This is a genomic window from Lentzea waywayandensis (assembly GCF_900115955.1).
Taxonomy (GTDB): Bacteria; Actinomycetota; Actinomycetes; order Mycobacteriales; family Pseudonocardiaceae; genus Lentzea; species Lentzea waywayandensis.
Map to the genome: position 1 here is coordinate 520,460 of NZ_FOYL01000003.1, position 57,187 is coordinate 577,646.

Sequence of the window (57,187 nt, forward strand, 5' to 3'; positions counted from 1 at the left end):
TGGTGCCGTCGTCGACGGCCAGCGCGTTCGGGTGCTTCTCGGCACTCGCGCGCAGGATGTCCAGGAGGGTGCGCGGTGTGGGCGCCTCGCCTGCGGTGAACATCGATGGGAGGACAACGGGTTCTGCCGCGATCGTCACTTCAGCGTCACTTCTCACCCTCTCGGCAACTGGTAGCCGAGCAACTTTACAGCCACGTAACGGACTACCTCTCTCCGGAGTACGCACCCTCACAGGTGACCTCAGTCACCGCAACACTTTCGAGTGACTTCCTTGCGTTGTGGCGCGCGAGGTTCCACTCCCGCCAGTCCTGCTCGACGGTGCGATTCTTCATCCACCGCAAGGCACACGAGCGTTCGTACGCGGGCAACCGGACCAACGCCGGCACCGCGTCCTCCGACAACTGCGACAGGTAGTAGGTGTCGATCTTCTGCGTCGCCTCGAACCGCGACACGTTGTAGTCGGCGACCACCCGTTCGGGGTTCATCGCCACCACGGCCAGGAAGAAGGCCGCGCCGGTACCGACGATCGCCTTCGGCAACCAGTTGGCGCGCAACGAGATCCCGCTCGCGATCACCATCAGGTACACCACCGCGAGCCACACCTCGCAGGACGCGACGAGCAGCCGCAGCACGGTCCATCCGTACGCCTGCTGGTAGAACCACATGCGGCTCAAGGCACTCGCCACGATGACCAGCGTGAGAACAGCGAGCGACCCGAGCAACACCCGCAGCCACAACTGTTCCTGCTTGGTCTTCTTCACGGCGAACCGCGCGACACCGGCGATCACACCGAGCGTGAGAATGGTGACCCACAGCAGCTGCCAGAAGCCGGACCGCGCGTACTCGGCGAACGTCACGCCCGCCGTCTTCATCACGTAGGCCTCGCCACCGAACAGAACCGCGAGCTGCGTCCCCACGAACCCGGTGAACAGCAACACGAGCACGCCAACCGGCAACCCGTAGTCCTTGAGCCGCAACGTCCCGGGCTTGCCCTCGGCGTCCTCGTCCATCTGGGGAGGCGCCGCCACGAGGTAGCACGCACCCAGAGCGCCAAGCGCCGCAACGACTCCGTAGAACGTCTTCTGCACGTAAACGCCGATGTCGAGGTCCGGCACCAGACCTTCGAGAAAGTCGTTGAACGCCTTGTCCGCCCCGGCCAGCAACGACCCGAAGACCAGCAACAACACCAACGCCACACCAACGGAGATGAACGGCCGGATCCCGACCGGCCCCCGCCTGCGGAACCCCTTGGCAACCCACGGAATGGACCGCAGCCCGCCCAGCCCCACGCCGACAGCGCCGAACACGAGCCCCTTGACGGTCTTGCCGCCGGCCATCGCGATCGACCCGCACAACATCGACGCCATCAGGCTCAGCGGGAACACCCACTCGGCGGCCCGCAGGAAGCCCATCGCGAGGAACGCCAGCGCGCCCGCCAGCCACAACGCCCGCTCGACGGTCGGCCTGCCCGCGTAGAACAGCACCCCGCCCACGCCTGCCAGCCCGGCCAGGAACCAGCCGATGCCGTTGTTCGGCACGGCGAGGAACGCACCGGCCAGGCCCGCGATCAGGCCCGCGACCAGGGCTTTGCTGGGCGCGCCGGTCGTGGGTGGGCGCCACCAAGGCAGGAACGGGAGGCCCGGAGTCTGCATGGCGACGGCCGCGGTGGGGTAGCGAGGTGGGCCCTGCCACGGGGAGGGTGGGGGCAGGGTGGCGGTGGCGACCTGAGCCGGTTGGACGGGCGGCGTGGGCTTCGGTGCTTCCGCGGCCTTGGGCTTTTCGGCAGCCTTCTCGCCGCCCGGCTGATCTTGTCGGACCTCCTGAGTAGGTTGAGTTGTAGGGGTTCCCGACTCGGGGGTACCCCTGCGAGAGCCTGCCTCGGCCCTCTCCTCGGCCCTCTCCTCGGCCCCTTCCGCAGGATCCGGCGAGCCCCCAGCGCCCGCCGGCTCCCCACCCCCGGAAACGGGCCGGTACCCGACCTTCCGGAAGTTCCGGTACTTCCGCCGCGAGGCGGCCTTCTCTCCAGGCGTCTCAGACGAGTCGGCCGAAGGCGTCGAGTCAGTCATGTCTCTCTCCATAAGCCCGAAAACGGGCGCGCTTCACCGCCACACCACCCAAGTGGTGCGATCAGAAAGGTCAGCTACGCAAAAGCCAAGCTCAGCGAGGCAAAGTCACCCGGATGCACGACCCGGGATCCACCACGGCGATCGTCCCGCCGTGCAGGTCCACCACCCACCGGGCGATGGCGAGCCCGAGCCCGGTCCCGCCACCGCCCGCCCTCTCCCCTCGGGTGAACCTCTCGAAGATCCGCGACCGCTCGGCCGGCGCGATCCCCGGCCCTTCGTCCCGAACCTCCAGCACCACGGCGGCAGCCGCGGCATAGCCCGAAACGGACACCAACCCCCCGGTGGGTCCGTGTCGGGCCGCGTTGTCCACCAGGTTCACCAGCACCTGGTGCAACCGCTCCCCATCAGCGAAAACAGTCAGATCCCCGGCCACGTCGATCGAGAACGAGGCAGCAGGGGCCGCCACCGCGGCCTCGGCCACCACATCGGCCACCAGAGACGACACCGACAACGTCTCCCGCTTCAGCGACAGCACCCCGGCATCGATCTTCGACAGGTCCAGCAACTCGGTCACGAGCCGCCCCAGCCGTTCGGTCTGCGCCAACGCGGTCCGCATGGTCGCGGCGTCGGCGACCGCCACCCCGTCGACCACGTTCTCCAGCACGGCGTGCAGGGCGGAGATCGGTGTTCGCAGCTCGTGCGACACGTTCGCGATCAACTCCCGCCGCTGCTGGTCGGCGGCGGCGAGGTCGGCGGCCATCACCGTGAACGCCTCCGCGAGCTGTCCGACCTCGTCAGAAGACGTGGCCCTGACCGACCGCGAGTAGTCCCCGGACGCCATCGCCCTGGCGGCGGCGGTCATCTCCCGCAACGGGGACGTCATGCCGTGAGCCAGGAGCTGCGAGGTCAGAAGCCCCAGCACCAGGGCGATCAAAGTAGTCCGAGGCGGCAACCAACTGGTCACGTAACGGAAGTACGCGAACGACACGCACCCGGACACCACGATCACGATGCCGAGCTTGAGCTTGATCGACCGCACCGAGTCCAGCGGACGCGGCAACAGGTCCAGCAGATCCAGCAGCCGCTTCACGAAGACACCCGCCGACTGGGCACCTCCAGCGCGTACCCCACCCCGTGCACGGTCCGGATCAGGTCGGCCCCGAGCTTGCGCCGCAACGCCTTCACGTGCGAGTCGACCGTCCGCGACGAAGCCCCCTCGTGCCACCCGCAGGCCTCGGCCAGCAGCCGCTCCCGAGCCTGCACGGCGGAAGGCCGCTCGGCCAGGAACACCAGCAGGTCGTACTCGGTGGGCGTCAGATGAGCCTCGACACCGGACCGGGACACCCGCCGCGAGGCCAGATCGATCAGCAGGTCCCCGAGCTCCAGCGACTGCGACGACACCGCCCGGGACACGCGACGCAGCAGCACGTGCACACGTGCCGCCAGTTCGCGCATCGAGAACGGCTTCGTCAGGTAGTCGTCGGCCCCCACGGCGAGCCCGACCAGCAGATCGGTCTCGTCCCCCCGCGCGGTCAGCATCAGCACCGGCACCGAACGCGACGCCTGGATCCGCCGGCACACCTCGAGCCCGTCGAACCCCGGCAGCATCACGTCCAGAACCACCAGGTCAGGCACAAAGGACGCGGCCAAAGCCACCCCAGAAGGCCCGTCATGAGCCACCGACACCACGAAGCCCTCCGCACGCAGCCGCACGGCCACGGACTCGGCGATCGTGATGTCGTCCTCCACGACGAGCACCCTGCGCTGACCTGTCATGGCGGCGACTTTATGGGTATGTCGTGGAGGACGCCGGGACAAGTTGTGAAGATCGTGTGCAGACCCGCGCTGTAGGTTCACATCATGAACGTCCTCGAAGCGGTCCTGGAGAGGATCACGTACGCCAACGAGGACAACGGCTACACCGTCGCCAAGGTCGACACCGGCCGCGGTGACCTGGTCACGGTCGTCGGAGCGCTCCTCGGCGCCCAGCCGGGCGAGTCGATCCGCATGCGCGGCACCTGGGGCTCGCACCCGCAGTACGGCAAGCAGTTCCTCGTCGACGACTACACGACGATCCTGCCCGCGACGATCCAGGGCATCCGCCGCTACCTCGGCTCCGGCCTGATCAAGGGCATCGGCCCGGTGCTCGCGGACAAGATCGTCACCCATTTCGGCGTCAACGCGCTGGACGTCATCGAGAACGAGCCGGAACGCCTCATCGAGGTCCCGAAGCTCGGCCCCAAGCGCACCAAGCTCATCGCGGACGCGTGGGAGGAGCAGAAGGCCATCAAGGAGGTCATGGTCTTCCTCCAGGGGGTCGGTGTCTCCACGAGCCTCGCCGTCCGCGTCTACAAGCAGTACGGGGACAAGTCCATCGACGTCGTCAGGGACGAGCCGTACCGCCTGGCCAGCGACGTGTGGGGGATCGGTTTCAAGACCGCCGACGTGATCGCGAAGGCCGTCGGCATCCCGCACGACAGCCCGCAGCGCGTCAAGGCCGGCCTCCAGTTCACGCTCTCCGAGGCCACCACGAACGGCAACTGCTACCTGCCGGAGCAGGCCCTCATCGCGGAGGCCATCAAGATCCTCCAGGTCGACACCGGCCTGGTCATCGACTGTCTCGCCGAACTGGTCGAGGAAGAAGGCGTCGTCCGCGAAGAACTCCCGGACGACGAGATCGCGGTCTACCTGATCCCGTTCCACCGCGCCGAGATCTCGATGGCCGCGCAGCTCAAACGCCTGCTGCACGCCGACAACGACCGCATGCCGAGCTTCGCGGGCGTCAACTGGGACAAGGCCCTCGCCTGGCTCGGCACCGACCTCGAAGAACACCAGGCAGCGGCGGTGAAGCTCGCGCTCACCGAGAAGGTCGCCGTGCTGACCGGCGGCCCCGGCTGCGGCAAGAGCTTCACGGTCCGTTCGATCGTCCGGCTGGCCCAGGCGAAACGGGCCAAGATCGTTCTGGCCGCCCCGACCGGACGTGCCGCGAAGCGCCTCACCGAGTTGACCGGCCACGAGGCCCGTACCGTCCACCGCCTGCTCGAGCTCAAGCCCGGCGGCGACGCGGCGTACGACCGCGACCGCCCGCTCGACGCCGACCTGGTGGTCGTGGACGAGGCCTCGATGCTGGACCTGTTGCTGGCCAACAAACTCGTGAAGGCCGTCCCACCCGGAGCGCACCTGCTGCTGGTCGGCGACGTCGACCAGCTGCCGTCCGTCGGCGCGGGCGAGGTGCTCAGAGACGTGCTGGCGCAGGGAAGCCCGATCCCGAACGTCCGGCTCACGCACATCTTCCGCCAGGCCCAGGAGTCCGGCGTCGTCACGAACGCCCACCGCATCAACAGCGGCGACTACCCGATCGTCCAGGGGATGCCGGACTTCTTCCTGTTCAGCACCGACGAGGCCGAGGAAGCGGCCACGCTGACCGTCGACGTCGTCGCGAACCGCATCCCGCGCAAGTTCCGCCTCGACCCGCGCAAGGACATCCAGGTCCTCGCCCCGATGCACCGCGGCCCGGCCGGCGCCGGCGCGCTCAACACCGTGCTCCAGGAAGCCCTGACGCCGTCGAAGGACGGCCTGCCCGAGAAACGCTTCGGCGGCAGGGTGTTCAAGCTCGGCGACAAGGTCACCCAGATCCGCAACAACTACGACAAGGGAAAGAACGGCGTTTTCAACGGCACCCTCGGCGTCGTCATCGCGCTGGACCCGGTCGAGCAGAAGCTGACCATCCGCACCGACGAGGACGAGGAAGTCGACTACGAGTTCTCCGAACTGGACGAGCTCAGTCACGCCTACGCCATGACCATCCACCGCTCACAGGGCAGCGAGTACCCGTGCGTGGTCATCCCGATCACGACCAGCGCGTGGATGATGCTGCAACGCAACCTGCTCTACACCGCCGTCACGCGCGCGAAGAAGCTCGTGGTGCTCGTGGGCAGCAAACGAGCCATCGGCCAGGCGGTGCGCACGGTAGGGGCGGGCCGCCGCCACACGGCATTGGCCCACCGCCTCCGGACAACCCAGAACTACACGGACGTCAGGTAGTCGGTGATCAGCCGCGCCCACGGCATCGCGGACTCCAGCGCGATGGCGTGCCCGCAGGCGATGTCGGCGTACTTCGATCCGGGGATCAGGTCCGAGACCTCCTTGCCCAGCTCCCGCGACAGCAGCTGGTCACCGGACGCGCCGATCACCAGCGTCGGCTGCGTGATCTGCGGCAACAGGTCGGTCAGGTCGATCTTCAGGATCAGGTCGACGTGCGCGGGGGAGCCGGTCGGCACGCTCGCGCCGATCAGCTCGGCGAAGCCCTCGGCCTGCGCGGGCGTGAGCCGGGCCAGGTACTCCCTGCTGCACATCACCGAAAGGATGAATCTCGACAGCACCGAGCGGGACCCGTCGAGCAGCGACTTCCACTCGTCGATCTTCGCCTTGGTCGCGGCGTCGATCTTCGTGAACGGCGCGCTCAGGACCAGCCCGCGCACCCGCTCCGGATGCCGGACGGCCGCCGTGGCGGCGACCGCGCAGCCCATCGAGTAGCCGGACACGAAGAACGACTCGTGCCCGGCCTTGACCGCGATGTCCACCAGGTCGTCGGCGAGCTTCTCCAGGTCGAGCGCCCCTGAGGCCTTCGGTGAGCCGCCAGAGCCCGGCAGGTCCGGCGCGATGACGCTGAAGTACTGGGTCAGGGTTCCGAGGATCGGTCCGTAGTTGGCCTGGATGCTGCCGCCCGCGCCGTGCACGAGCAGGAGAGCCGGGCCGGTGCCCTTGACGACGGTGGACAGGCCGGTCATGGGGAACCCCCGAGTTTTGTCAGTCCATGCTGCGGACGATGGTCGGCTCGAGCCCCTCGTCGTCGTCCGTGAGAGAACCGCGCCAGGGGAAGTCGTGCAGGGAGATCTCAGCGACACCGTCGTTGTACAGATGATCCATGGCTTGAACTCCCGTTTCTTCCGGTGGCTGGTTGTCTGCGAACCTCGCTGTCCGTCGAGTCGGTTTCGGCCTTGTCAGCACAATAACCGCTGCGATGCTGGGTGAAATCCTATTGATTTTCGTCACAGCGCGCCAAGTGGCCGCATTCTCCGTCTCAAGAACCGGACGGTAATCATCCGGTCGGTCGAACGGACTGGCGTTGATCAGCGGAACGGTCGATCATCGTTGATCATGAGGACCGCCGTTGCCCTGTTCGCCTGTCTGGCCCTGCTGCTCAGTCCCGCGCCGGCGCCCGCGGAAGGTCCACAAGCGACATACGTGCTGCGGGTGCCTGCGCCCAAGGATGATTCTGCCCAACGGTTGTTGCGCCTCGGTTACGACGTGTTGGAACAGCGTGACGGCGACGACCTGTTCGTCGTCGGCGATCCGAAGACCTCGCAGAAGCTCCGTGCCGACGGTTTCCCGTCCACTGTCGAGACGGCGATGCCCCCGTCTCAGCGGACGCCGCGTTCACTCGAGGACGCGACTTATTACGGCGGCTATCGCACCATCACCGCGCAGTTCGCTCACCTGAACGAAGTCGCCGAGGCTCACCCCGATCTCGCCACGGTCGTCGACTACGGCGACTCCTGGCGCAAGACGCAGGGCAGCGGTGGATACGACCTGAAAGCTCTCTGCATAACGCGGAAAAGCCCTGGTGACTGCGCATTGTCGCCCACCGCGCCGAAACCCCGCCTGTTCGTGATGGGCCAGCTGCACGCCCGCGAGATCACGACCGGCGACATGGCGTGGCGGTTCATCGACGACCTGGTCGGCTCCGATCTCACCGCGATGCTCTCCGACCTGGAGGTCTGGGTCGTCCCGATCGCCAACCCGGACGGCGTCGAGATTGTCGAGTCCGGCGGCGACTCGCCCGTTCTTCAGCGCAAGAACGCCAACGGCACCTGCACCTCGGGCTCCCGCGGCGTCGACCTCAACCGCAACGCCGGCTCGCACTGGGGTGAGGTCGGCTCGTCCACGAACAAGTGCAGCGAGACCTACCGCGGCACGCGCGCCGACTCCGAGGTGGAGGTCCAGGCGCTGGAGTCGTTGTGGCGCAAGCTTTACCGCGACACCCGTGCGCCCGGCGACACCGCGGCAGCCTCCGCCGACACCACCGGCGCCGTGATCTCCATGCACAGCTACGGCAACTACGTGCTCTTCCCGTGGGGCTGGAGCACGCAGAAGACCGGCAACGACGCGGCCCTGCGCAAGATCGCGAACGACATGGCCGCGCTGTCCGGGTACACCGCGGGCCAGCCCGGCGAGGTGCTCTACAACGCGTCCGGCGCCACCGACGACTGGGTGTACGACGACCTGGGCGTGCCGAGTTTCGTCTGGGAGATCGGCGCGGGCTCGGGCAGGTGCGGTGGCTTCCTGCCGCCGTTCTCGTGCCAGAAGGACGTGCATTGGCCGAAAGTGCGTCCCATGCTCGTTTCGGCCATGAACGCAGCAAAACGTCCGTACTGACGCATTGTGGAGGCATGGGGAAACGCTTGCTGGCAACTCTCGCCGCCTTCAGCCTGCTCTTCACCGGCACCGCGGTCGCCGACGACACCCAGGTCGACCGCGGGATCGTCCAGGAGGGGCTGGACGAGCTCGTCGCGACGGGCACCGCGCAGGGCACCCAACTGCGCGTCACGGACGGCCGGAACCGCTTCACCGCGCGTTCCGGCACCGCGGAGAGGAACAACCCACGCCCGGTCCCGCTCAACGGCCGGTTCCGCGCGGGCAGCATCACCAAGTCGTTCACGTCGACCGTCACGTTGCAACTCGCCGGCGAGGGCAAGGTCTCGCTGGACGCCCCGGTCGACCGCTACCTGCCGGGCCTGATCGACAACCGGGTCACCGTCCGCCACCTGCTCCAGATGACCGGCGGGCTCTACAACTACACGAACGACCTCCCGTTCGACCCGCAGGGCTTCGAGGCGATCCGGTTCAGGCAGTGGCAGCCGGAGGAGCTCGTCGCGATCTCCACGAGCAAGCCGCTCGACTTCGAGCCAGGCACGAAGTGGAACTACTCCAACACCAACTACGTCGTCCTCGGCCTGCTCATCGAGAAGGTCACCGGCCGGGCGTACGAGCAGGTCGTCGCGCAACGCGTCCTGAGGCCGTTGCACCTCAACGAGACCACGTTCCCGGGCAACGACACGGAGATCCGCGGCCCGCACGCCCACTCGTACGGGATCGTGAACGGGCAGCCGATCGACACCACCCGCTGGAACCCGTCCGTGTTCTGGGCGGCCGGTGACGTCATCACGACCACCAAGGACCTCGACACCTTCTACGCCGCACTGCTCACCGGCAAGCTGCTCAAGCCCGCCCAGCAGGCCGAAGTGACCAGGACGACCGCGGTGAGCACCGACTACGGACTCGGCATCTTCGTGGAGAAGGCCCCGTGCGGCACCACGATCATCGGCCACCCCGGTGGCGTGCCGGGCTTCTCGAGCTACGCCTACTCGACCCCGGACCTGAAGCGCCGCGCGGAGTTCTCCATCAACGCCGGCGTTGGCACGGGTGACCCGAATCCGGCCTTCCTCAAGCTGATCAACGAGATCTTCTGCTGAACGGAGCAAGGGTCTTTCGTCGACGTTCTCAGCAAAACCCCTAGGGCCCGCGTACGACTGAAGGTGGATGCGGGCTGATGCCCTACCCCGACAAGGTGTGAGCATGGGGATTCGATTGGTAGCCACAGTCACCGCGACGAGCCTGCTGGCTCTGACCACCGCGGGCATCGCGTCGGCGGACACGTCGAGCGTGGACCGCAAGGTCATCCAGCAGGCGTTGGACCAGATCACGCAGAGCGGGGCGGCTCTGGGCGTGCAGGCCAGGGTCACGGACGGGCGGCAGCGCTTCACCGCCGGTTCCGGCACGGCCGAGCTGAACACCACCAAACCGGTGCCGCAGAACGGCAGGTTCCGCGTCGGCAGCATCACCAAGACGTTCGTGTCGACGGTGACGCTGCAACTCGCCGGTGAGGGGAAGGTCGACCTGGACGCCCCGGTCGTCCGCTACCTGCCCGGCCTGATCGACAGCCGCATCACCGTCCGCCAGGTCCTCCAGCACACGAGCGGACTCTTCAACTACACCAACGCGTTGCCGCTCAACCCGGACGAGTTCGAGCAGATCCGCTACAAGAGCTGGACGCCGCAGGAACTCCTCGCGCTCTCGACGTCCAAGCCGCTCGACTTCGAGCCGGGCACGAAGTGGAACTACTCCAACACCAACTACGTCGTCGCCGGCCTGCTGGTCGAGAAGATCACCGGCAAGCCGTACGAGAAGGCCGTCGAGCAGCGGATCCTGAAGCCGTTGCACCTCAACGACACCGAGCTGCCCGGCGACAAGGTCGGCATCAGCGGCCCGCACGCGCGTGCCTACTGGACCGTCGCGGGCAAGCCGTCCGAGATCACCCGCATGAACCCGTCGGTCGCCTGGGCCGCCGGTGAGATGATCTCCACGACCCGCGACCTGGACACGTTCGTCACGGCGCTGTCGAGCGGCAAGCTGCTCAGGCCCGCGCAGCAGCAGGAGATCAGCAAGACCACGGCCGTGAGCCCCGACTACGGCCTGGGCCTGCAGGTGGAGACCCTGCCGTGCGGCACCAAGGTGTGGGGCCACGGCGGCGGCATCCCCGGCTACTCGTCGCAGCTGCTGACGACACCGGACAGCAAGAAGCGCTTCGAGCTCAACGCCACCAGCGGGCCCACCGAGGGCAACCCCGGCGACGCCTTCAACAAGCTCCTCACCGAGGTCTTCTGCTGATCATGAGACTGGTAGCAGTCCTCACCGCTGCCACTCTGCTCGCCACGGCCGGTGTCGCCTCCGCGGCACCGGCCCGGCAGAGTGCCGTGCAGGAGATCATCGACGAGCTCACGACGTCCGGTGGCGCGCTGGGCATCCAGGCGCGGATCAACGGACGCGACACGGTCCGCTCCGGCGTCGCCGAGCTGGGCTCTCGCAAACCCGTGCCGCACAACGGAACCTTCCGCATCGGCAGCGTCACCAAGCCGTTCGTGTCGACCGTGGTGCTGCAACTGGCGGGGGAGGGGAAGCTCGACCTGGACGCGCCGGTGTCGCGCCACCTGCCCGGCCTGGTCGACGACCGCATCACCGTCCGCCAGTTGTTGCAGCACACCAGCGGCCTCTACAACTACACGGACGCATTGCCGCTCGACCCTGCCGGGTTCCCGTCCGTGCGCTTCAAGACCTGGACGCCGCAGGAGCTTCTCTCGCTCTCGACGTCGAAACCGCTCGACTTCGAGCCCGGCACGCAATGGAGCTACTCCAACACGAACTACGTCGTCGCCGGCCTGCTCGTCGAGAAGGTCACCGGCAGGCCGTTCCAGCAGGCGGTCGAGCAGCGGATCCTGAAGCCGTTGCGGCTCAAAGACACCGTGCTGCCGAGGAACTCGGTTGAGGTGTCCGGCCCGCACGCGCACGGCTACTACCCGGACGCGTCGGGCAAGCCCGTGGACGTCACGCGGCTCAATCCGTCGTGGGGCTGGGCGGCGGGCGAGATGATCTCGACGACCCGCGACCTGGACACGTTCCTGACGGCCCTGCTGGCCGGAAAGCTGCTCAAACCCGTGCAGCAGAAGGAACTCACGAAGACGTCAACGGTGAGCCCCGACTACGGTCTGGGCGTCTCGATCACGTCGTTGCCCTGCGGCACCACGATCTACGGTCACGACGGCCAGATCCACGGCTACGGGGCGATGATGGTCGGCACGCCGACCGGCAAACGCCTCGAACTGTCGGTCACCGAAGCGGCCAACGACGCGAGCCCCGGTGACGGCTACTTCCGGCTGCTGAACCACGTGTTCTGCTGACTTTCGGGCAAAACAAAAGGGGAGCTGGGTTGACCCAGCTCCCCTCCCGGCGTTAGAAGAACTAGTTGAGACCGCTCCTCATCGCTTTGACGAGCTCACCGTTCGAGGTGTCACCGGACATCTCCCAGAAGAAGGCGCCGCCGAGACCCTGGGTCTTCGCGTAACCCATCTTGCCGTTGATGGTGGACGGGGTGTCGTAGCTCCACCACTGGTCACCACACTTGGCGTAGGCCGTACCCGCGACCGTGCCCGTTGCGGGGCACTGCGTCTTGAGCACGTTGTAGTTCTGGTTGCCCGGCTCGATGCCCGGCGCGGGGCCGGTCGCCGTGCCACCAGGAGCGTCCTGCGTCACGCCGGACCAGCCGCGGCCGTAGAAGCCGATGCCGAGCAGGAGCTTGCTGGACGGAACGCCCTTGCTCTTCAGCTTCTGGATCGCCGCGTCGGAGTAGAAGCCCGGCGTCGGGATGCCGTTGTAGGACGTCAGCGGGGAGTGCGGAGCCGTGGGGCCCTGCGCCGCCCAGGAACCGAAGTAGTCGTACGTCATGACGTTGTACCAGTTCTGGTACTGCGCGGCACCGGCGTAGTCCGCGGCGTCGATCTTGCCGCCGGGCGTGCCGTCAGCCGTGATCGCCGAGGTGACCAGGTAGTTCTGGCCGAAGCGCTCGCGCAGCTTCTGCATCAGCAGCCGGTAGGCGTCGAAGCCGCTCGAGTCGCAGCTCAGACCACAGGCGTTCGGGTACTCCCAGTCGATGTCGATGCCGTCGAACAGGCTCGCCCAACGCGGGTCCTCGAGCAGGCTGTAGCAGGAGTCCGCGAACGTCTGCCGCGACTCCGGAGTGGCCGCAGCCGCGCCGAAGCCACCGGACCAGGTCCAGCCACCGAAGGAGTACAGCACCTTGATGTGCGGGTACTTCTTCTTCAGCTTCATCAGCTGGTTGAAGGCACCACGAACCGGCGCGTCCCACACGTCCGCGACACCGTCGACCGACTCGCCCGCGGTGTACGACTTCTCGATCGCCGGGAACGACTCACCGATCACGCACTTGCCGCCGGTCACGTTGCCGAACGAGTAGTTGATGTGCGTGATGTTGGCAGCCGTGCCGGACGTGTCGATGTTCTTCGGCAGGTAGTTGCGCGCGGGGTAGGTGCCCCACTCGGTGAAGTAGCCGAGGTTGATCTTGCCACCGGGCTGCGGACCACCGGTCGTGGTCGTCGTAGTGGTGGTGGAAGTGGTCGTGGTCGTCGTGGTCGACGTCGTGGTGGTGGTCGTCGGGTTGGTCCCGCCGGCCTCACACGAGCCACCGTTGAGCTTGCAGTTGGTCGGCGCACCGAACGCGCCGGTGTAGGAGCCGTTGAAGCCGAAGCTCGCCGACCCGCCGACACCGATGCTGCCGTTCCAGGTGTTCTTGACCGTGACGGTCTGGCCGCTCGTCGTGTACGAGCCGTCCCACAGCGAGGTGACCTTGTGGTTGGCGGGGAGCGTGAACTCGACAGTCCACGACGTCAGGGCCGCCGCGCTGTTGTTCTTGATCGTGTACTTGCCCTCGAAACCAGTTCCCCAGTCAGAACCCTTGGAGAACGTGGCGGAAACGCCACCGGCACCGCTAGCAGCGGGCACGACGACGATTCCGAGGACCATCGCGGCGACAGCCGCGAAGAGAGCAGCTAGATGCCATCGGAACTTGGACATCGGTCTCCTCAGTCGCAGGGGGTACCGGAACGATGTGGTTTAGACCACTCGAAGGTCAAGGTCTAGACCTCTGCGGTCACTCGAATGGAGCAGTCCGAAAACGGTTTAGGTGCCCTGGTTGTCCGGTCTCTGTCTAGTTGGTTAACCATTGGAGGGGTTCCGAGACGACAGCCCTTCGGGTCGAGTTTCGCCTGAGTGACTGCACAAAGAGGACGGTCGGCCCTAACTTCGTTCCATGCCAAAGCGTTTCTCCACTGCGCGTGGGCGGGAGTTCGGCGACGGCGTCCGTGCGGCGTTGTCAGCCACGGGCATGTCCGCGCGCGAGATCTGCGAGAAGATCGACTGGGACCCCGGCAAGCTCTCCGACCTGTTCAACGGCAAGGGCGGCTGTTCAGAGCTGGACCTGGCGATACTCCTGAGCTTCTGCCGCATCGACCCAGCAGAGCGCGACCACCTGCTGTCCGTCTTCCGCAAGACGGATATGAAGGACTGGTGGCAGCAGCACGGCGCTACACAACCGGTTCGCCCTCGCACCCTCATAGAACACCTGACGAAGGCCAAGAAGTTCATCGGCTGGTCGCCGCTGGCTGTGGCCGGACTGCTGCAGCAGCCTGACTACATTCGTGCGGTCTGTCTGGCGACCGAGAAGATCCCTGCCAAGGAGATCGAGGAACGCGTGGTCACGCGTCTGGCCATGCAAGAGGTGTTCCGCCGGCGCCTTGATTGTGTGTTCTACATCCATGAGCAGGCCCTCCAACTGCCTGTGGGCGGCCCGGATGTGTTGCGCGCGCAGCTGCACCATCTGCTGGAGATGTGGGTACGGCCGTACATCGACATCAGGATCGTGCCGACTGATGCCGGCGCCCACGCAGGCTTGGCTGGTCCGTTCACGCTGATGGAGTTCGACAGGATCGAGCCGGTCGTCTTCGTGGAGGCGGAGAACTCGAGCCTGGTCATCGAGGGCCCGACCGCTGTCACCGGCTACCAGGACGTTCTCAAGTCTCTCGATCGGATCGCGCTGAATGCGGAAGAATCGCGAGAGAGGATCTCCACGCACGCAACCTGAGGAGGCGCCCGTCATGTGGCGCAAGAGCAGCTATAGCGCGAACGCGATGGACTGCGTCGAGGTCGGTCGCGGCGTCGGTATCCGCGACACCAAGGCGCCCATCACCCACCTTGCTGTCACGCCCCGCACCTGGTCCGCGTTCCTGCTCTCCGTGAAGCTCGGCAAGTTCGCACCTTCGGGTCAAACCGACTAGTCCGCCGAGCGTCACCCCCGCCCGTTCTCAACGATGAGGACGTGAACCTCACCGTTCCTGAACAGGCAAAACGCACACCAGGCCTCGACTCGGTCCAGGCTTCCATCGGCGACCTGATCTGCGCGCCGGTCGCCCCCGAGGTCGCCGAGCGGTTCGCGCTGGAGAGCGTGGTCGCGCTGTGACGCTTCTGGCGACCGTCTTCGACCTCGACGAGACCCTCGTCGACAGCGCCGCGACGTGGCAGCAGGTGATCGGTGCCGTCGCGGCCCGCCACGACTACCGCTGGACCTCCACCGACTGGACTGCGATCCGGGGCACGAGCACGGCGAACTGGAGTGCCTACCTCGCCGAACGGTGCCACGGCCTCACACCGGAGCGTGCGGCGTCGGAGTGCGTGGACGGCATGGTGGACGCGATCGCGCGCGGCACGTTCGGGTTGCTGCCCGGCGCGGCGGAACTCGTTGCCCTGGCGGCCGAACTCGGGCCGGTCGGGCTGGTGTCGGCGTCACCGCGGCGGTACGTGCGGGCCGCCGCGTCGGCATCCGGACTGCGCAGGCACGTCGAGGCGATCGTCACGGGTGACGACGTCACGAACGGCAAGCCCGCGCCCGACCCGTACCTGCTCGCCGCGCGCAAGCTCGGCCTTGATCCCGTGAACGTCCTCGCGATCGAGGACTCGGCGTCGGGCATTCGCTCGGCGCACGCGGCGGGGATGACCGTGCTCGCGATTCCCAACGCCACCACGGCCCGCAACGCCGACGTGCTGAAACTGGCGGCCTGCACGGCGTCCGATGCCCGTGTCGCGGCCAAGGAAATCTGTCAACTGTGGGTAAACGTTTACGCGCTCAGCCGATAGCGCGTTCCGCTCCCCAGGCCGCGATGTCCTCGCGGCTCTGCAGCCCGAGCTTGTCCCGCAGGCGCTGCAGCCGCGAGGCCACCGTCCGCACGGACACGTTCAGCCGGTTCGCGATCTGCTGGTTCGTCAGTCCCGTGGCCAGCAACGCGATCACGCGCCGTTCGTGGTCGTCCAGCGAGTCGAACGCCGCCTCGGTGCGATCGAGCCACACCTCGTCCTGGATGAACGCCTCGGTCTCCGCAGCGGTCAACGGCGTGGAGGCGGCCTCAGCGCGCGCGACGGACAGCATCAGCCGTGCGGTGCGCATGGCCCCAGCGACTTTCTCCGCCCAGAACGGGTTCGGCACCACACCGACAGACCGCCTGAGCGCGCGTCCCGTCGCCTCGATCCGTAGCGCGCGCTCAGCCTGACCACGCGTCACGGCGACCACGGCGAGGCCTTCCAGGGCGTCGGGGGCGGTCAACGGGTTGATGCCGTCCATCCGCAACGCCTCCTGGAAGGCGTGCGTGGCCTCGTCCAGGTCACCCTGCACCAACGCGACGGCGCCCCGCGTGGTCAGTGCGGACGCAATGCGCGCGGGCATGCCTGACGCGCGCGAGATCGGCAACGCCTTCATGACGTTCTTCTCAGCGCGTTCGTGCTTGCCCAACGACAACGCCGTGCGCGCGAGGTCCACCAAACACGCCGCACGGGCGAGAGGCTCGCCCAGCAACTCCGCGACCCGCAGGCACTCGGTGCTGTTCGCGTTCGACGCCTCCCACTCGCCGGACGACTGCTGCACCGCCGCCAGCGTGCTGCGGCAGCTCATCGCCAGGGCCGTCGAGCTGTCCGGTACCAGCCGTGACGCCTCGCTGGAGAGTTCGACGGCCTCGTCGTGATCGCCCTGCTCGGCCGCGAACCGGGCGGCGTGGTTGAGGGCCACGCACCGGTATTCGTCCCTTGTGGACGGTCGCCGCAGCGCGTCCCGCAGCATCACGCGCGCCTGGCCGAGCCGTCCGCGCCGGGCGGCGCAGTCGGCCAGCGCGGAGGTCAGCAACAACAGCCTTTCGTCATCACGATCCGCCGCCCACTCGACGGTGCCGAGCAGGCTGTCGACGTGGTTGTCGAGCTTGAGCTGCACGTCCGCCGGCACCGACAGCGGCGCGGTGATCAGCACGTCCGACAGGTCGGTGAACCAGCGGGCCAGCGCCTCGTAGGCGATGTCCAGCTCGCCGGCCGCCAGCAGCTTCTCCCTGGCGTGCAGGCGAACCGACTCCAGCTGCCGGAACCGGGTCGTGCCGGGCACGGCCGTCAGCAACGACTTCGCCTGGAGCCGGGACAGCACGTCCAGAACCGGTTCCGCGGAGCGTTCCGACGAGCAGACCTCGGTGGCCGCGGCCAGGTCGAAGCCGCCGTCGAACACCGAGAGCCGCCGCAACGCGAACTGCTCGTCCGGCTGCAACAGCTGGTAGCTCCAGTCGATGGCCTCACGCAACGAACTCTGGCGCGACGGCGACTTGCGGCAGCCCAGCGTCAGCAGTTCCAGCGGCTCGTCCATGCGGTCGCAGATGTCCGCGACCGGCAACACCTGCACCCAGCGCGCGGCCAGTTCGATCGCGAGCGGCATGCCCTCCAGCCGTGCGCACAGCAGCGCGACCGCGGCGGTGTTGTCGAGGGTCAGCCGGAAGTCGGGCTTGCGTTCGCGCGCCCTGTCCACGAACAGCTTCACGGCCTCGGACCGCGGTGCCGCCGTGGTGACCAGGTCCCGATCCGTTGAGGGAACAGGTAAACCCTCGACGTGGAAGCTGACCTCGCCGGTGATCCACAGGGCTTCACGTGACGTCGCGAGCACCCGCACGCCGGGGCAGCGGTTCAGCAGCATGTCGGCGAGTTCGGCGCACGTGTCGAGGAGGTGTTCGCAGTTGTCGAGGACTACGACCGCTTTCATGTTCTTGAGCGTCTCGACCACGGTGTCGCGCAACGGTTCGTCGGACTCCGCGGCCACCCCGAGCGCGTCGGCGAGGGCCGGCACGACGTCTCGGGAAGCGGTGATCTCGCCCAGCGCGACGAGCAGGACCCGGTCCGTTCGCCCGCGCCGCAACCGTCCCGCGGCTTCCAGCGCGAGCCTCGTCTTGCCCGCACCCGCACTGCCGACGAGCGTAACGAGACGATGCCGGCGCAACAGCTGGTCGAGTTTCGACAGCTCCTGCTGACGGCCGATGAACGTGTCGCGCGCGGCGGGCAGGTTCGAGAGGACGCGCAGGTTCTGCCTGGTGGGAGGCGTTGTCGTGGAAACGGTGGCACGGCGGCGATACGCCCGTTGGCGGCATGCGTTGGAGCAATAGGACCTGCGTTGCTCGGAGGTGGCGGGAGGCATCGTGCCGTCGCATAGTGCGCAACGTCCGTTGCTGGTCATGAGTCCCTCTCCTCAAGCCGTAACGGCCGGCTGTTCCTGTCTCGGTCTGATGTTCGCGCAGGTCGTAAGTGGTGGGCCGTTATGTGCAACCCGTTACGCCTCCGTGCGCGCGAGACGGTTCGCAACCTGCTCGTTATGCCTGCCTTCCTGAGTTCCTCGTTCGGGAACAAACTGGAGACTGGTCCGGTCTGACAGGGAGTGCGCATGACGTTGACGACGAGCACCTCGTGGGCGAGCGCAGGTCTGCAACTGGTGGACAAGCCGCGCACGATCACCGTTGGCATCGCTGACGACGAGGTTCTGATCCGCACGGGAGTCCGCGGTGTGCTGGAACGTTCCGGCAACGTCGTGGTCGTCGGCGAGGCCGGTGACGGCGGCGCCGCTCTCGAACTCGCGCGGCGCCAACGTCCGCAGGTGCTGCTGATGGACGCGTCCATGCCCGGCATGGAAGGCCTCGCGGCGGTGCGGCTGGTGCGCAGGCACGTCCCCGGTACCCAGGTGATCATGCTGTGCACCCGGCAGACCGAGGAGATGCTCTTCCCCGCGTTGCGGGCCGGCGCGGCGGGATTCCTCTTCAAGAGCGGCGAACCCGACGCGTTGGTGAACGCCGTGCGTGCCGTGGCCGCGGGAGAAGCGATCCTTTCGCCGTCCGCGACGCGTGCGCTGATCGACCACTTCACCGGCGCCGACTCGGAACGCCGTGACGCCGCGCGCAGCCGCATCGGCCTGCTCACTCGACGCGAGCAGGAAGTGCTGGTGTATCTGGCGCAGGGCATGGCGAACGCGCGCATCGCTAGGCTCATGTACCTCTCGGAAGGGGCGATCAAGGCCCACGTCAGCCGACTGCTGACGAAACTTCGGTGCGACAACCGCGTCCAAGCCGCTCTCATCGCACGCGACGCCGCCCTTCCATGCTGAATCTGACAACTGCTGCCACGGCGCGACGGCCAGCCTAGCCACGGATTTTCGCGCCGCGAAGCAGGTCACCCGGTTGGCCCCGTCCAGAATGATGTCGCTTTCCCGCCAGCGTCTCGCTTGGAATGGCGCCATGCTGGTGGACATGCAGCTCGACACGTTCTCGGAACACTTGCACTTTCAAGCACCTCTGTGTCCCGACAACCTGTTCGGCCACCTCATCGCCACCGCCGTTCCCGGAGTGGAGGAGTGGCGGGGCGGTGTCTACCGGCGAACCTTGCGACTTCCTTGCGGATTCGGCATCGTCGCATTGCAGCCGTTCCCGGAGCACGTCGCCTGCACGCTGGAACTCTCCGATTCTCGCGATTTGGCTAGTGCTCTAGACCTTTGCCGGTTTCTCCTCGACCTCGACGCCGATCCATTCGTGGTCGATGCTGCGTTGTCCGCGGATCCGCTTTTGGCGCCGCTGGTTTCCGCCGCGCCCGGCCGCCGTGTGCCGCGCACGGTGGATGGCGCGGAGTTCGCTATCCGCGCCGTGCTGGGCCAACAGGTCTCAACGAAGGCCGCGCGCACACACGCCGCACGCCTAGTCGCCGCTCACGGGACGCCGGTGGGCGACCTGTTCCTGTTCCCGCTGTCGTTCGATCCCGCGGACCTGGCGATGCCCGAGTCCCGCCGCCGCACGATGGCCGCGTTGCTCGGTGCTCTGGAGTCCGGTTTGGACCTGTCGCCGGGCGCGGACCGAGCCGTTGCGCGTGAATGGCTTTCGTCGCTGCCCGGCTTCGGCCCGTGGACCGTCGAGTCGATCCTGATGCGCTCTTTGGGCGATCCCGACGCGTTCCTGCCGACCGACCTCGGAATCCGTTTGGCCGCAGAGGCCCTGGGCCTGCCGTCGACACCGGCCGCGCTGGTCAGGCGCTCGGAGGCGTGGCGACCGTGGCGGGCGTACGCGGTGCAGCACCTGTGGGCGACCGGTGATCACGAGGTGAACCGAATCCCGGCCTGACCTGCACGCTGGAATACATCGCCGTCGAACCGTCCCGCACGAAACCGGGCAACGCCGGTGGATCCTGCGCAAACCCTTGCAGATCCTCGAAAACCTCCAGCGCCGTCGCAGGCCGCCCGCCGGGGTCCTTGGCCAGCAACCGTTGCACCACCGGGTCGAGAGCGCCGGGCAGCCGCGGCGGCGGTTCCTTGACGTGCTTGTCGAACACCGCGTACGCCGTCGGCCCGGTGAAGAGTTGGTCGCCCGTCAGCATCTCGTGCAGCACGCACCCCAGCGCGTACAGGTCGCTGCGCGGCTCGGCGATCCCGCGCTGGATCTGCTCGGGCGCCATGTACGAGGGCGTGCCGAGGATCTGGCCGGCTCGGCTGAACGGCGCGACGTCGCTCTCCCGCAGCAGCGCGAGCCCGAAGTCCAGCACCTTCACCGCGCCGTCCGGGCACAGCATCAGGTTGGTGGGCTTGAGATCCCGGTGGCAGATGCCGCGTTCGTGCGCGGCGGCCAGGACCGCTGCGGTCTGCGCGGCGATGTTCGCGGCCCACGCCTGGGGCAGCGGCCCGAACTCGCCGACCAGGTCGGCGACCGTGACGCCGTCGACGAACTGCATGACCTGGAACAGGCGCTGCTCGTACGTCCCGAAGTCGTACAGGACCGGCACTCCGGGGTGCTCCAGCTTGGCGACGATCCTCGCTTCGCGCGCGAAGCGTTGCGCCACCTCGTCATCGCTGCCGGGCAGGCGCAGCAGCTTGACCGCGACCCGTCGATCCAGGCGCAGGTCCCGCCCCTTGTGCACGGCACCCATGCCACCCCGCCCCAGCGGCAGGTCGTCGATCTCATAGCGGTCGGCGATCAGCACCCGGGAAGCCTAACTGCCGTCGCCTGTTCGCTGACCCCGCGCTTCCTCGTACGCGAGGCGACCGTAACAGCGTTTCAGGACGTCCCGAACGGGTGAATCTGCCGGAATCACGCCGGCCCGACCTGTCCGCCCAGGAGTCCATTGTAGCCCAAACGGACCAGCGCGGCGGCCTCGTTCAGGCCTGCTTCCAGTGCCTTGAGCTGCGCGAACGCCTGTCCGTACCGTCGTTGTTCGGCCAGCGGCAGCGACGGCACCTGCGTCCGGCGCACGTCGAGCCGGGTCGAGCCGGTCGGCGTCCTGGCGAACGCGGCGCGCAGCACACCCTCGAGGAAGTCCGGGTCGACCTTGCGCGGATCGATCTCGTACGTCGCGCCCGTCGGCGACGTGACGACGTGCTTGCCGGGGGCCGCGCGGACCAGTTCGCCGATCGTCGTCATCGGGGGAGCGGCCTGTTCCCGCAACTCGGGCAGAGGTGCGAGGCCGAACGTCGGTTGCGCCGCGAGGTACGCGGACGCGTCGGTGCCGGTGCGGCGCGACGGACTGAGGTCGACGTCGTCGTCCAGCAGGTCGATCACCCGCGTGTTCGGGTCGAGCGGTCCAGGCGCCTCCAGCAGGGCGATCTGTTCGGGCGCGCGGCCGATCGGGTTCCGCAGCAGCCACAGATCGCGGCCCGGCTGCACGGTCATCACCGCGCGCAGGGCACCGGCGCGGAGCAGGTTTCCCCTGATCCGCTTGCCAGGCCTGCGGGACGCCGCCGCCGACGGCAGCAGCACCGCGACCAGCCCGCCCGGTTTCGTCAGCGACAGGCAGTGCTGCAACCACGCCAGCTCGGGTTCGCCGCGCGGCGGCAGCCCGTAGGTCCAGCGTGCGTCGCCCACCAGTTCCTCGTGCCCCCACGTCCGGTCGTGCCACGGCGGATCGCACACCACCGCGTCGGCCTTCTCCTGGACGCCGTTGTGCCGCAACGAGTCGCCGGTGAAGATCTGCGCGTGCGGCATCCGGCGCCGCGCGATCACCGCCGACACCGGATCCAGCTCCTGCCCGATCTTGTTCCGCGCCTTGGAGGCCCTCAAAAGACTTCCCGTGCCGCACGCCGGATCGATCACCGTGTCGCCGTCGGTCGTCGCCAGCACGACCTCGATGACCTCGGGCGGAGTGGGGTTCAACAGCCGTGAGTGGGCTTCGAGATAGCGCTCGTGCAGGAACTCGAACGTCTGCGCGTCGGCCTCGACCGCGGCCAGCGCCTCACCGAGCTTCAGGTCGTCCGCGGTCCGCAGCTGGGTCCACAGCCGCTCGGCCGGCGAGACCCGGAACGGTTTTCCGTTGCGCCGAAGCCATGACTCGACGTCGCGCAGCAGGTACAACGGACTGGAGGCCGTCCCACCGACCGGCGCCGGGAAGTCCTCGAACCGCCGCCGCCAGTTCGACACCGCCGCCCGCCCCACATCAGCGAGGCGCGCGATGTCACCGGCGTTGACCGTCTCATCCATGTTCACAACCGTATTGCTTGTGAACTCACTTCACAACTGGTGTACTGGAGACATGACACACGAGCTGCGCATCGCCGTGGCGACCGATCCTGGGCTCGTTCGCGAGCACAACGAGGACTCGGTCTACGTCCGCGCGGACCTGCAGGCCGTGGCGGACGGCATGGGCGGCCACGAGCACGGCGAAGTGGCCAGCGCGCTCGCGGTGAACGTCTTAGCCGGCTGGCAGGGCGACCTGGGCCCCGCGGTCTCCGAGATCGCGCGCAGACTCGACGCCGAGACGCCCCAGGGCGCCGGCACCACCCTCACCGCCATCCGCTGGGAGGGCCTCGCCTTCCAGCTGGCGCACATCGGCGACTCCCGCGCGTACCTGCTCAGGGAAGGCGAGCTCCGCCAGATCTCCCACGACCACACCATGGTGCAGGCACTGGTGGACGCGGGCCGAATGACGCCGGAAGAGGCGCTGGTCCATCCGCGCCGCGCCTACGTGTTGCGCGCCTTGCAGTCCGGCAACTCGCACGACCCGGACCTGACCTGGCACCAGGCCAAGGTCGAGGACCGCTACCTGCTGTGCAGCGACGGCCTGACGGACTACACGGACATCGACGACGTCCACGAGATCCTGCTGTCCACAGAGGACGGAACAGACGCGGCCTGGCAGCTGATCGCGCTGGCGAACGGCAACGGCGGCCCGGACAACATCACCTGCGTGATCATCGACGTGATCCGCAAGAAGTGGTGGCAGCGCTAGGAAGTCCGCGCATGGAAACGGCCCCCGGCACAGCGTGCCGAGGGCCGCAGCTCTGAAGGGGGTGTTACAGGTTGGCCGGCATGCCCGACTCGTCGGCAGCCGCCGTCGAGGAACCGCTCAGCAGGTCCTTGACGATCTTGTTGGCTTCCTTCACCGCGGGCGTGATCATCTTGATCTTCACCTTGCCGTTGGTGAGCTTGCCGCCGACGTCGAACGTCTTGTCCTCGTTCGGCAGCGGGAGCGCCTGGCAGCCCGTGAACTGCTTGCGCGGGGTGGCACCGGTCTGGAAGTAGAAGACGATCGGGTCGTCGACGCAGTCCGTGTTGTACGGGAACAGGCCGTGCGAGCCCTCGTTGTCGACGCTGATCAGCTTGGCGTTCGGCAGCGCCTTCGCCGTGGCGAGGCCACCCTCGTACGCGGTGGCGGCGTCGAGCTCGGACTGCGCGACCAGCAGACGCGGGAACGTCTTCTTGTCCGGCTTCGGCATCGAGTTCTTCGTCGGCCAGTAGGCGCACAGCGGCGTGCTCATGAACGGCGCGATGAACGGCGCGTTCACGGTCAGGTCAGCCAGCCAGTAGTTCCAGTAGTGCAGGTTCTGGTTCCACTGACCGTCCTGGCAGCGGATCGCCTCGAACGTCGCGTCCCAGGTCTCGACCTCGGCGGCGGCGGTCGTGGTCTTCACCGCGACGCGCTCCTTCTTGGCGATCGCGGCGAGAGCGTTGGTCTTGGCCTTCGCGATGAACGCCTTGTTCTCGTCGGTGAGGCCCGGGATCGTCAGCATCTTCGCGACGATCTGCTCGACCTTCTCCGACTCGGTGCCCTGCGCGGCGGCGTCGATCACCGAGGCCACCGCGGACGCGGCGACGTGGTACTGCGAGGTGTCGTACATCGCCGGGATCACGAACCACGCGACGAACAGCTGCCCGATGAACTCACGGGTGCCGCCGGCCTTCTCCCAGTTGCGGCGGATCTCCATCGGGTCGGTGCCCTGGCCGTACTTGGCGTCGCTGCGGGCCATGAACGGCAGCAGCGCCTCCTGGAACTGGCGGTCGCGGGTGCGCGGCTGCAGGTCCCAGGTGTTCTCCAGCGTCGACTGCGAGGCGTCGACGGCCGAGTCGAGCAGGAAGCGGTGCGCCTTGCTCGGGAACGTGGCGGCGTACCAGGTGCCGAGCCACGTGCCGTAGGAGTAGCCGATGTAGCTCATCTTCTTCTCGCCGAGCACGACGCGGATGAAGTCCATGTCGTAGGCGGTCTGCTCGGTGGTGATGAACTGGGTCAGCGGGTTCTCGAGGCAGCCGTCGACCTTGGCCTTGTTCAGCACGTTGATGTCAGTGCTGTTCGGGACGGTGTAGCTGCAGGTGAGCGGTGAGGAGAGGCCGACGCCGCGCGGGTCGAAGCCGATGAAGTCGTACTGGCCGGCGAGGACCGGGGTGCGCAGGGCCATCGCCGCGCCCCACGGCAGGCCGGAGCCGCCGGGGCCACCGGGGTTGACCAGCGCGATGCCCTGACGGCTGGTGCCCTTGTACGCGGTCTCGGTCTTGGAGACGCGGATGCCGATCGTGTTGCCGTCGGCCGGGTTGTGCCAGTCGCGCGGGACCTGGATGGTCGCGCAGGCGAGGCCCTTGACGGTCTTGAACTTCGCGACGGTCTCCGGAGCGACGCCGGGGAAGGCGCACTCCTCCCAGGTCACCTTCTGAGTGGCGAGCGCGCCCGCGAGCTTCTGCGTGTCCGGGTCCTGCTTGGCCGCCGCGCCGGCCGCCGGCGTGAGCACGATGCTCGTCGCGATCAGTGCCCCTGTCAGCGCGGCGATGCCGCCTCTGAAGTACTTCCTCACTGGTGGATCCCTTCCTGCCCCCGCACGGCCGGGTGAGGCCGCGCTTGCAACAGAGGAGAAGGGGAAAACCACGCGTTTAACACTCCTGGGTGATGGCAGAAAGTCGCCATGTCTGGAAACCGTCACCAAACGTGTTCACAGAGTGATGAAGATCAGTTTCTCAATTACCTTGGGTGACTAAAGCCAACCGCGCCGTGACGCCTGCACGCCGAGCTGGAACCGCGTCTGCGCACCCAGCAACTGCTGCAACCGGCTCACCCTGCGGTGCACCGTGCGCTCGCTGATCCCTAGCTCACGTGCGATCGACTCGTCCGTCAGACCCGCGCTGAGCAGTGCCATCAGCCTCCGGGTCGCGGTGGTCGGCTCCTCCCGGGTGACCTCCTGGCCGCCGGGAGTGATCGACACCGCCATCCGCCAGAACGCCTCGAACAACTCGATGAGCGCGCTCAGTAGCACGGACGGGTGAATGAGAAGTGCCACCACGTTCCCGCCGGTGACCGTCGGCACCGCGATCAACGCCCGGTCCGAATCGGCGATCACGAGCTTGAGCGGCACACCGGGAAACGTCCGCGCCTGCTCGCCCACCGCGATGCTCTCCTGCACCGACGCGAACCCCCGCTCGGTCTGCAGCAGCGCCGACTCGTACACGACCCGATAGCCGACGCCGCGGGCCAGCGCCGGAGGCTGTGCGGGACTCGCCTCCGGCTGCGGGCTCAGGTACGAACCGGGGTCGAGCGCCCGGATCTCCGACTTCGCCTGGCTCTGCATCTCCTCGAACGCGCTGATCACCTCGGCCGCGTCCTTGAGCACCTCGACGAAGTCGACCTCTTTCGCGCCACGGGTGGCGTAGGCGGCGGCCAGGAACTCGGCGGTCTCCCTGGCTCTGACGGCCGCGGCCTCGTGCCCGGACGCGATCGCGGCCAGCGCCGACCGCGGCGGCCGCACGTCGTTGTTCCTGATCAGCCCGAGTCGTTCGAGCTCCGCGCGCGCCGGGCCGGCCTCCGCGCCGTCGTCTCCGCGCAGCATCGCCAGGTAGAGCTTCTCGGCCTCCGGCGACAGCCCCTCGTGCACCCGACTCCCCTCGGTGGTTCTGAACCGAAGGTACCTGCTCAGACGGGAGGAACACGCCTTAGGCGAACCGGCGCATCGCCCCGAGGAACATCGCGTCGAACGCCCGGTCGGACAGCACCCTGCGCGCGAACAGGATCGGCCGCGCCCCGAACCCCGCCGCATAGCGCGTGCGCGGCCTCCTGGCCTCGGCCGCCTTCACGATGACGTCCGCGATGACCTTCGGCTCACTGCCGCGATCCATCTGCGAGAAGAACCCGGCCAACTGCTTGACCTGCCCCGCATAGGCCCCGCCGCCAGAGGTCTTCTTGAGGTTCTCGACCGCGATCCCGCCCCACTCGGTCTTGATCCCACCGGGCTGGATCACCACGACGTCGATCCCGAACGGCTTCAACTCGAGCCGCAGCGAGTCGCTCAGCCCCTCCACCGCGAACTTCGTCGAGTGGTACCAGGCCCCGAGCGGTTCGTAGATCCGCCCGCCGATCGACGAGACGTTGATGATCCGCCCGCGCCCGGCCTCCCGCATGTGCGGCGACACCAGCTGAACCAGCCGCGCCAGCCCGAACACGTTGACCTCGAACTGGTACCGCGCCTCGTCCAGCGGCACGTCCTCGACAGCGCCGTACGACCCGTACCCGGCGTTGTTCACGAGCACGTCGATCCGCCCGGCCTCCGCGATGATCTTCTTGACCCCGTCGATCATCGACCCGTCGTTGGTGACGTCCATCTCCAGCACCCGGATGCCCTGCGCGGCGAGCCCTTCCATCCGCTGCACCCGGCGCGCCGCCGCGTACACCGTGTAACCGGCTTTGTGCAGCTCAACTGCCGTGGACTCGCCGATCCCCGACGAGGCACCCGTGACCAGTGCGACCTTCATGACCTGCTCCTGACTGACCGGTTGGTTGGACTAACTAACTGTTTGGTTGCTAGAACTAGGCAACCACGTTCGCGGCGGCGTGTCAACTAACTGGTTAGTTGTCGCGACCAACCGGTTGGTTAGGATGGAGGAGTGGTGAGGGACAAGGAAGCGACCAAGGCCAAGTTGCTGGACGCGGCGCTCGAGGAGTTTTCCCAGTACGGGATCGCCGGGGCGCGGGTCGACCGCATCGCGGCGAAGGCGGGTTGCAACAAGGCGATGATCTACGCCTACTTCGGCAGCAAGGAGGGTCTGTTCGACGAGCTGCTGAAGATCCAGATCGACCGCATGATCAACGAGGTCCCGATCACGCCGGAGGACCTGCCCGGCTACGCGGGCCGGCTGTTCGACTCCTACCTGGAGAGGCCACAACTGCTCAGGCTTGCGGCCTACCACCGTCTGGAGAACGGTTTCAGCGACCTTCCGAAGGCCGAGGTCGAGTCCCACCGGCACAAGATCGAGGCCATCGCGCAGGCGCAGATGGAGGGCAGGATCACGGCGGCGTTCAACGCCACGGACCTGCTCGACCTGGTCGTGCACATGTCGATCCTCGCGTTCAGCACCCCGAACGCGACCCGTGAGCTCGTCGAACGCTCCGTACAGCGGCTGATCGCCGAGTAGGCTTTAAGTCAGGATCGCGGGAAACCACTACTGGGGGTGGGGAACGTGCGCAAGATTCTGATCGCGGGTTCGGTGATCGTCGCGACGGCCATGACGGGCGACGCCGCACAGGCAGCCGAAGTGCGGGACGGCAACGACGTCCTGATCGCACCGCAGGGCAACGACGTTCTCATCGCGCCGGACGGCAACGACGTCCTGATGCTGCCGGACGGCAACGACACGCTCTGATGCTCACGCCGGGAGACCGGGCGCCGCTGTTCGCGATCAGGAACGCGGACGGCGGCTACTGGTTCAGTGAGGAAGCCGGAAAACCGACCGTCCTGTCCTTTGTGGACGAGCTGGACGAACACCTGCGGCAGAACGACAACCTGGTCTGGGTCGTGCAGAAGCCGTGCGACCCGCCCGAAGGCGTCACGGTCATCGTCGACGACGGGCAGATCGCCGCGAAGTACGGCATCGGCAAGGCCTCGGCGCTGCTCGACGCCAACCTCAGGGTCGAGTCGATCATCGCGCGGGGCGAGCCGATCCCGGCCTCACGCAACACCGACCTGGCCGCACCGGTCCTGACGGTTCCGCGCGTGCTGGAGCCGGAGTTCTGCGACGAGCTGATCAAGCACTACGAGCGAACCGGCGGCACCGACAGCGGCTTCATGCGCACAGCCGAGGGGCGCACGGAGATCGTCCACGACCACAACCACAAGCGCCGCCAGGACCTCACGCTCGAAGACCCGTACCGCGAGCAACTGAAGGCGCGCGTCGAACGCAGGCTGCTCCCCGAGATCCAGCGAGCGTTCCAGTTCACGGCCACGCGCGTCGAACGCTGGATCATCGCCTGCTACGAAGCCGACAACGGCGGCCACTTCAAGGCCCACCGCGACAACACCACGCCGGCCACCGCCCACCGCAGGTTCGCCGTCACGGTCAACCTCAGCGACGACTTCGAGGGCGGCGAGCTCAGGTTCCCCGAGTACGGCGCCAGGACCTACCGGGCGAACAAGGGCGAAGCACTGGTGTTCTCGTGCTCACTGCTGCACGAGGTCACTCAGGTCACCCGAGGCCGCCGGTACTGCACGCTGCCGTTCCTGCACTGATCAGGGCCTGCGCAGCAGGTAGGTGTCCATGATCCAGCCCTTGCGCTCCCGCGCCTCGGAACGAACCCTGCGGATCTCCGCGGCCACGTCCCCGACCCGCCCCGACACCAGGATCTCGTCCGGCATGCCGAGGTAGGCGCCCCAGTAGATCCACGTGTCGGGGTCGACGCCCTCGAACGAGTACGACGCGTCCAGCATCACGGCCACGTCGTCCACATCGGACGGCCACCCGGCGGCGAGGCGGCGGCCGGTCGTGATCTGCACCGGCTTGCCGACCTGGTTCAGCGACACCCGGTGGCCCGCCGTCAGCGCCGCCACGGACGTCACACCCGGGATGACCTCCACCTCGAACGACTCGCCGCGGGCCAGCAGATCGTCGAGGATCGCCAAAGTCGAGTCGTAGAGCGACGGGTCGCCCCACACCAGGAACGCCCCGACCTCGCCCTCGCCCAGGTCCGACAGCAAACCCAGGACGACATCGGCGCGGTCCCGGCGCCAGGCATCGATCGTCGCGACGTAGTCGGCGGGGTTCCGGTCGCGTTCCGGATCCCGGCCCTCGACCCAGCGGTACGGCCGCGTCACGTGCGCTTCCAGGATCGACGCGCGCAGGTCGACGAGCTCCTGCTTCACGGACCCCTTGTCCAGCACGAAGTACACGTCCACCGTCTGCAACGCCTTCACGGCCTGCACCGTCAGGTGGTCGGGGTTGCCCGCGCCGATACCGATGACCAGGATCTTTCGCACCGGAACACACTAACTACACGGGACGCTCGTCGATGAGCCGCACGGTCTTGCCTGTGCGCGGATTCACCTCCAACGCGGGCACCCACTCCACCGCCAGTGGCGCGACCACGCCGCGTCCGACCTGCAGTTCGAACCGCGGGCTGATCACGTACACCTCGTTCCGGACAGCCTCGAACTCCTGCTCTCCACCGGCGATCCGCAACACCAGCTGGTCGCGCGCGTCGACCCGGCGGATCACGACCTGCACGCCGTTGTGCGCGATACCGGCGCGGTCGACGGCGGCCCGCAGGTGGTCGAGGTGCAGCGTCACGGGGCCGACCCTGGCGCCCTCGTCGGCGCGGCCGAGCAGGCGGAAGATGCCGTCCTCCACGTCGACCCATTCGGCCAGGTCGCCGACCGGGTAGCGGATCATCGGCTGCAACCGCCGGGTGAGGTCGGTCTGGAGCAACCGGCCCGGCCTGCCGGGGGAGGTGATCGGCTTGCCCGTGTCGACGTCGACGATCTCCAGCACCGAGCTGTCCACAAAGGAGCGGAACACCCGCGCGTCGTCCGAGCCGAGCACCGCCGTGCCGATGATCCCGCCGTCCACGCTGCCGTAGACGAACGACCGGAACTCGGCGCCGGGAAACGCCTCGGACAAAAGTGAACGCTGGTCTTCGTACAGGGCCTCGCCGCTGAACAGGATCAGCCGCACCAGAGGCAGTGAGCCGACAGAAGCCACGACGTGAGAGGCCAGCCGGCACAGCGTCGTCGGGAAGCCCGCGACGACGGTCGCGTCGAAGTCCTGCATGGTGGTCAGCGTGAACTCGACCGGCGCGCTGCCGGTGATCGGCAGCTGGACCAGGTCGATCGGCGAGCGTTGCAGGGAGTTCAGCGCGAAGATGAAGCTGGAGTACAGCTCACCCGCCGCGAAGAGGTTCGCGATCCGGTCGCCGTGCCGCAGTCCCGCCGCGGGCAGCGTTTCCGCGTACGTGCGGCACATCGCGTCCCACTCCTCGTTGGTGTAGAAGGAGACGCGAGGAGCCTTGGTGGTGCCGCCGGTCTTGAAGATCAGGCCGTCGGTGTGCGCGCGGGTCAGCACCTGGTTGTGGCGGATGGTGTTCGCGGCCCAGAACGCGGCCTGGTCGATCACCGGCAGCTCGGCCAACGGCGTCGAGGAGTCGTAGCCGTCGTACAGCTCCTTGTAGAACGGGGAGTGCGTGCGGGCGTAGCAGATGAGGTCGAGCACGGACATCGTTCACACACTCCTGCTGCTGCGCTGGTCGACGACCGCGATCAACTTGCCGCTGCTCTTCGTCCGCAGGAAGCCCGCCAGCGGAACGTTCTCCACCCGCACGGTCAGCAACGAGTCCTGCTCGACCGCCTCGGCGACCTCGCCGTACTTCGACAGCAACGTGATGTGGGTGGCGGCAGGTTCGGGTGCGCGGTCGCGTTCCATCCGCACGACGAGCTCCTCGCCGCCGGCGTCCTCGTTCAGTTCGATCTGCAACGCGCCGGCGTAGCTGTACTCGTCCTCCAGGATCGTGAGGAACCGCCGGTAGTTCAACGTCTGCGCGGCGGCCCGGAACACGTCACCGGTGCGCCCCAGCAGCTCGAACCGCGGCGTCTGGCGGCCGCACGGGCAGTCGCCGGGGACCCAGCGGCCGAGGTCGCCGATCTCGTAGCGCTCCAGCCGCTGGCCACGCCGTGTGTGCGTGGTGAAGACCAGCCGGCCGGGCTCGCCGAACGAGACGGGCTGGTCCGTCTCGGGATCGAGGATCTCCAGCGTGTGCAGGCCGGTGAACAGGTGGTGCACCTTGCCGGACGAGGCCTGGCACTGGTAGCCGACCGGGCCCGCGTCGACGGTCGCGTAGGCCGCCGAGCGGATCACCTCGACGCCGAACTCGTCCCGCAGCCGGGCGATGGCCTGCGCGCCGAAGTGCTCGCCCGCGTAGAAGATCTTGCGGATCCCGCCGTACTGCTTCAGCTGGTCACCGTGCTCGGCGAAGAGCCGCTGCACGAACGAAGGCGCGGTCAGCAGCGTGTCGACGCGGTTGTCCACAATGGCCTGGGCGATCGCGTCGAGCTGACCCCACTCACCGCCCATCGGGAACTGCACGGCGTTCATCCGCTCCAGCGCGGAGAAGAAGCTGACGAAGCTCGCGTACATGTGCCCGTTGAAGAACAGGTTCATGATCCGGTCGTGGCGCGGGTCGAGGCCGGTGGCGAGCAACGCCTCGGCGCCCACCCACATCTGCTCGTCCCAGTCCGCCCAGGTGTACGCGGACAACTTGGGGGCGCCGGAGCTGCCGCCACTGCGGAAGTACACGTCCGCCGGACGGTCCTGCAACGTCTCGAAGTCCGACTTCAACGTCACCGGTACCGAAGGCACCGGGAGCTGCCGCGACTCGGCCAGGTCGTCCAGCGAGGCGTCCGCGGCGAACCTGTCGTCGAGCTGCACGGACACCCGGTTGCTGTAGCGCTGCAACGCGTAGACGCCGTCGTGCGGTTCGCCGCTGTAGCCGCCGAGCATCGAACCCGGCGTGGTGATCCGCTGCACGCCGACCGAGACGAACGAACGCGCCAGTGCGGCGGTGTCCGGCCGGTCCGCCGCGAGACCGACGGTCTGCAGGTAGCGGCGCATCGGTCGCAGCACGGAGGTGATCTGCTTGCGCGGCAACGGCTTCACCCACACCGTCCGGTACAGCGGCGAGGTGCGCAACGCGGAACGGACGTCCGCCAGCACGCGCCAGTGGTCACCGGTGTGCACCTTCGTGAGCCTGAGGTGCTCTTCGAGTTGCGTGACGACGACGGTGTTCGTGATCTCCGCCCATTCGGCCTGCGACGGCTCACGGGTCGGGGGGCCGGTCAACTCCAGCACGGAGGCGAACCGCTCGGCGAACGCGAAGACCTCGGCCGGGTCCTCGGTGTCGAGGTAGATCACCTGCGGGCTTGAGCACGCCTGCTGCTCCAGCTGGCACACGTCCGCCGCCAGCGCGTGCAGAGTGTCCACATCGGACCACGAGTCGCCGGTCAGGTAGGCGAAGGACAGCTTCGGGCCCCAGTCGATCACCCGCGTGCCGGGCCTGACCAGCTCGGTGACGCCGGTGATCGCCTCCTCGCCACCCCAGACCGCGACGGCGTCGGCGGCGCCGAGCATGCGCGACATCCAGTCGGTGAGCGAAGAGGAGAAGTGCAGCACGACGAGCCGCGCGGCGATCTGGCCGGTCTGGTCGTGCGCGGCCAGCGAAGCGAGCACCTCGGCGGTGAACCCCGAGTCGTCCGACGCGACCTTGATGACGTTGAGGTTGCCGGAGAGCAGGCCCTCGACGGCGCTCAGCACGCCGGCGACCGGTGCGTTGCCCGCCGTCACGTGGGCGAGCAGCCCGAGCGGCACCCAGGCCTCGTAGACAGGCGCGCGGAAGTCGAAGCGGACCATCCGCGCCGGGTCGAGGTTGCCGAGCTCGCGCTTGAGCTTGCGTTCCAACGAAACACGGCTCAGCGCGTGCCGCAGCGCCTCCAGCGTCTCGTCGATCTCCACCTCGTCGAGGCCCCACGAGACCAGCGACGCGCGGTGCTGTTCCAGGTCCAGCTTCTCGGCGGCGGCGAGCACGACGAGCGGGTTCAGGCGCGGCCCGGTGATGACCTGCTGGGTGAGGTCGTCCAACGTGTCCAGCCGCAACGCGACAGCGTCGTCGTCGATCCACTCGCCCTGCCAGAGATGCCGGTTCATGCCTTGCCCTTCAAGAGTTCTGCTGCGGCGATGGCGCAGGATCGGTTGCGGGAGACGCCGGCGCGGCCGAGGATCTCGAACCACGGGGTCTCGTTGCCGCAACCGCACTCCTCAGGTGCGTGCAGTGCGGCCAGGTCGCCCATCAACACGCTCTGCGCGGGCGCCGAGGTGATGTACGGGGACACGAACTGGATGTAGCCGGACTCGCCGTACGGCAACGGTTCCAGCGTCCGGACGTCCCGAACGATCGCACGTGACCACGTCGGCACGTGCAGGTTGTGGTGCGGGCACTCGACGTACGGCACCGAGTGCTCGACAGAGCCATAGCTGTCGCGGATCCGCGCGTCCGGGATGCCGAGCATGTCCGTGACCTTCGACCGCAGCTCGGACTTGGAGATCTGCTTGTCCGCGTTGCCCTTCCAGCCGCCGCCGAACCACACCATCGAACGCTCGTTGAGCCGCAACGGTTCCACGCCCATCGCGCGCATGCGGTCGATGGTGAAGCTCAGGAACGCCGGGAACCCGAAGATCCGCACCGGCCGGCCGCTGTCCGCGAACCTCTGCAGCGCGCGGATGCTGCCGAACGCGTCGAACTCGTGTCCGGTGCCGGTGTGCGCGAGGCCGTAGTCGACGGACTCCACGGGCGCGAAGTCGGTCATGAACTGCCCGGTGAACGAGCTGCCCAGCTTCACGTTCGGCGTCGGCTGGTTGAGGTTGATCAGGTAGTGCGCCGGCTCGGCGTCGATGAACCCGTTGTGGTCGTAGATCCGCGCGACCATCCGCTGGCCCGCGCGCAACGTCCAGGCGTCCCAGAACATCTGCGACTTCTGCCCAGTCGTGCCGGACGAGGTGGCGTGCACGACGACCTCGTCGCGCGGCACCGACAGCACCTCGTGCATCTTGAAGAAGTTGGCGTGCACGAACGGCTGGTCGGTGATGTCCTTGAGCGGCTTGCCGTTCCACAGGCTGCGGAAGAACTCGTTGCGCTGGGCGTGCCAGCGGTTCGACTCGTTCATGGCTTCCAGGAACAGGTCCGTGTCGCTGTGGTCGTACGGCGCCGCGATGTCGCACAGCGCCTGGACGGCACCGAGCGAGGGGTCCGGCACCGTTGCCGGTCCGAGGTGCGGGTTCATGCTCGAAAGACTCCGTTGGTGTTGAGGAACTTCTGCGTCCACAGCTCGATGTACTGCTCGGTGAAGGGCCGGAACGCCTCGTCGATCGCGAGGCCGCGGAAGTCCGGCGGCTGCGGCGTGTGCACCATGACGACGTAGTCGTGGTAGACGTCGCCGTCCTTGCGCATCGCCGGGTACAGCGCCACCGGCAGGAAACCGAAGGCCAGCAACGCACTCAGCTCGTCGAACTCGTGCAACGGCACCAGCGTCTCGACGTGCGGCGCGCCCAGGCCGGCCAGCGTGTCGATCACGCCACCGAGGTGCGGGAGGAGTGCCTGGGGACTGGGTGTGGCACCGAAGATCGTGCAGTAACCGTCGTGACGGTTGAGGTGCCCGTAGATCTGGTACTCGCCCTGCTCGTCGGCCAGCAGCACGTTCGGCTTGTGCAACGGGTAGAACCGCCGCGCCGGGTCGTTGATCGTGTGCTCGAAGTGCCGCTGCACGAACTGCGGCGCCTCGACGACCTCCAGCCGTGACACCTCACCGGCTCCGAAAGCGGTGTCCTCCACGAACTCCGGCAACGTCGGCAGACCGACCAGAGCGTGCGTAGCGGTGACGAGCCTCCGAAGGCTTGCGGGCACCTTGTGCACCTCGGCCCGCTGCTCCAGGACACCGTCGCGGTGCTTGGCCAGCAACGTCATCGTCTCGCGCTTGGCGTGCTTGAACAGGTTCGGCACGAGCCCGAGCGGGTGGAACCCGTTGCGCAGACACACTCTCTGCGGCGCGAGGTGGATCGTGCGCGCGGTGCCGTAGACCGAGTCGACGTCGCCGCTCGCGAGCATGTGCCCGGTGATCTGCCCGACGGCGTGGTGCGCGATGCCGCCGCCCTGAGCGCCTGGATCCACGACCAGCCCGGCGATCTTGCCGAGGCGGTCCGCGCTCTCGACGTGCCCGGTGATCGAGGCGACGACCTGGCCGTCGCGGCGCCACACCAGCCACGTGGTGTGCGCGGCCTCGATCTCGGACGCCATGACGTCGGGGTCGGTGCCCATCGCGATCGGGTAGTTCGCGCCGTGTGCCCGCCGGTAGAGCTTCAGCAGATCGTCGACGTCGTCGAGTCGAGCCGGCTCGAACTCGGGTGCCACTCCTGTGCCTCCTCAAATAACCGAAAATCAGGCTACTGGCTGGTACAGCCGCCATTCAGGTGACGGAAGCGCGGGAGCTGCGGAATTGATTCCTGAGGGCGAGCGGGATCACATCAACTATCAAATCGCCCTTAATTGTCGATGGTTCATCTGGGTTAATATGCGCTGGTAGAAGCTGTGACGGAGATCGCGTACCGGATTTTCGCCTTTCGGTAACATGTCAACACGCCGCGCTCTCGTGACGCTATTCCGGCGCCAAACGCAAAGTAGTCGCCGTTTCAACGAAACGGCGACTACCTGGAAAACGGGCAACTAGTGGGCGAGCACGTGCACGATCTTGACCGGCTTCTTCGGCGCGCCGTCCAGCAGGCCGTCCGGCTGCGGCACGATCCCTGCCTTCACGATCCGGTCGAGCGTGTCCATGCCGTAGGTGACGTGGCCCATCACCGTGTAGTTCGGCGCGATGTTGGCGAACGAGTGCACGATGAAGAACTCGCTGCCGTTCGTGCCCGGCCCCTGGTTCCCGTACGCGATCGTGCCGCGCGGGTAGGTCTCCTTGCCGGTCACCTCGTCGGCGAACCGATAACCGGGCCCGCCCTCCTCGGCGCGGTAGATGTCGCCGCACTGGAGCACGCCCAGGCGCGTGGTGTCGGTCAGCCGCCAGCACTGCGACATCGTGTAGAACCAGCTCCGCGCCAGGTGGGCGAAGTTCTCCACGCCGCACGGGGCGTTGGCGCGGTCGAGGTCCGCGATGACCACGCCGTAGTTCGTCACGATGGTGACCTTCACCGTCCCGCGGGCGGGCACGACGGCGCTGGGCGGCTGGACCGGGCGGGCGGCCGGGTTGTCCGGCGTCGGGATGAACTCGCAGCGCGCCGTGGGCGTGGCCGGCGCGGCGGACGCGACGGGGGCGAGGACGACCATCATCAAGACAGCGAGCAGTAGCCTCATGAGTGCCGACCGTAGCCGCCAGAACGTCACACGGGAACGGTTTCACGCTGCTCGACCGGGGCCTGACGACGGCGAGGCCTGCGTTCCAACCACCACTGCGAGAGCAGCAGCGGGATCGTCCACCCTGCCCACGTCGAGATCCCGGCGATCGTGTGCGGCAGCTCCGACTCGGGGACGCGGTCGGCGAAGGCGAGGAAGCCGATCACGCCCCAGATCCGGTTCGTGATGATCGAGACGGTCAGCGCGAAGCTGCGGATCATCCACTTGCGGTGGTCGCGGAACCGGCGCTGCCGGGCCGCGCGCCACGCCAGCCACGTGAACGTCAGCCACAGCACCGACAGCACGAGGGTGCTGACCATCGCCACCGGGCCGAACGGGGTCATGTAGCCGATGACCAGGCCGGAGAGTCCGGCAGGCAACACACCGGCGAACACGTAGACACGGCCGATGCGGCGGTGCCACGTGGGGAAGCGGCCACGGAACCACGGCCAGATCTGCACCACACACGTGAGGATGGCGATCGACGCGCAGGCGACGTGCACGACGAGCAAGGGGTAGTGCGGTCCCCAGTCCGACTGCACGCGTGCCTGTAGACGATCACCGGTCAGATACGGCGGCAGCGAGAACGCCACGAACGCCACCACCACGAACGCCAACGGTCCCACCCAGGGCTTGCGCAACCACGTCATGGCGCCACCATGGCCACCTCCGCTGACCGATCGCGCACCGCTCACTGACGTGCCCTTCTGACACCTCGCTGACATCTGACGGGGTGTAGCTGTCAGGTCGCTGTGAGCGCTGCTCAGCAGGGTCAGCGCCATGAAGCCGACAGCCCTGATCGCCGCGGCCGCGTTCACGCTCATCATGGCGCCGGACGCGCAGGCGGCGTCCTGCGGCGGGCGCGGATGCAACGACAAGGACCCGGTGTCCGCCGGATGCGGCAGCGGTTCCACGACGGCCGACACCGCGCCGATGTACGCGGGCGGTACGGCGGAGCTGCGCTGGTCGCCCGGCTGCAGGACGAACTGGGTGCGGATCTCGAACTACTCGGGTGGCGACTCGGCTCTGCGCATCACGGTCTGGTCGAGCAGCGACCACGTCGGCTTCGTCGCGGCCGGAACGCCCGGAAACCACTGGGGAAACATGGTTTACGCGCCCGGCTGCGCCCGCGGCGAGGTGCTCTACGTCGACTCCGGCGGCGTGCACCGCACCGCCCGTCTCGCGTCGAGCGCTTGCTGAGGGGGCGCGCCATGACCGGCTACATCACCGACTGACCTTCCCGCATCTAAGAAAGATCCACTACAACCGGCTCGGTCACGACTGCTCGGGCCTCACGCTGTACGCGCCGGCCTCGACATCGGTGCCTGGACCGGTGCGCAGAACACCAAGGGCCGCGCGGTGGCCATCGGCTCTCGCCTGCCGGGCGACCTCGTCTTCCGGGGCCGCTCCGACAACGACCCCGATCCCACCGCGCACGTCGCCATCTGTCTGGGCGGCAACAAGATCCTGGAGGCCTCGCCGCCGCGCAACGGGCAGAGCATCCGGATCAGTGATCTCCACAACCACGGCACGCCGTACTCCAAGGTCCGTCGAATCTTCGGTTGAGTGAGGAAGTCATGAACATCAAGAGAATGTTGTCCGCGATCGCCGGGCTGGCGGTGGGCGTCGGCGTGCTGGTGATCGGCGGCCCGCAGGCGTCGGCCGCGACCAACTGGCAGATGCCGTTCCCGTGTGGACAGACGTGGACGGGCCAGACCCGCGGCCCGAATGACCCGCGCCCGCACAACCCTCTGGCGGCCATCGACTTCAGCCGCGCCGACGCCCAGGGTGACGTGGTCGTCGCGTCCGCGGCCGGCAAGGTCAGCAAGGTCCGCAACGAGGGCAACGCCAGCTACGGCCGGTGGATCGAGATCGACCACGGCAGCGGCTGGACCACCCGCTACGCCCACCTCTCCGCGCAGAGCGTCTCGGTCGGCCAGAGCGTCTCGCAGGGCCAGAAGATCGGCAACGTCGGCAACACCGGCAACTCGGACGGCGCGCACCTGCACTTCGAGCAGCTCAAGGGCGGTACCCCGCAGCGTGTCGTGATGAACGGCTCGCAGGCGCTGTACTACGGCTTGAAGAGCTACAAGAGCAACAACTGCGGCGGCGGTGGCTCCACCAACCCGTACACGCCGGAAGAGGCCTGCGGCGACGGCTACAAGGTCATCGACGGCGCGAACGTCACGGGTGCCCGCGTCTCCCTGCTGTACAACGCCTCCAACGGGTACAACTGCGTGGTCGCGATCAAGACCACCAAGATCGGTACCGCCTCCGACGTCGGCGCCTTCCTGGAAGTGCAGGGCGCGGCGCGGACGACCGACCGGGACGAGTACGGCTACTACGCCGGTCCGGTCAAGAAGAAGGCCCCCGGCAAGTGCGTCAAGTGGGGCGGCATGGTCGGTTCTTCCAGCTACACCAGCGGTTTCGAACACTGCGACTGATTCTCTCCGGGTTCCTTGCTCAGCGTGTTGTTCGGCACGGCTCCGGCGAACGCGGCGACGGCCCGCGACGGAGTCTGCGAGGCAGGGGAGTTCTGCCTCTACTTCAACAGTGACCAGCAGGGTTCGGTGTCAAGAGCGCCGGCAACGGCCAGGGCGTCTGCGTGAAGAACAACGCGGCCGCCGTCTGAAATCGCATGGGCAGCACGGTCACCGTGTTCTTCAACAGCGGGTACGGCGGCACCAGCCGGGCCATCGGGGCGCCAACCTCAAGGCAGGGTTGAAGTCCGAGGGCTGGCGCACCTACACCGCCGGTGGCGGCGTGACGGGTGGTCACTACGACCACGTCCACGTCTCGATGCAGAACCCCTATGGCGACTGACCAGCTAGCTGATCAGGCTGTCCAACAGGTTGTCCCGACGCAGACCGGGTGTGCCGAGCAGTTCGGCCGCCCGGTCCGCGTGCCTTTCCAGCCCTGCCTTGGCGAGCACGAGACGTGCGACGCCCTCGCCGTAACGGTCGCCGCGAGCACTCGTGATCTCCAGACAGCGTTCGGCGTCCTTTGTGGCCGGTGCGGGCCTCCCCGCGGCCAGCAGCACTTCCGCGCGGCACAGCAACGCCTGCCACTCGTCGTTGTGCTCACCCGTCACCCGGCACAGGCCGATGCACTCGCTCAACGCGGCCTCGGCCTCGTCCAGCCGCCCGAGCTTGAACAGCGCCTGCCCCTGCGACGCCAGCGCGTAGGCCGTTCCGGCCTCGTCCACGTGCTCACGGGCGTACTGGAGGCTCTGCACGGCGGTGTCCAGCGCCTGCTCGTACCGTCCGGCCACCTGGTGCACCTGGGCCAGTGCGGACAACGGAACCCGTTGCGCGCCAGCAGGTCCGTACTCCTCGGTGAGTTCGATCGCCTGCGCGAGGGTCTGCGAGGCCTGCTCCAGCTCACCCAGCTCGCGCTGGATCGTGCCGATCCCGGCGAGCGCGCGGCCCTGTCCGAACGGGTCGTCGGCGCGCGCCTCCAGCACCTCCTCCAGCTGCGCGCGGGCGGTCTCGAACGAGCCGATCCTGCGATTCGCGGCCGACCGCACCAGAAGCGCCGTCTGCAACGCGGCCGAGCTGCCGATCGTGCGGGCCGCCTGGTCCGCGATCTGGCCCAGTTCGACGAGGTCCGCGACCCTGTCCTGTTTGAACAGATGCGGGTAGAGCATGTGCGCGATCGCCAGCGCGTGGTCGGCCAGCACCGGTTCGGCCACCGCGGAACGTGCTGCCGCCAGCAGGTTCTCGGCCTCGTCGGTCAGCCACCGCAACGGCTCGTCGATGTCCCCGGCGGCGGAGTACGTCAGCGCGCCATAAGCGTGCGGCCGCAGCTTCTTCAACGCCGCGGCCAGTGTTTCGCGGTAGTGCGTGAGCGCACGGGCGAGAGCGTCGTGCTTCTCGTCGTTCACGTGCTCGGCGCCGAACAACCGCAGCAGGTCGTGCACCCGGTACTGCTCCGGCCCGCACGGCTCCACGAGTTTGGCGTCCACCAACGGATCCAGCGCGCGGTCCACGTCGTCCTGCCCGAGCAGCGCCTGGGCCACCGGCTCGCTGACGGTAGGCACGTTCAGGCAGCACAACAGGGTGAACGCCCTGGTCGAGACGGCGTTGAGGCCCTCGAAGCTCAGGTGGAAGCTCGACCGCACGCCGAGGTCGTCGAAGTTCAGCTCGTCCAGCCGATGACGCTGGTCCGCGAGCCGTTTCGCCAGCGTCGCGGTCGTCCAGTCCGGCCGCGACCGCAGCCGCGCTGCCGCGATCGTGAGGGCCAGCGGCAGGTAGTCGCAGGCCTTCGCGACCTGTTCCGCGGCCGGGCCGTCGTCGCCCAGCAACCGCACCGCGTCGTCTGGCGGCAACGGGTCGAGCCGGACGTGCCGGGCGCTCAGCGTGGCCAGCATCCGGCGGCTGGTGATCAGCACGGCGGAACCCGGTTCGCCGGGTAGCAGCGGGCCGACCTGCGCGGCGTCCACCGCGTTGTCCAGCAGCACCAGCACTTTGCGCCTGGCCAGCGTCGACCGGTACAGCGCGGCGGCCTCGGAGGTGTCCGTCGGCACGGCCAGCGGAGGGGTGCCCAAAGCGCGCAGGAACCGCCTGATCACCTCGGCGGGGGAGAGCGGCGAACGGCCCGGTGTGGCGCCGTGCAGGTCCACGTACAGCTGTCCGTCCGGGAAACGTTCGGCCATCGCGTGCGCGGCGGCGGTGGCGAGCGCGCTCTTGCCCTGCCCGCCCGGCCCGTGCACGGCGATCACGGTGTCGGAAGCACCTGTGATCAGCTCGATCTCCGCACGGCGCCCCACGAACGGGTCGGGGGTGGCGGGCAGTTCGCGCGGCACGGAGGGGATGTCGCCCTGGAGGATCGCGGCGTGCAGGTCCTTGAGCTCCTGGCCGGGATCGAGCCCGAGCTCCTCGGCCAGGAGCCGGCGGCCCTCGTCGTACGTCCTGAGCGCGTCCGCCTGCCGTCCGCCGCGGTGCAGGGCCACCATCAACGCGCCGCGCAGCCGTTCCCTGGTCGGGTGTTCGGTGACGTACCTGCTCAGCTCTCCGATGATCTCGTGGTGCCGGCCGTTCCTGATCGCCTTGTCGACCCGGCGCTCGACCGCCCCGAGCCGTTCCTCCTCGAGCTGGTTCGCGAGCTGGGTGTTCGTGGTCAGCTCGGCCAGCGCCGGTCCGCGCCAGTGCGCCAGCGCCTCGTCGGGGTCCTGGGCGTCGCGGAAGAGCTGGAGGTCGAGCGAACGATCGGGGACGTCGAGCCGATAGCCCTGCCGCGACCACTCCAGCGACACCCCGGGGAGGTCCTTCAGCGCCCTCCTGAGCTGCGAGACGTGCACCTGCACGGCCTTGCGCGCGCTGGCGGGCGGATCGCCGTCCCAGAGGATCGACATGAGGTGGTCGACGCTGACGGTCTGACCGGTGTGCAGGAGCAGCAGCACCAGGACCTGCTGTGGCTGGCCAGCGGGAATGCGGACGTTTCGCTGCCCGTGTGTGACGAGCAGCGGCCCAAGCACCCCGAACCGAACGTCGTCCACGGTTCTCACGATAGTCCGTTGATCGCCGCTCTCACGCCTCCACAACGAGCAACGGTCAACGACGAAGGTCGGGTGGAACCTGCTTACCGACCAACAGGTCGGAAATATCGGTGGCACAAGGTGCGCGAATCACGGCCAAGCAGGGAAAAGTCGTGCGAAAATCGATCGGGGACCACCCGCGGGTACGGATCGGCGACACCCGAGATCAACGCGGAAAGCACAACCGTGATTTGCGGTAGCGTCGTATTAGTGGGTCACCTCATTGGAGTAACGACGGTGCCGCGATCATCCCAAGTCGGGCATCATCACGTGGCTCGACCAAAGTCGTAGAACGAGGGGTCTCGTGTGACCATCTTCCGTACCGGCCACACCGGGGCGTGGTGGATGTACCTGGTGGCGGGTCACCTGCTGCTGGGCGTCTACTACCTGATTCCGGTCAGTCCCGCGGGGACAACGGGGCAAACGGTACGGGTGGTGCTCTACTGCACGATCAGCGCGTCGGCCGCCATCGCGACATTCGCCGGTGTCAAGCGCAACCGCCCCCAATGGCGGCGGCCATGGGTGTTCCTCGCACTCAGCCAGGTCGTTTACGCGATCGCCGACCTCACGTTCTACGCATCGCACTACATCTTCGAGTACACGGTTTACCCGTCGTACGCGGACATCTTCTACCTGGGCCATTACCCGTTGATGGTCGCGGGTGTGATCCTGCTGATCCGCCGCCGCACCCCCGGACTCGACCTGCCGAGCCTGCTCGACGCCGCCGTTCTCGCGGTCGTCGCGGGCATGGCGTCGTGGCTCTACGTGATCGGCCCGCAGGCCCGTCTCACCTCACCGGTCCTGGTGAAGATCGCCTCGCTCGGCTACCCGATGATGGACCTGGCGCTGTTCGTGGTGGCGCTGCGACTGATCTTCGGGGCAGGACCCAGGCCGCGCGCGTTCGTCCTGCTGACGGCCAACCTGCTGGGCATCCTGACCGCGGACACGATCTACGTGCTCCAGCGCCTGGACGGCAGCTACCACGCGGGCAACTTCCTCGACGCCATCTGGTTGTCGGCGAACCTGTGCATGGGCGCGGCGGCGTTGCACCCGACGATGGCGCGGCTCGTCGACCGCGCGCACGTCAAGGACGTCGGCCTGAGCCGCGGCCGGATCATCGCGCTGTGCTCGGCCGCTCTCGCCGCGCCGGTGCTGATGCTGGTGCACGACGTCGGCCAGTCGTCGCAGGACGTCCTGGTGATCGCCGCGGGCAGCGCGCTGCTGTCGTTGCTCATCATCGCGAGGCTCGCGGGGCTCGTCGCGGACCAGCGCAAACTCGCGATCACCGACAGCCTCACCGGCCTGCACACGCGCAGGTTCTTCGAAGCCCAGCTGCCGTTGGAGATCTCCCGCGCGCGGCGCAACGACGGATCCGTCGCGGTGTTCATCATCGACGTCGACCGCTTCAAGTCCATCAACGACAACTACGGCCATCCCGCAGGCGACGACGTGCTGATGGAGGTCGCGGCACGGCTGCGCGCGGCTTCCCGATCCGGTGAAGTCCTCGCTCGTTACGGTGGCGAGGAATTCGCGCTGCTCGTCCCGGAAGCCGGTCCCGGCCGGTTGTCCGTGATCGCGAACCGGTTGCGCGAACGCGTGGCGGAGAAGCCGATCCCGGTCAACGCGGGCAACGACGACATCCCGCTGTCCGTCACGGTCTCGGTCGGCTCGGCGAGCTTTCCGACGCACGGCGACGGTCCCGACGACATCGTGGTCATCGCGGACCGCGCTCTGTACGCGGCGAAAGCGGCCGGACGCAACAGGATCGCGGTCGGCCCCGAGCCGTTGCCCGCGGTCGACCCGGACACCGACGGCGCGATGGCGGAGTTCCTCTGCCAGGTCGCGGACAGGGTGGACGGCTGGCTGCACCGCTACGACCACAGCCGTTCGGTGTCGCGCTGGGCCGGTGTGGCGGCGGGGGAGTTCGGACTCGACGCGCCGACGACGAGGGTCGCGCAGCTCGCCGGTCGCCTGCACGACATCGGCAAGGTCATCATCCCCGAGGTCGTGCTGACCAAGCCCGGCGCTCTGTCCGAAGAGGAATGGCGGTTGCTGCGCCAGCACCCCGACTTCGGCTACCGGCTCGCGCGGATGGTGCCGGGGTTCGCGGGCGTGGCGCACGTGATCAGGCAGCAGCACGAACGCTACGACGGCACCGGCTACCCGGACGGGCTGCGCGGCGCGGACATCCGTGCGGAAGCAAGGATCCTGTCCGTCTGCGTGGCGTGGGCCGCGATGCGGTCGAATCGTCCACATCAAACCGCGCTGGACGAGAACCGGGCGCGGCGGGAACTCTGGGCCGGACGGGGCGAGCAGTTCGATCCGGACGTCGTGGACATGTTCCTCGATCTGCACACGCAGGGCAGCATCGGAATGTTGCGTCCGTCCGGATTGTCCGTTCAGGAGGCTGGTTTTCCGGCCGAGTTCAGGCCTTGATCATCTGACAGTGGCATGCTCTGCGCCATGAGCACGGAGTTCGCCATCCCCGCCGAGGTCCCCAGCCCGGAACGGCCGGCACCGCCCGGCGGCCCTCTGGGCAGGTGGCTGCTCGCGGACCGCGTGGCGCCGTCCGGTCCGGAGAGCCAGGAGTCGCACGCCAAGCCGCACGCGTGGTGGAAGGTCATGACGCTCACCGGCGTCGACTACTTCTCCACGCTGTCGTACCTGCCCGGCATCGCCGCTCTGGCCGCCGGCGCGTTGTCCCCGCTGGCGACGCTGCTCATCGTGGCCCTGACGCTGCTCGGCATGCTGCCGATGTACCGGCGGGTGGCGCGGGAGAGTCCGAACGGCCAGGGCTCCGTGGCGATGCTGGAGGACCTGCTGCCGTTCTGGCGCGGCAAGGTCTTCGTGCTGGTGCTGCTGGGGTTCGTGGCGACGTCGTGGATCATCACGATCACGCTGTCCGCGGCCGACGCCTCGGTGCACGCGCTGGAGAACCCGTACGTGCCGGAGTCTCTGCACGGCGCCGAGCTCTGGCTGACGATCGTGCTGCTGCTGATCCTCGGCGGCGTGTTCCTGATGGGCTTCAGCGAGGCCGTGGGCGTCGCGATCCCGTTGGTGGTGGTGTTCCTCGCGCTGAACGCCGTCGTGGCCGTGGTGGGCCTCGTGGACGTCTTCGCGACGCCGGACGCCCTTGATCGCTGGATCTCGGCTCTGGGCTCGTACGGTGACGGGTTCTTCGGCGTCATCGGCCCGGCGATTCTGGCGTTTCCGCTGCTGGTGCTCGGTCTGTCCGGGTTCGAGACCGGCGTGAGCATGATGCCGCTGGTCGCGGCGGACGGGAAGACGCCGGAGGAACGCCTGGAGAGCCGGGTGCGCAACACCCGCAAGCTGCTGACGACCGCCGCGTTGATCATGTCGGTGTACCTGGTCGCGACGTCGTTCATCACCACCGTGCTGGTGCCGCAGGAGAAGTTCGCGGCCGGTGGGCCCGCGAACGGCCGTGCGCTGGCCTACCTCGCGCACGAGCTGCTCGGCGAGGCGTTCGGCACGGTCTACGACATCAGCAGCATCCTGATCCTGTGGTTCGCTGGTGCCTCGGCGATGGCCGGTCTGATCAACATCGTGCCGCGCTACCTGCCTTCCTACGGCATGGCGCCGGAATGGGGACGCGCCGTCCGTCCCGTCGTGATCGTCTACACGCTCATCTGCATCATCATCACGATCATCTTCAAGGCCGACGTGAACGCGCAGGCCGGTGCCTACGCCACCGGAATCCTGGCGATGATGGTCTCCGGATCGTTCGCGGTGACGGTGTCCGCGTGGCGCAAGAGGCAGCGGGGCGCGGGGATCGGCTTCACCGTGCTGACGCTGGTGCTGCTGTACGCGTTGGTGGAGAACGTGATCGAGAAGCCGGACGGCATCACCATCTCGTTCGGCTTCATCCTCGGCATCGTGGTGATCTCGCTGGTGTCGCGGATCTCCCGCACGACGGAGCTGCGCGTCGACAAGATCAAGTTCGACGACGACGCGCGGAGGTTCGTCACCGACACGATCGAGAACGACGGGCGCATCACGTTGATCGCGAACCGCCGCCAGGCCGGTGACAAGTCCGAGTACGACGAGAAAGAGGCCGAACAGCGCGGGATCAACCCGGTGCCGGGCACGGCGGACGTGATCTTCCTGGAGATCGACATCGTCGACCCGTCGGCGTTCAGCCACGTGTTGTGCGTGACCGGCATCGAGATCGACGGTCACCGCGTCCTGCGCGCCTCCGCTCCCGCCGCGCCGAACGCGATCGCGGCGATCCTGCTGGCGTTGCGCGACTCGACCGGCGTGATCCCGCACGCGCACTTCGAGTGGTCGGAGGGCAACCCGCTGGGGCACCTCTTCCGCTACCTGATCCTCGGCCGCGGCGATACGCCTCCGGTCGTACGGGAGATCATCCGCTCGGCTGAATCGGATCCGACTCGACGGCCACGCGTGCACGTCGGTTAGCTGGAAGACTCCCTCTGTACGTCCGACTACAGGGGGAAGGACGCCATGTTCCGAAAGTTGTTGGTACCACTCATCGTTCTGGGAACGGTCGCGGCGGGGATCGCTCCCGCCGCCGCCGTCACCGGAACGCGGCCGGTGCGTTCGTGCGCCGATCTGGTGCGCTCGTTCGACGTGCCGGACGCCCGCACTCGGGTCACGTCGGCGGCAGTTGTCACCGGCACCACGGAGTTCTGCGATGTGCGCGGCACGATCGAACCGAACGTCGGCTTCCAGCTGAAGCTGCCGACCCGCGGCTACCAGGGCCGCTACCTCCAGTACGGATGTGGCGGATTCTGTGGAGCCATCGGCGATCCGGCCTTTCCGTCCGGCTGCGGTCCCGCCTTCGGTGACGCCGCGGTGGCGGCCACGGACGACGGTCACCAGGCCTCGCCGGAGAACCCGTTCGACACCACCTGGGCGATCAGCGACCAGAAGGCCCGCGACGACTACTTCTTCCGCGCGCCACACGCGTTGTCGAAGGTGTCCAAGCACATCATTTCGGTGTTCTACGGCAAGGCACCGGTGAAGTCGTACTTCAGCGGTTGCTCCAACGGCGGCCGCGAGGGCCTGCTGCTGGCCCAGCGCTACCCGCGCGACTTCGACGGAATCATCGCGGCCGCGCCGGCCGCCCACTACAGCGGGCTGATCGGCTACCAGGCGTGGATCGCGCGCAACACCATCCCGAACGACAAGCTGTTCGTGCTGCACGCCGCGGTGATGAACGCCTGTGACGGCCTGGACGGCCTGGTGGACGGGCAGATCGACGACCCGCGGCTGTGCGGGTTCGATCCCGGAACGCTGTCCGGTCAGCTGACCGACGACGAGATCGCCCGCGTCCGTCGCCTCTACGCGGGCCCGTCCGATCACGGCGTCCGGCTCTACCCCGGTGGCCAGCCGTACGGCTCGGAGATCTCGTGGACGTTCTGGCTCAACCCGTCACCGGGCCTGGGCAGGGGCATCGCCGCCGAGCTCGCGGACAACGGCCTGAAGCACCTCGTCTACCCGATCGGCAAGCCGCACTCGTCGCTGGAGTCCTTCGAGTTCACCGTGCGCGAGTTCCGGCGCGTGGTGCCCGAGACCGTGAAGGCGAACGCGCTTTCGCTGGACCTGCGAGCGTTCCAGCGGGCCGGGGGCAAGCTGATCATCTGGCACGGTGCCGGAGATCAGGGCATCCCGTTCGAGGGCACGCTCGACTACTGGCAGCGCCTGACCGGCGGCAGGAACCCTTCCTGGGCAAGGCTGTTCGTCGTGCCGTCGATGTGGCACTGCGACGGCGGCGACACCCTGACCGGCTTCGACCCGTTCCGCGCGCTCGTGTCGTGGGTCGAAGGCGGCCAGGCGCCGACCCGGATCATCGCCGAGGGGCGTGACCAGGAGGGCAACGTCGTGCGCACCCGTCCGGTGTTCCCGTATCCGTTGCGCGCCAAGTACGACGGGTCGGGCTCGGTGGACGACGCCGCGAACTTCGTCGCGGCACCGGGATTCGGGTTCCAGGATCGGATCCGGTGGGCCGGTGAGGACCTCTACCGGTCCGGACCCGTCGCGCCCTAGCGGAACTTCTCGATGGCGGCGGTGATGGCCTTGTCCATGCTGTTGCCCTCCATGATGACGTGGCCGGCGTCGTTCAGGATGACCAGTTCGGCGTCGGGCCACCTCTTCGCCACCTCCCACGCGGTGTGCAGCGGTCCGCCGAAGTCGTTGCGGCCGTGGATGAGCACACCGGGGATGCCCTTGAGCCTGTCCAGGTTGTCGAAGACGTGGTTCGGCTCGAGGAACGCCTCGTTGCCCCAGTAGTGGGTCACGGTCCGCGCGAGGCGGTAGCGCGTGACGGGGTCGGCGTACCTCGTGCCCTCGAAGTCGTTGTCGCCGCCGGTGATCGTGGACAGGTCCCACTTGCTCCAGTCCCAGGCTGCCTTCTCCCTGACCGCCGGGTCCGGTGAGTTGAGGAGCCTGTTGTAGGCCAGGGCCAGGTTGCCGTCGCGGTCCTCTTCCGGGACGCCGTCGCGGAACGCGTCGAAGTAGTCGGGGAAGAACATGCCGAGGCCGCGGGTGATCCACGCGTGCTCTTCGGGGCGGGAGGTGGTCACCGCCGGGATGATGATCTCGCTGACCCTGCTCGGGTGCTGGATGGCGTAGGCGAGGATCAGGGTCGAACCCCAGGAACCGCCGGCCAGCAACCACTTCTCGATCTTCAGGTGTTCGCGGAGCTTCTCGGCGTCGTCGATCAGGTGCTGGGTGGTGTTGTGCTCCATGCTGGTCGCCGGGTCCGCGACCGACGGGGTGCTCCTGCCGGAGCCGCGCTGGTCCCACAGGATCAGGTTCCAGTGATCCGGATCGAAGTCCTCGCGCCAGCGGGGATGCGAGCCGGATCCTGGGCCGCCGTGGAACACGCACGCCGGTTTGCCGGCGGGATTGCCGCTGGCCTCCCAGTGGACGAGCTGGCCGTCTCCTACGTCAAGCATGCCCTGGGCGTAGGGCTCCACCTGTGGATACATGGGGGCGAGGGTATTGCGGATACGCCGACACGCCCACTGCCTTTACGGCTGCGGACGTGTGTGTGGCGCGCTCGTCCTGTTGCGGTGTCAGGACTTCTGCTTGGCGGCGATCTGGTCCAGCACCTCGGTCTGCGACACGATGATCTTCCCGGCCAGCGCCTTCGAGCCGATGTGCTCGCCCTTGGCCTGGGCGGTCTTCGCCATGTCCACGCCACTGCGGAGGTGGCGGGAGAGGGTCGCGAGGAAGAGGTCGTCGTACTGCTTGCCGGTGGCGGCCTTGAGCGCCTCGACGTCCTTGACGGTCATCATGCCCGCCATCTTGTGCGTGGCGTTGGCGTCGTTACCGGGCACCTGGATGTTCCAGCTGCGCAGGTAGGTGGCCATCTGCTCGATCTCGCCGGTCTCGGCGTTGGCGATCTTGTCCGCCACGTTGATCACGAAGTCGTCCTTGGACTTCTGCATGGCAACCTTGGCGATCTCGATCGTCTGGTGGTGGTGCGGGATCATCTGCAACGAGAACGTCGCGTCCGCCTCGTTGGCCGCTGGTTCGCCTGGGCTGCTGCCGCCGACCGATGAACAGCCCGTCAGCGCAAGCAGTCCCAGCACGATGATGAGCAGACGCGCTCGCATGAAGCCTCCCGTCTCGCGGTTCCCTGACGAGGGATACGGGTGGCCGAAGTGTCCGGTTCAGCGAAAGTTTCGCAACCTAAGTGGTTCGATGCAGTTCGAGCGCTGTCAGCACGCCCTGGACCACGTCGGGGTGGCCCAGCGTAAGCGGCGCCGGAGTGTCGTTCGTGTGGTGGATGACGTGCGCGAACGGCACGTCCACGGCGACCTCGGGGTCGACCAGCAGGACCGAGCGCACGAGGTCCGAGTGGGCGGCCACCAGTTCGATGACGTCCGCCGCGATCGGTCCGCTGGCGACCACGTCCAGCACGGCCCTGGTGTCGTCGCGGTGCCTGGTCAGCACTGTGTCCACTGTGGACTTCCAGCTCGGTGCGGCGGGAACCCGCAGCCACGCGATTCGCAGGTACTCGGTCAGCGGTCGCCAGGTCGCGGGGATCTCGTTGTGGACGGCTTCTCCGGCTGGATCGATCACGAGGACCGTGGGGGCGCCGACGGGTCCGTCGGCGACGACGCCGGGACCGGCCGCCCTGCTGGGCTCGTCGAATTCGCGCATGTCACCGGGTTACCCAGTGAACGGGAGTTCGTACCAGTGAGCTGACTGGTCCGGTCCTGTGACCCGAATGGCCGAGTCAGGACCACCTGCTCGCGTGGACTTGTTGGCAGGTAGCGGTTTTTCTTTCGTGTCCGGTGATTGCTTGACCACTTTCCGAAAGCCGGTTTATGGTCTAGACCACAGACCGAAACTGGATCGGTGAGCGACATCCAGAGCGCTCCCGGTTCCCGCCCCCTGCCTACGGGTCCACCCCGTTTGGGAACGATCCAAGGAGTTCGGACGAATGAAACTCATGCGTAAAGCAGCCCTTCTCATGGCTGCTGTCCCCGCCATCGTGCTCATCACACCGGTCGGTTCGGCCAGCGCGCACGGCTACGTGTCGTCGCCGGCCAGCCGTTCGGCGCAGTGCGCCAGGGGAGACATCTCCGTCGACCTCTGCGGTCAGGCGAAGTACGAGCCGCAGAGTGCCGAGGGCCCCAAGGGCCTGAGGAACTGCAGCGGCGGCAACAAGGACTTCGGCCCTCTCGACAACGACGGCCTGCCCTGGAAGGTCACCAACACCGGTCAGACCCTGTCTCTGACCTGGACCTTCACCGCTCGCCACGCCACGCGCGACTACGAGTACTTCATCGGTGGCACGCGCGTCGGTTACGTCGCCGGCAACAACCAGCAGCCGAACAACCCGACCACGCACACGATCAACCTCGGCGGGTTCTCCGGTCGCCAGAAGCTGTTCGCCATCTGGAACATCGGCGACACGGTGAACGCGTTCTACTCGTGCATCGACCTCAACATCAACGGTGGCGGCACGACTCCGCCGCCCACCACCACGACGACCACTCCTCCGCCCACCACGACGACCAGCAGCACCACGACGCCCCCGCCCGCCGGTGGTACGTGGGCGGCGAACACGTCGTACGCGACCGGGCAGACCGTCACCTACGGCGGTTCGACCTACCGGTGCCGTCAGGCGCACACCTCGCTGACCGGCTGGGAACCGCCGAACGTGGCGGCCCTGTGGGAGAAGATCTGATCCGATGAAGCGCCTGGTGATCGCGGTCGCGATCCTGGCGCTGGCGGGGTGCGGCGGAGAGGCGGTCGTGCCGGCGGGCCAAGAGGCTCACGGGCACGGCGCGTCCTCCGCCGCACCACCCGTTCCGGGTGCCAGTGCGAGGTTCAACGACGCGGACGTGACGTTCGTGCAGATGATGGTGGACCACCTGCAACTCGGCGTCAGCCTCTCGCAGGTGGGGCTGGCGAAGGCGACCAGCAAGGAGGCGAAGGACCTCGCGGGCGCGATCGACGTGACCCAGCGCGAGGAGCTCACGATGCTCAAGTCGTGGCTGAAGCTCTGGAACAAGCCGGAGGGCGACGGCGCCAACCTGCACACCGCCCACGGCGGTCAGCCGCTGCTCGACGACAAGGTCATCAACGAGACCAAGGACAAGAGCGGAGCGGAGTTCGACCAGCTCTTCCTCAACCTGATGGCCGGGCATCAGGGAGCGGGCGTGGAGATGGCCCTCACCGAGAAGAAGGACGGCATGAACCCGGAGACGACGGCCTACGCCGAACGCGTGGTCACCTCCCGGCAGGGCCAGATCGCGCAGATGCTGAAGATCATCGGCGGAGCCTAGGACCGGCCCGGCCGTCAGCGGATCGGCAGCGTTCGGTCAGCGGACCGGCGTTGCATCCCGAGCATGGACGTACTGATCTCGGGAGCGGGAATCGCCGGGCCCGCTCTCGCGCACTGGCTGAGGCACTTCGGTTTCTCCCCGGTGGTGGTGGTGGAGCGGGCGCCGTCGCTGCGTGACGGTGGCCAGGCGGTGGACTTCCGCGGCGAGGCGCACCTGTCCGTGCTCAGGCGGATGGGCGTGCTCGACGCGGTGCTGGCCGCACAGACCACGCCGCGCGACATGGTGTTCCGCGGCGTCGACGGACGTGAGCGGGCACGGCTGCCCGCCTCGTTCACCGCCGGGGACGTGGAGATCCTCCGCGGCGACCTGTCGCGCCTGTTGTACGAACTGACCGCTTCCGACGTGGAGTACGTGTTCGGCGACTGGATCACGTCACTGCACGATGACGGTGACGGCGTGGACGTGACGTTCGCGCACGGGGCGCCAAGACGGTTCGACTTCGTGATCGGCGCGGACGGGATGAGGTCCGGCGTGCGGCGGCTGGTCTTCCCGCAGTACCGGCCGAAGTTCCAGGGCTACTACTTCGCGATCTGGGACGCGGAGGGCGACGACCGGGACCTGACCTGCTCACCGGGCGTGCTGACCTCGCCGGGGTGGCTGATGTACAAGTCGCCGGTCCCTCCCGACCTGATGCCGGACGAGGTGGTGGCGAAGGGCGTCTACTTCGACTCCATCAGCCAGGTGCGAATGCCGACGGTGAGTTCCGGGCGGGTCACCTTGATCGGCGACGCCGGATACGGATCCACGTTGGGCGGCATGGGAACCGGGCTCGCGGTCGTCTCCGCCTACGTCCTCGCGGGGGAGATGGCGGCGGGAGGTGACGCCTTCGCCCGGTACGAGGCGCTGATCGGGCCGTACGCCCGCGGCAGCCAGGGCAATCCGGGGCCGTTCCTCGCGCCCGGCAGCAGGCTCGGGATGTGGGTGCGGGACCGGATGTTCGCGCTGCTGCCGAAGATGCCGATGTTCGCGCGGATGGATCTCCGGGCGGCCACCGCGATCACGCTCCCCGAGTACGCCACAGTTCGCTGAGCGCCTCGTCCACGTGTTGCTTGGCGGCCGTGTGCATCCACCCGAACCCGAGCTCCTGCTGGGCCTCCAGCAGGAGCTCCTCGGCACGTGCGGGATCGCCCCTGCGTTGGGCGATCTTGGCGAGACCCGCGTTCGCGAGCGCTCGGGTGGCGGACAGCCCTGCCTGCGCCGCCATCTCCAACGCCTGGAGGTAGTCGCGTTCGGCCTCGTCGTCGTCGAGGTCGAGCAGCCGGTCGGCTCGGCGGGCCCGCAGCTCGGCCAGTTCCTCGACGGCACCCAGTTCGGCGACGGCGTGCAGAGCCTGGTCGGTCAGGGCGAGGGCTTCGCGGGGGTCCTCGGTGAGGGTGGCCAGCACGTCCAGGACCTGGGCCGAACCCCACCGTTCGCCGAGCTCCTGGAAACGTCGCAGCGCCGCGCGGGCCTGCCGGAGCGCCTCCGCGCGGTCGTGGTTCAGCGTCCAGCCGGTGTAGGCGTTGCTGAAGGCGATCAGGCCCTGGATCCACGGGTCCTCGCTGCGCTCGACCTCGTCCTGCAACGGGGTGCGCGGGGCCGTGGGGTCGGGCGGGCCCGTGAGCATGGCCCAGGCGATGAGCACGAACGGCTGTCTGATCGGGCCGGTCAGCTCGCGCAGCTTGTCCTGCACGAGCTGTGGAGCGGCCAGCGCCAGCAGGATCACGTACTCCTCTGTGGACTCCTCCGGCACCCGGTCGAGGAGTTTCCTGGCCGTGCCCTGGATCTCCGTGCGGCTGCCCTTCAGGTACCAGTACCAGGCGAGGGCGCTGATGAGCCGCAGGGCCTCGGCCGGTGAGTGTTCGGTGGTCCACTCGAGGGCCTGCATCAGGTTCGCGTGCTCTGCCCTCAGCCGGGTGAACCACCGCACCTGATCCCGTTGGCGCAGCTCGGGATCCGCGCTGCGGGCCAGCTCCTGGAAGTACGCGGCGTGCTCGGCGTCGACGCGCTTGTGCTGCGAGCAGAACTCGCGGATGGTCTCCAGCATCCGGTAACGGCCGTCGGCGGCCTCCACCAAGGACTTGTCCACCAACGCGTCCAGCACCTCGATGTCGTGCCGGCCGACCTCCTCGACGGCCTCCAGGGTCGCCCCGCCGCTGAACGTCGCCAGGCACGCGGCCAGGTCGCGTTCGTCCTCGGACAGCAGGTCCCAGGACCACTCGACGACCGCGCGCAGGGTCTGGTGCCGGGGTGCGGCGGCACGGTTTCCCTTGGTGAGCAGGCGGAAGCGGTCGTTCAGGCGGTCGGCGATCTCCTCGGTGGTCAGCGTGCGGGTGCGCGCCGCGGCCAGTTCGATCGCCAACGGCAGGCCGTCCAGTTCCCGGCAGATGTCGATGGTGTGCTGGTCGCGCACGAACGCGGGGTTGACCAGGCGGGCGCGGTCGGCGAACAGCGCCACGCTCTGCTCGGGGTTCAGCGGCGGCACCGGGCACAGCGTCTCGCCGGTGATGCCGAGCGCCTCCCGGCTCGTGGCGAGGATGCGCAACGACGGGCACGTGCTGAGCAGATGCCCGGCCAGCTGGGCGGCCTGGACGATCAGGTGCTCGCAGTTGTCCAGGATCAGCAACGTGTCGCGCTCGCGCAGGGCCAGCGTCAGGCGGTCTTCCGGCTCCAGCACGGTTTCCTTGAGCCCCAACGCCTGCAGGGTCGCCGCCGCGACGTCCTTGGCCGGTGCCAGGTCCACGAAGATCGCCCCGGGACCGGCGGCCTGGAGCGCGAGCCTGGTCTTGCCCGCGCCACCGGGTCCGGTGAGGGTGACGAGACGGGCGGACAGTGCGGCGATCCGCGAGAGTTCTTCCTGCCTGCCGACGAAGTTCGTCAGCTGGGCGGGCAGCTCGCGGTGGGTCTGGCCGCGCAGGACCTGGAGGTGCACGGCACGCAGTTCGGGGGACGGATCGGTGCCCAGCTCGTCGGCCAGCACGGCGCGCGCGTCCTCGAACGCCTGCAACGCCTCGGCTTGACGGCCCTGCTGGTTCAGCGCCTGCATCAGGTAGCCGCGCAGGCGTTCGTCCAACGGGCTCTGCCGCACCTGGTCCTGGATCTCCTGAACGTCGGCCTTGCCGAGCCGGATCCGTGCGGCGATCAGCGAGCCCGCGGCGGCGGAGCGTTGCTCTTCCAAGCGGGTCGCGTGGTCTGCCAGCGGAACGTCGGCGAGCGCGGGACCACGCCAGAGCTGAAGTGCCTCGGACAACAGGGATTCGGCCGCCTGCGAGTCGCCCTGCTCCAACGCCCGCCGGCCATCCGTCGCCAGCGCGACGAACCGATGCGCGTCGACCTGGGAGGCGGGCAGTGCCAGGCGATACCCGGCGGGGTGGAACTCGATCAGCGACGTGTCACCGAGCGCCCGGCGCAGGCGCGAGACCTGACCCTGCAAGGCGTTCGCGGCATCCGTCGGCGGCTCGGAGCCGTAGAGCTCGTCGACCAGACGGTCGAGCGGGACGATTTCCCCCACCCGGACGGCCAGCAGCGCCAGCAGAGTGCGCGGCCGTGGGCCACCTACCGCGATCTTGCCGTCGGGAGAGTGCGCTTCAACTGGCCCGAGGATGCCGATGTGCACGGTGTCAGCGTACGAAGCGCCCGGGACTCGTACCCAGCACACGGCGAAAGTGCCGCGTGAGATGCGACTGGTCGTGGAACCCCGCCAGCACCGCCACCTCCGCCGCGGGCCGTCCCTCGACCAGATAGCCGCGGGCGAGATCCACTCGGCGCCCGGTCAGATAGCGGTGCGGCGGCAGCCCGAACCGGCGGCTGAACGCCCGCACCAGGTGGGTCGGGCTGGTCTGCAACTCCCGCGCGGCCGCGTTCAGGGTCATCCCGTCCGGAAGGGAGGCGTCCAGCAGCTGCCGCAACCGGTCGGCGAGCGTCGGATCCGCGTGCACGACGGGCGCGGTGCCGGCGAAGTGGTGCGTGAGGCGTTCGGTGATCAACGCCAGCCTGCTCGCCGCCTCGAACGGCTCGTCCAGCGTCAGGTGCAGCTGGTGGATTCGTTGGCGCAGCAGTGGATCGGGCAGCATCGGCGTGTCGACGGCCTTGCCGATCAGGTCGGACGGCAGCACCGAGTCGTCCAGGTACAGCACTCGCTTGTGGAACCCGGTCGGGTACGCGGAACGGCCGTCGTGCGGCACGTGCGGCGGCAACAGCGTGACGCCGTCCACGAGTGCGCCGTGCTCGTGACGGTCCAGTTCGTACCGCACGGCCCCGGTGTCGAGCACCATCAACGTCCACGCGTCATGCGTGTGCGCTGGGTAGACGTGCGTGGTGAAGGAGGCGTGGAAGACCTCTCGCACGCCCTCGATGGCCGGCCGCCAGGCCGAGCTCCGCTCAAGCCCCATCTGTACTGGTCACTCGTTTCGAACACAGCTTCCAGGCCGTGACGCTCATGTCAGAAACGTACAAGACGGCAAACGCCGGTGCCCGCGATCGTGGAGTCCATGTTCGACACCAAGATCGCTGTGTTGCTGCGGGACGACCTGGCCGGCTGGCAGGCGCTGAACGTCACCGCCTTCCTCGTCAGCGGGCTGCCCGAGACGTTGCGCGGCGAGCCCTACATCGACGCCGACGACGTGCACTACCTGCCGATGTTCGGCCAGCCCGTAGTGGTCTTGCAGGGCGACCAGGACCTGCTCAAGAAGGCCCACGAACGCGCCCTGAACCGCAACCAGGCCATGACGATCTTCACCGCCGACCTGTTCGCCACCGGTAACGACGACGACAACCGGGCCGCCGTCCGCAAGGTGCACACCCAGGACCTCGACCTGGTCGGCATCGCGGTGCACGGTCAGAAGAACGCCGTCGACAAGATCTTCAAGGGCGCCCGGATGCACCCCTGACGAAACCGAGTTCTAATGCGTGCGTGATCAAGCTGCTCCGGATGGCCGTGTTCCTGCTGGTTCTTTCGGCAGAGGTGTACCTGGTGGTCGTGCTGGGCGACAGGTTCCAGCCGGCCAACCACTTCAGCTACTTCACGGTGCTGTCGAACGTCTTCGCGGCCGTCGTGGCGTTGCTCGGCGTGTTCAGCCCGGTGTCGCCGCAGATCAGGGGCGCGGCCGTGCTCTACATGGGCACAACGGGAATCGTGTACTGGCTGCTGCTGCGGGGCATCGACGTGCAGACGCCCGCCTACGCGAACTGGGTGCTGCACACCGTCGTCCCGATCCTCGTGGTCGTGGAGTGGCTGCTCGCGCCCGAGAAGACCCGGCGGTGGTGGATCTGGCTGTCGTTCCCGCTCGCCTACCTGGTGTACACGCTGGTCAGGGGCCCGATCGTGGGCTGGTACCCCTACCCGTTCATGGATCCGCGTCAGAACGGCTACGGCGAAGTGCTCCTGACCTGCGTGTTCGTCGCGGTGGTGTTCGGCGTGCTGGCTTTCGCGGTCTCCTGGGCCGGGAACAAATTGGCCCAGAAACGCAGCTTGTCCTTGTCCCACGACTAGGGCCAATGACCGCCCTACGGTCTAGGAC

At 67.9% G+C, this 57,187-nt stretch carries 52 protein-coding genes (1 of these 52 only partly in view); 26 read left to right on the forward strand and 26 right to left on the reverse strand.

Annotation, left to right across the window (positions count from 1 at the left end):
* The 4 genes from BM417_RS13175 to BM417_RS13190 form a co-directional block, all read right to left on the reverse strand.
* On the reverse strand, positions 1 to 103 hold the 5' portion of the coding sequence (locus tag BM417_RS13175; protein ID WP_093592303.1) for a Pls/PosA family non-ribosomal peptide synthetase. 3,635 nt of this gene lie to the left of the window's left edge; only the first 103 of its 3,738 coding nucleotides appear in the window; its start codon is at positions 101 to 103; its stop codon lies beyond the left edge, outside the window.
* 100 nt (positions 104 to 203) lie between these two features.
* A complete protein-coding gene (locus BM417_RS13180; RefSeq protein WP_143138628.1) occupies positions 204 to 1,652 on the reverse strand; it encodes a DUF4153 domain-containing protein in 1,449 nt (482 codons plus the stop codon).
* Positions 1,653 to 2,157: 505 nt separating this feature from the next.
* On the reverse strand, positions 2,158 to 3,156 hold the full coding sequence (locus tag BM417_RS13185) for a HAMP domain-containing sensor histidine kinase (protein ID WP_245821892.1): 999 nt from the start codon (positions 3,154 to 3,156) through the stop codon (positions 2,158 to 2,160).
* Entirely contained in the window at positions 3,153 to 3,842 is a 690-nt protein-coding gene (locus BM417_RS13190; protein WP_093592309.1) for a response regulator transcription factor, read from the reverse strand. The genes BM417_RS13185 and BM417_RS13190 overlap by 4 nt, the downstream gene beginning before the upstream one ends.
* An 84-nt stretch (positions 3,843 to 3,926) precedes the next feature.
* On the opposite strand from BM417_RS13190, the gene recD2 reads away from it, so the two are divergent.
* Positions 3,927 to 6,110, forward strand: coding sequence for an SF1B family DNA helicase RecD2 (gene recD2, locus BM417_RS13195; protein WP_093592312.1), 2,184 nt, complete (start codon positions 3,927 to 3,929; stop codon positions 6,108 to 6,110).
* Here the strand turns inward: recD2 and BM417_RS13200 are convergent.
* Positions 6,092 to 6,856, reverse strand: coding sequence for an alpha/beta fold hydrolase (locus BM417_RS13200; RefSeq protein WP_093592315.1), 765 nt, complete (start codon positions 6,854 to 6,856; stop codon positions 6,092 to 6,094). The two genes, recD2 and BM417_RS13200, sit on opposite strands and share 19 nt — an antisense overlap.
* A gap of 370 nt (positions 6,857 to 7,226) precedes the next feature.
* On the opposite strand from BM417_RS13200, the gene BM417_RS13205 reads away from it, so the two are divergent.
* The 4 genes from BM417_RS13205 to BM417_RS13220 all read left to right on the forward strand — a co-directional run bounded on the left by BM417_RS13205 (position 7,227) and on the right by BM417_RS13220 (position 11,863).
* A complete protein-coding gene (locus tag BM417_RS13205; protein WP_093592318.1) occupies positions 7,227 to 8,504 on the forward strand; it encodes a M14 family zinc carboxypeptidase in 1,278 nt (425 codons plus the stop codon).
* A gap of 14 nt (positions 8,505 to 8,518) precedes the next feature.
* Positions 8,519 to 9,601, forward strand: coding sequence for a serine hydrolase domain-containing protein (locus tag BM417_RS13210; RefSeq protein ID WP_093592321.1), 1,083 nt, complete (start codon positions 8,519 to 8,521; stop codon positions 9,599 to 9,601).
* 103 nt (positions 9,602 to 9,704) lie between these two features.
* Positions 9,705 to 10,796 (forward strand): serine hydrolase domain-containing protein, encoded by a 1,092-nt coding sequence (locus BM417_RS13215; protein ID WP_093593675.1) that lies wholly within the window; start codon positions 9,705 to 9,707, stop codon positions 10,794 to 10,796.
* Positions 10,797 to 10,798: 2 nt separating this feature from the next.
* Positions 10,799 to 11,863, forward strand: coding sequence for a serine hydrolase domain-containing protein (locus tag BM417_RS13220; RefSeq protein ID WP_245821893.1), 1,065 nt, complete (start codon positions 10,799 to 10,801; stop codon positions 11,861 to 11,863).
* A gap of 61 nt (positions 11,864 to 11,924) precedes the next feature.
* Here BM417_RS13220 and BM417_RS13225 read toward each other — a convergent pair whose 3' ends face one another.
* Positions 11,925 to 13,553 (reverse strand): glycosyl hydrolase family 18 protein, encoded by a 1,629-nt coding sequence (locus tag BM417_RS13225; protein ID WP_093592324.1) that lies wholly within the window; start codon positions 13,551 to 13,553, stop codon positions 11,925 to 11,927.
* A 235-nt stretch (positions 13,554 to 13,788) separates the two neighbouring features.
* Here BM417_RS13225 and BM417_RS13230 point away from each other — a divergent pair, with 235 nt between their 5' ends.
* The 4 genes from BM417_RS13230 to BM417_RS13240 are packed head-to-tail and all read left to right on the forward strand — an operon-like array spanning position 13,789 to position 15,668.
* Entirely contained in the window at positions 13,789 to 14,619 is an 831-nt protein-coding gene (locus tag BM417_RS13230) for a helix-turn-helix domain-containing protein (RefSeq protein WP_093592327.1), read from the forward strand.
* A gap of 13 nt (positions 14,620 to 14,632) precedes the next feature.
* Positions 14,633 to 14,812 (forward strand): DUF397 domain-containing protein, encoded by a 180-nt coding sequence (locus tag BM417_RS13235; RefSeq protein ID WP_093592330.1) that lies wholly within the window; start codon positions 14,633 to 14,635, stop codon positions 14,810 to 14,812.
* A gap of 41 nt (positions 14,813 to 14,853) precedes the next feature.
* Positions 14,854 to 14,994 carry a hypothetical protein gene (locus tag BM417_RS47715; protein ID WP_177320408.1) on the forward strand — a complete coding sequence of 47 codons (141 nt, stop codon included), beginning with the start codon at positions 14,854 to 14,856 and terminating at the stop codon, positions 14,992 to 14,994.
* Positions 14,991 to 15,668: an HAD family hydrolase gene (locus tag BM417_RS13240; protein ID WP_177320409.1), complete on the forward strand. Its 678-nt coding sequence runs from the start codon at positions 14,991 to 14,993 to the stop codon at positions 15,666 to 15,668. Before BM417_RS47715 ends, BM417_RS13240 begins: the two co-directional genes overlap by 4 nt.
* On the opposite strand, the gene BM417_RS13245 is transcribed toward BM417_RS13240, so the two are convergent.
* Positions 15,658 to 18,063, reverse strand: coding sequence for an ATP-binding protein (locus BM417_RS13245; RefSeq protein WP_093592336.1), 2,406 nt, complete (start codon positions 18,061 to 18,063; stop codon positions 15,658 to 15,660). The genes BM417_RS13240 and BM417_RS13245 overlap by 11 nt on opposite strands.
* Positions 18,064 to 18,267: 204 nt before the next feature.
* On the opposite strand from BM417_RS13245, the gene BM417_RS13250 reads away from it, so the two are divergent.
* Together BM417_RS13250 and BM417_RS13255 are read left to right on the forward strand one after the other, a co-directional pair.
* A complete protein-coding gene (locus tag BM417_RS13250) occupies positions 18,268 to 18,981 on the forward strand; it encodes a response regulator (protein ID WP_093593681.1) in 714 nt (237 codons plus the stop codon).
* 130 nt (positions 18,982 to 19,111) lie between these two features.
* Positions 19,112 to 19,984, forward strand: a complete 873-nt coding sequence (locus BM417_RS13255; RefSeq protein ID WP_245821894.1) for a DNA-3-methyladenine glycosylase family protein — start codon at positions 19,112 to 19,114, stop codon at positions 19,982 to 19,984.
* On the opposite strand, the gene BM417_RS13260 is transcribed toward BM417_RS13255, so the two are convergent.
* Both BM417_RS13260 and BM417_RS13265 read right to left on the reverse strand, forming a co-directional pair.
* On the reverse strand, positions 19,890 to 20,837 hold the full coding sequence (locus tag BM417_RS13260; protein WP_093592342.1) for a serine/threonine-protein kinase: 948 nt from the start codon (positions 20,835 to 20,837) through the stop codon (positions 19,890 to 19,892). The two genes, BM417_RS13255 and BM417_RS13260, sit on opposite strands and share 95 nt — an antisense overlap.
* Positions 20,838 to 20,944: 107 nt before the next feature.
* Positions 20,945 to 22,327, reverse strand: coding sequence for an N-6 DNA methylase (locus BM417_RS13265; protein ID WP_177320410.1), 1,383 nt, complete (start codon positions 22,325 to 22,327; stop codon positions 20,945 to 20,947).
* A 52-nt stretch (positions 22,328 to 22,379) separates the two neighbouring features.
* On the opposite strand from BM417_RS13265, the gene BM417_RS13270 reads away from it, so the two are divergent.
* Positions 22,380 to 23,075: a PP2C family protein-serine/threonine phosphatase gene (locus BM417_RS13270; protein WP_093592347.1), complete on the forward strand. Its 696-nt coding sequence runs from the start codon at positions 22,380 to 22,382 to the stop codon at positions 23,073 to 23,075.
* A gap of 64 nt (positions 23,076 to 23,139) precedes the next feature.
* Here the strand turns inward: BM417_RS13270 and BM417_RS13275 are convergent, their stop codons facing one another.
* From BM417_RS13275 to BM417_RS13285, 3 genes are all read right to left on the reverse strand, one after another.
* Positions 23,140 to 24,909, reverse strand: a complete 1,770-nt coding sequence (locus tag BM417_RS13275; RefSeq protein WP_245821895.1) for an alpha/beta hydrolase — start codon at positions 24,907 to 24,909, stop codon at positions 23,140 to 23,142.
* Positions 24,910 to 25,086: 177 nt separating this feature from the next.
* Positions 25,087 to 25,980 carry a helix-turn-helix transcriptional regulator gene (locus tag BM417_RS13280; protein WP_245821896.1) on the reverse strand — a complete coding sequence of 298 codons (894 nt, stop codon included), beginning with the start codon at positions 25,978 to 25,980 and terminating at the stop codon, positions 25,087 to 25,089.
* Between the two features lie 58 nt (positions 25,981 to 26,038).
* Positions 26,039 to 26,854: an oxidoreductase gene (locus tag BM417_RS13285; RefSeq protein ID WP_093592350.1), complete on the reverse strand. Its 816-nt coding sequence runs from the start codon at positions 26,852 to 26,854 to the stop codon at positions 26,039 to 26,041.
* A gap of 135 nt (positions 26,855 to 26,989) precedes the next feature.
* Between BM417_RS13285 and BM417_RS13290 the strand changes: the two genes are divergently transcribed.
* Genes BM417_RS13290 through BM417_RS13300 form a run of 3 tightly spaced genes read left to right on the forward strand, consistent with a single transcriptional unit; the run spans position 26,990 to position 28,605 of the window.
* Positions 26,990 to 27,514: a TetR family transcriptional regulator gene (locus tag BM417_RS13290; RefSeq protein WP_245821897.1), complete on the forward strand. Its 525-nt coding sequence runs from the start codon at positions 26,990 to 26,992 to the stop codon at positions 27,512 to 27,514.
* Positions 27,515 to 27,559: 45 nt separating this feature from the next.
* Entirely contained in the window at positions 27,560 to 27,742 is a 183-nt protein-coding gene (locus BM417_RS13295) for a hypothetical protein (RefSeq protein ID WP_143138629.1), read from the forward strand.
* Entirely contained in the window at positions 27,742 to 28,605 is an 864-nt protein-coding gene (locus BM417_RS13300) for a 2OG-Fe(II) oxygenase (protein WP_093592359.1), read from the forward strand. Before BM417_RS13295 ends, BM417_RS13300 begins: the two co-directional genes overlap by 1 nt.
* Here the strand turns inward: BM417_RS13300 and cobF are convergent, their stop codons facing one another.
* The 7 genes from cobF to BM417_RS13335 all read right to left on the reverse strand — a co-directional run bounded on the left by cobF (position 28,606) and on the right by BM417_RS13335 (position 36,958).
* A complete protein-coding gene (gene cobF / locus BM417_RS13305; RefSeq protein ID WP_093592362.1) occupies positions 28,606 to 29,349 on the reverse strand; it encodes a precorrin-6A synthase (deacetylating) in 744 nt (247 codons plus the stop codon).
* 13 nt (positions 29,350 to 29,362) lie between these two features.
* A complete protein-coding gene (locus BM417_RS13310) occupies positions 29,363 to 30,583 on the reverse strand; it encodes a phenylacetate--CoA ligase family protein (protein WP_093592365.1) in 1,221 nt (406 codons plus the stop codon).
* A gap of 3 nt (positions 30,584 to 30,586) precedes the next feature.
* Complete coding sequence (locus tag BM417_RS13315; protein WP_093592368.1) at positions 30,587 to 33,061, reverse strand: acyl-CoA reductase; 2,475 nt, start codon at positions 33,059 to 33,061, stop codon at positions 30,587 to 30,589.
* On the reverse strand, positions 33,058 to 34,194 hold the full coding sequence (locus tag BM417_RS13320; protein WP_093592370.1) for a LuxE/PaaK family acyltransferase: 1,137 nt from the start codon (positions 34,192 to 34,194) through the stop codon (positions 33,058 to 33,060). Before BM417_RS13320 ends, BM417_RS13315 begins: the two co-directional genes overlap by 4 nt.
* Positions 34,191 to 35,318, reverse strand: a complete 1,128-nt coding sequence (locus BM417_RS13325; RefSeq protein ID WP_093592373.1) for a GNAT family N-acetyltransferase — start codon at positions 35,316 to 35,318, stop codon at positions 34,191 to 34,193. The genes BM417_RS13320 and BM417_RS13325 overlap by 4 nt, the downstream gene beginning before the upstream one ends.
* 312 nt (positions 35,319 to 35,630) lie before the next feature.
* On the reverse strand, positions 35,631 to 36,269 hold the full coding sequence (locus BM417_RS13330; protein ID WP_093593690.1) for a peptidylprolyl isomerase: 639 nt from the start codon (positions 36,267 to 36,269) through the stop codon (positions 35,631 to 35,633).
* Between the two features lie 26 nt (positions 36,270 to 36,295).
* Positions 36,296 to 36,958, reverse strand: coding sequence for a DUF2306 domain-containing protein (locus tag BM417_RS13335; RefSeq protein ID WP_093592376.1), 663 nt, complete (start codon positions 36,956 to 36,958; stop codon positions 36,296 to 36,298).
* 130 nt (positions 36,959 to 37,088) lie between these two features.
* On the opposite strand from BM417_RS13335, the gene BM417_RS13340 reads away from it, so the two are divergent.
* From BM417_RS13340 to BM417_RS13350, 3 genes are all read left to right on the forward strand, one after another.
* On the forward strand, positions 37,089 to 37,508 hold the full coding sequence (locus BM417_RS13340) for a DUF2690 domain-containing protein (RefSeq protein ID WP_093592378.1): 420 nt from the start codon (positions 37,089 to 37,091) through the stop codon (positions 37,506 to 37,508).
* Positions 37,509 to 37,625: 117 nt separating this feature from the next.
* Positions 37,626 to 37,874: an NlpC/P60 family protein gene (locus BM417_RS13345; RefSeq protein ID WP_281251320.1), complete on the forward strand. Its 249-nt coding sequence runs from the start codon at positions 37,626 to 37,628 to the stop codon at positions 37,872 to 37,874.
* 11 nt (positions 37,875 to 37,885) lie between these two features.
* Positions 37,886 to 38,752, forward strand: a complete 867-nt coding sequence (locus BM417_RS13350; protein WP_093592384.1) for a M23 family metallopeptidase — start codon at positions 37,886 to 37,888, stop codon at positions 38,750 to 38,752.
* Positions 38,753 to 38,855: 103 nt separating this feature from the next.
* Here the strand turns inward: BM417_RS13350 and BM417_RS49180 are convergent, their stop codons facing one another.
* The gene (locus BM417_RS49180) at positions 38,856 to 39,005 is read right to left on the reverse strand and encodes a hypothetical protein (RefSeq protein WP_245821899.1); all 150 of its coding nucleotides are present in this window, start codon (positions 39,003 to 39,005) and stop codon (positions 38,856 to 38,858) included.
* Between the two features lie 130 nt (positions 39,006 to 39,135).
* Entirely contained in the window at positions 39,136 to 41,805 is a 2,670-nt protein-coding gene (locus tag BM417_RS13355) for an AfsR/SARP family transcriptional regulator (protein WP_177320411.1), read from the reverse strand.
* 345 nt (positions 41,806 to 42,150) lie between these two features.
* Here BM417_RS13355 and BM417_RS13360 point away from each other — a divergent pair, with 345 nt between their 5' ends.
* From BM417_RS13360 to BM417_RS13370, 3 genes are read left to right on the forward strand one after another with little or no spacing between them, the layout of a single operon-like run.
* On the forward strand, positions 42,151 to 44,280 hold the full coding sequence (locus BM417_RS13360; protein WP_245821900.1) for a bifunctional diguanylate cyclase/phosphohydrolase: 2,130 nt from the start codon (positions 42,151 to 42,153) through the stop codon (positions 44,278 to 44,280).
* A 27-nt stretch (positions 44,281 to 44,307) separates the two neighbouring features.
* Positions 44,308 to 46,281: an APC family permease gene (locus BM417_RS13365; RefSeq protein ID WP_093592390.1), complete on the forward strand. Its 1,974-nt coding sequence runs from the start codon at positions 44,308 to 44,310 to the stop codon at positions 46,279 to 46,281.
* Positions 46,282 to 46,338: 57 nt separating this feature from the next.
* A complete protein-coding gene (locus BM417_RS13370) occupies positions 46,339 to 47,871 on the forward strand; it encodes a tannase/feruloyl esterase family alpha/beta hydrolase (protein ID WP_322788953.1) in 1,533 nt (510 codons plus the stop codon).
* On the opposite strand, the gene pip is transcribed toward BM417_RS13370, so the two are convergent.
* The 3 genes from pip to BM417_RS47725 all read right to left on the reverse strand — a co-directional run bounded on the left by pip (position 47,868) and on the right by BM417_RS47725 (position 49,995).
* Complete coding sequence (gene pip, locus BM417_RS13375; RefSeq protein WP_093592395.1) at positions 47,868 to 48,815, reverse strand: prolyl aminopeptidase; 948 nt, start codon at positions 48,813 to 48,815, stop codon at positions 47,868 to 47,870. The two genes, BM417_RS13370 and pip, sit on opposite strands and share 4 nt — an antisense overlap.
* A gap of 87 nt (positions 48,816 to 48,902) precedes the next feature.
* Entirely contained in the window at positions 48,903 to 49,445 is a 543-nt protein-coding gene (locus BM417_RS13380; RefSeq protein WP_093592398.1) for a DUF305 domain-containing protein, read from the reverse strand.
* A gap of 76 nt (positions 49,446 to 49,521) precedes the next feature.
* Entirely contained in the window at positions 49,522 to 49,995 is a 474-nt protein-coding gene (locus BM417_RS47725; RefSeq protein ID WP_093592401.1) for a hypothetical protein, read from the reverse strand.
* Positions 49,996 to 50,308: 313 nt separating this feature from the next.
* On the opposite strand from BM417_RS47725, the gene BM417_RS13390 reads away from it, so the two are divergent.
* The 3 genes from BM417_RS13390 to BM417_RS13400 all read left to right on the forward strand — a co-directional run bounded on the left by BM417_RS13390 (position 50,309) and on the right by BM417_RS13400 (position 52,718).
* Positions 50,309 to 51,028, forward strand: coding sequence for a lytic polysaccharide monooxygenase (locus BM417_RS13390; RefSeq protein WP_245821901.1), 720 nt, complete (start codon positions 50,309 to 50,311; stop codon positions 51,026 to 51,028).
* A 4-nt stretch (positions 51,029 to 51,032) separates the two neighbouring features.
* On the forward strand, positions 51,033 to 51,629 hold the full coding sequence (locus BM417_RS13395) for a DUF305 domain-containing protein (RefSeq protein ID WP_093592407.1): 597 nt from the start codon (positions 51,033 to 51,035) through the stop codon (positions 51,627 to 51,629).
* A 63-nt stretch (positions 51,630 to 51,692) separates the two neighbouring features.
* Positions 51,693 to 52,718 carry an FAD-dependent monooxygenase gene (locus tag BM417_RS13400; RefSeq protein ID WP_093592410.1) on the forward strand — a complete coding sequence of 342 codons (1,026 nt, stop codon included), beginning with the start codon at positions 51,693 to 51,695 and terminating at the stop codon, positions 52,716 to 52,718.
* Here BM417_RS13400 and BM417_RS13405 read toward each other — a convergent pair.
* Positions 52,687 to 55,284, reverse strand: a complete 2,598-nt coding sequence (locus BM417_RS13405) for a BTAD domain-containing putative transcriptional regulator (RefSeq protein ID WP_143138632.1) — start codon at positions 55,282 to 55,284, stop codon at positions 52,687 to 52,689. The genes BM417_RS13400 and BM417_RS13405 overlap by 32 nt on opposite strands.
* 4 nt (positions 55,285 to 55,288) lie before the next feature.
* Entirely contained in the window at positions 55,289 to 56,059 is a 771-nt protein-coding gene (locus BM417_RS13410; RefSeq protein ID WP_093592416.1) for an AraC family transcriptional regulator, read from the reverse strand.
* Positions 56,060 to 56,158: 99 nt separating this feature from the next.
* Between BM417_RS13410 and BM417_RS13415 the strand changes: the two genes are divergently transcribed.
* Together BM417_RS13415 and BM417_RS13420 are read left to right on the forward strand one after the other, a co-directional pair.
* Positions 56,159 to 56,557 carry a DUF2000 domain-containing protein gene (locus tag BM417_RS13415; protein WP_093593696.1) on the forward strand — a complete coding sequence of 133 codons (399 nt, stop codon included), beginning with the start codon at positions 56,159 to 56,161 and terminating at the stop codon, positions 56,555 to 56,557.
* 23 nt (positions 56,558 to 56,580) lie between these two features.
* A complete protein-coding gene (locus tag BM417_RS13420) occupies positions 56,581 to 57,159 on the forward strand; it encodes a Pr6Pr family membrane protein (RefSeq protein ID WP_218164460.1) in 579 nt (192 codons plus the stop codon).
* Positions 57,160 to 57,187: the final 28 nt, after the last annotated feature.

Bases quoted from the DNA above. Each gene is read 5' to 3' on its own strand.
- BM417_RS13180 (WP_143138628.1), bottom strand. From the start codon at position 1,652: ATGCAGACTCCGGGCCTCCCGTTCCTGCCTTGGTGGCGCCCACCCACG.
- BM417_RS13190 (WP_093592309.1), bottom strand. From the start codon at position 3,842: ATGACAGGTCAGCGCAGGGTGCTCGTCGTGGAGGACGACATCACGATC.
- recD2 (WP_093592312.1), top strand. From the start codon at position 3,927: ATGAACGTCCTCGAAGCGGTCCTGGAGAGGATCACGTACGCCAACGAG.
- BM417_RS13200 (WP_093592315.1), bottom strand. From the start codon at position 6,856: ATGACCGGCCTGTCCACCGTCGTCAAGGGCACCGGCCCGGCTCTCCTG.
- BM417_RS13205 (WP_093592318.1), top strand. From the start codon at position 7,227: ATGAGGACCGCCGTTGCCCTGTTCGCCTGTCTGGCCCTGCTGCTCAGT.
- BM417_RS13210 (WP_093592321.1), top strand. From the start codon at position 8,519: ATGGGGAAACGCTTGCTGGCAACTCTCGCCGCCTTCAGCCTGCTCTTC.
- BM417_RS13215 (WP_093593675.1), top strand. From the start codon at position 9,705: ATGGGGATTCGATTGGTAGCCACAGTCACCGCGACGAGCCTGCTGGCT.
- BM417_RS13220 (WP_245821893.1), top strand. From the start codon at position 10,799: ATGAGACTGGTAGCAGTCCTCACCGCTGCCACTCTGCTCGCCACGGCC.
- BM417_RS13225 (WP_093592324.1), bottom strand. From the start codon at position 13,553: ATGTCCAAGTTCCGATGGCATCTAGCTGCTCTCTTCGCGGCTGTCGCC.
- BM417_RS13230 (WP_093592327.1), top strand. From the start codon at position 13,789: ATGCCAAAGCGTTTCTCCACTGCGCGTGGGCGGGAGTTCGGCGACGGC.
- BM417_RS13235 (WP_093592330.1), top strand. From the start codon at position 14,633: ATGTGGCGCAAGAGCAGCTATAGCGCGAACGCGATGGACTGCGTCGAG.
- BM417_RS13245 (WP_093592336.1), bottom strand. From the start codon at position 18,063: ATGACCAGCAACGGACGTTGCGCACTATGCGACGGCACGATGCCTCCC.
- BM417_RS13250 (WP_093593681.1), top strand. From the start codon at position 18,268: ATGACGTTGACGACGAGCACCTCGTGGGCGAGCGCAGGTCTGCAACTG.
- BM417_RS13255 (WP_245821894.1), top strand. From the start codon at position 19,112: ATGCTGGTGGACATGCAGCTCGACACGTTCTCGGAACACTTGCACTTT.
- BM417_RS13265 (WP_177320410.1), bottom strand. From the start codon at position 22,327: ATGGATGAGACGGTCAACGCCGGTGACATCGCGCGCCTCGCTGATGTG.
- BM417_RS13270 (WP_093592347.1), top strand. From the start codon at position 22,380: ATGACACACGAGCTGCGCATCGCCGTGGCGACCGATCCTGGGCTCGTT.
- BM417_RS13285 (WP_093592350.1), bottom strand. From the start codon at position 26,854: ATGAAGGTCGCACTGGTCACGGGTGCCTCGTCGGGGATCGGCGAGTCC.
- BM417_RS13300 (WP_093592359.1), top strand. From the start codon at position 27,742: ATGCTCACGCCGGGAGACCGGGCGCCGCTGTTCGCGATCAGGAACGCG.
- BM417_RS13310 (WP_093592365.1), bottom strand. From the start codon at position 30,583: ATGTCCGTGCTCGACCTCATCTGCTACGCCCGCACGCACTCCCCGTTC.
- BM417_RS13315 (WP_093592368.1), bottom strand. From the start codon at position 33,061: ATGAACCGGCATCTCTGGCAGGGCGAGTGGATCGACGACGACGCTGTC.
- BM417_RS13320 (WP_093592370.1), bottom strand. From the start codon at position 34,194: ATGAACCCGCACCTCGGACCGGCAACGGTGCCGGACCCCTCGCTCGGT.
- BM417_RS13330 (WP_093593690.1), bottom strand. From the start codon at position 36,269: ATGAGGCTACTGCTCGCTGTCTTGATGATGGTCGTCCTCGCCCCCGTC.
- BM417_RS13335 (WP_093592376.1), bottom strand. From the start codon at position 36,958: ATGACGTGGTTGCGCAAGCCCTGGGTGGGACCGTTGGCGTTCGTGGTG.
- BM417_RS13340 (WP_093592378.1), top strand. From the start codon at position 37,089: ATGAAGCCGACAGCCCTGATCGCCGCGGCCGCGTTCACGCTCATCATG.
- BM417_RS13350 (WP_093592384.1), top strand. From the start codon at position 37,886: ATGAACATCAAGAGAATGTTGTCCGCGATCGCCGGGCTGGCGGTGGGC.
- BM417_RS49180 (WP_245821899.1), bottom strand. From the start codon at position 39,005: ATGGCCCGGCTGGTGCCGCCGTACCCGCTGTTGAAGAACACGGTGACC.
- BM417_RS13365 (WP_093592390.1), top strand. From the start codon at position 44,308: ATGAGCACGGAGTTCGCCATCCCCGCCGAGGTCCCCAGCCCGGAACGG.
- pip (WP_093592395.1), bottom strand. From the start codon at position 48,815: ATGTATCCACAGGTGGAGCCCTACGCCCAGGGCATGCTTGACGTAGGA.
- BM417_RS13380 (WP_093592398.1), bottom strand. From the start codon at position 49,445: ATGCGAGCGCGTCTGCTCATCATCGTGCTGGGACTGCTTGCGCTGACG.
- BM417_RS47725 (WP_093592401.1), bottom strand. From the start codon at position 49,995: ATGCGCGAATTCGACGAGCCCAGCAGGGCGGCCGGTCCCGGCGTCGTC.
- BM417_RS13390 (WP_245821901.1), top strand. From the start codon at position 50,309: ATGGCTGCTGTCCCCGCCATCGTGCTCATCACACCGGTCGGTTCGGCC.
- BM417_RS13395 (WP_093592407.1), top strand. From the start codon at position 51,033: ATGAAGCGCCTGGTGATCGCGGTCGCGATCCTGGCGCTGGCGGGGTGC.
- BM417_RS13400 (WP_093592410.1), top strand. From the start codon at position 51,693: ATGGACGTACTGATCTCGGGAGCGGGAATCGCCGGGCCCGCTCTCGCG.
- BM417_RS13410 (WP_093592416.1), bottom strand. From the start codon at position 56,059: ATGGGGCTTGAGCGGAGCTCGGCCTGGCGGCCGGCCATCGAGGGCGTG.
- BM417_RS13415 (WP_093593696.1), top strand. From the start codon at position 56,159: ATGTTCGACACCAAGATCGCTGTGTTGCTGCGGGACGACCTGGCCGGC.